This window comes from Actinorhabdospora filicis (genome assembly GCF_030269765.1).
GTDB classification, from domain to species: Bacteria; Actinomycetota; Actinomycetes; order Mycobacteriales; family Micromonosporaceae; genus Actinorhabdospora; species Actinorhabdospora filicis.
In genome coordinates this window covers 111,789-167,745 of sequence record NZ_BSTX01000002.1, presented here as the reverse complement: position 1 = coordinate 167,745, position 55,957 = coordinate 111,789, and the positions used below count along the sequence as shown (strand labels likewise).

Here is a 55,957-nt window from a genome sequence, read left to right as displayed (position 1 = left end):
CGCGCTGCTGTTCTGCGGCGGCGACCCGATGTTCCTCGCCGGGTGGATGCGCCGCTCCGGCCTGGCCGCCCTGCTGCCCGACCTGCGTCCCGAGGCCGTCTACGTCGGCGTGAGCGCCGGAAGCATCGCCGCCGCGGCCACCTTCGCCGAGACCTACCGCGAGCCGCCCCACGGCGCCGACGAGCCGCTGTCCTCGCAGGACATCGTCTTCTCCACACCCGACGGCGACGTCGACCGCATCCTGGTCACCGCACACGGCGCGGGCCTGACCGACTTCGCGGTGATCCCGCACTTCGAAAACCCCGGCCACCCCGACGCCTCCCGCGTCAACGCCGAGCGGTGGGCGGCCCACATCCCGGCGCCGACGTACGCCATCGACGATGACACCGCGATCACGGTCGTCGACGGCGTCGTCGAGATCGTCGGCAAGGGACGGTGGGAGCTGTTCCCACCCCGCGACTAGTCCTCGCCGAGCGTGCCCAGCACGCCCGTTAGCCAGCCGATCCAGAACTCCTCCATGCCGATCCCGGCGGCCAGGATCGCGTGCTGGAGCCGCACGCCCTCGGGCGCGCCCGCCGGGTCGGGGAAGTCGCGCGCCTCGATGTCGCGGTAGGCGGCCAGGCGCTCGGCGTGCAGCTGACGGTGCCGCCGCAGCTCCTCGGCGAGACCCTCGGAGCCGACGACGGCCGCCGCGCGCAGCCGCAGCATCAGCGGCTCCCGCACCGGCCGGGGGTCCTCACTGGCCGCGACCCAGTCGCGCAGGGCCGCGCGACCGGCGTCCAGGACCTCGTACTCCCGGCGGCGGCCGCGCGCGGGCGGCCCCGGCAGGGCGCGAATGAGCGCGGCCTCCTCCAGGCGGCCCAGCTCCCGGTAGATCTGCTGGTGGGTCGCCGGCCAGAAGAACCCGATCGACTTGTCGAAGCGGCGCGTCAGCTCCAGCCCCGAGGACGGCTTCTCCAGCAGGGCGGTGAGGATGGCGTGCGGCAGCGACATGGCCCCTATATTGCAGCAGCCAGGCGCGTGCCCTGGTCGATGGCGCGCTTCGCGTCGAGTTCGGCGGCCACGTCGGCGCCGCCGATCAGGTGCGGACGCAGTCCCGCCGCCACGAGCTCGTCGTGGAGGTCCCGGCGCGGCTCCTGCCCCGCGCACACCACCACCGTGTCCACGGGCAGAACCTGCGCCCGCCCGTCGACGGTGACGTGCAGGCCCTCGTCGTCGACGCGCTCGTAGGTGACGCCGGAGACCATCACCACGCCACGGTGGCGCAACTCGGCCCGGTGGATCCACCCGGTCGTCTTGCCCAGCCCGGCGCCGACCTTGCTGTCCTTGCGCTGCAGCAGGTGGACGGTGCGCGGCGAGGACGGGCGGACCGGCGCGGCCAGCCCGCCCGGTCCGCGATGCTCGCCGTCCACGCCCCACCCGGCGAAGAACAGCTCACGGTCGAGCGAGGCGTCCTTCTCGGGCGCGGTGAGGAACTCGGCGACGTCGAAGCCGATGCCACCGGCGCCCAGGACCGCCACCCGCTCCCCCGCGACGACCTCGCCGCGCAGCACGTCCAGGTACCCCACCACGCTCGGGTGATCGATGCCGGGCAGGTCCGGGACGCGCGGGCGCACACCGGTGGCCAGCACGACCTCGTCGAAGCCGCTCAGGTCGGCGGCGGTGACGGTGGTGTTGAGACGCACCTCCACACCGAGCGCGTCGAGGCGGTGCCGGTAGTAGCGCAGGGTCTCCTCGAACTCGCTCTTGCCCGGCACGCGCCGCGCCACATCGAGCTGCCCGCCGATCACCGGCGCGGCGTCATGGAGGGTGACGGCGTGCCCCCGCTCGGCCGCGGCGACCGCGAAGGCGAGCCCCGCCGGTCCAGCGCCGACGACCGCGACACGCTTGCGCGACCTCGTCGGCGACAGCACCAGCTCGGTCTCATGACAGGCGCGCGGATTGACCAGACACGAGGTGATCTTCCCGCTGAACGTGTGGTCCAGGCACGCCTGATTGCACGCGATGCACGTGTTGATCGCCTCGGGCGTCCCCGCGGCGGCCTTGGCCACGAAGTCCGGATCGGCCAGGAACGGCCGCGCCAGCGACACCAGGTCCCCATGCCCCTCGGCCAGCACCCGCTCGGCCAGCTCAGGCGTGTTGAGGCGATTGCCGGTGACCAGCGGAACCGAAACGGCACCCATCAGCCGCTTCGTGACATGCGTGAACGCCCCGCGCGGAACCTTCGCCGCGATAGTCGGAATGCGCGCCTCATGCCAGCCGATGCCGGTGGAGATGATGCCGGCCCCCGCCGCCTCGATCTCCTTGGCGAGCGCGACGACCTCGTCGAGAGTCGAGCCGCCGGGTACCAGGTCGAGCATCGACAGCCGGTACATGACGATGAAGTCGGAGCCGAGCCGCTCACGCACCCGCCGGACGATCTCGACGGGGAAGCGGACGCGGTCGGCGTACGCGCCGCCCCACTCGTCCTCGCGCTTGTTGGTGGCCGCCGAGATGAACTCGTTGATCAGGTAGCCCTCGGACCCCATGATCTCCACCCCGTCGTACCCGGCCTCACGCGCGAGCGCGGCACACCGCGTGAAGTCGGCGACGGTCTGCTCGACCTCGGCGGTGGTCAGCTCACGCGGCGTGAAAGGGCTGATCGGCGCCTGAATCGCACTCGGCGCCACGAGTGCCGGATGGTAGGCGTAGCGCCCGAAATGCAGGATCTGCATGACGATGCGGCCACCCTCGGCGTGCACGGCCTCGGTGACGACGCGGTGCCGCGCGGCCTCCGCCGCCGTGGTCAGCATCGCGCCACCCGGATAGGGCCGCCCGGCCTCGTTGGGGGCGATCCCGCCGGTGACGATCAGCCCCGCGCCACCCCGCGCCCGCTCGGCGTAGAAGGCCGCCATCCGCTCGAACCCACCCGGCGCCTCTTCGAGCCCCACGTGCATCGAGCCCATGATCACCCGGTTGGGCAGGGTGGTGAAGCCCAGGTCGAGCGGCTGGAGCAGGTGCGGGTAGGTGGGCATGCGGGCCTCCTCGGTCGGAGGTCCTTTTTAACGCACCCGGGGCACCTTTTGCAACTGAGTGCAAAACCGAGGTGGCGCAGATGGATATCGCGCCAGCTGCGAGCTTTACATCCCGACCCCACACTCAGGGAGATAGACGATCCTGCATGCCCATAGCGATGGTCGTCACGACTACGAAAGGTGTCCACCCCATTGACCAGCCCAACGATGCTCATACCTCCGCCAGCCACGGCCCGCCGACGCCACCCTGCCCAATGACCACCCGATGCCCTGCAAGACCTTCGAGCCCGGCCTGACTAGATCCGCCGCTATCAAGTCGCTACACGACGTCGACCTCATGGTCGTCACGCCTGGCCACAACACAGCCGTCATGGGCGGTCAAGGACCAGCCTGAAAGGCCCTGGCAATCTCGCCGGAACGCCAGGCCAATCTCAAAGGGCACTTCCGATGGCTGGCGGCTTCAAACTCCCTCCGACACCCTCGCAGACAGAAAGCATCGCTTCCGAGTGCAGAGGCGACCTCTGTTGTTCGGAAGCCACGCGAGAGCCAGTCAAGAGCAGGTTCCAGCTCGGCACAAGCCAGTCGCAGTGAGGAGAGCGGCCCCTCCTAGTTGAGTCACGGTCGACATCCAGCAATGAGGTGTCGGACCACACAGCTAGGGTTGCAGAAGGTAGCTCCGCCCGGACCAGGTAGGCCCGCAAGGCGCGGATGAGCGTGCACCAGCTCTCGTTTGGGGGACCTCGTGACCGAGCCAAACCTCGCACTCTGGTCGGACGATCCGGCGCGGGTCGACCTGTTGTCATTCGACGCTGTTGCAAAGACAGTCGCCGACGCCCTACTTGACGAGGCACTTGACCCTGTCGCTCTTGGCTTGTCCGGGAGCTGGGGAAGCGGCAAGACGACCGTGCTTGGCCTGGTTGCCGAGGAACTTGAGCAGCGTGGCACGCCGAGCAGCAAAGTTCTGATCATCCAGACTGACCCCTGGCGCTATGACCCCGCCACGGGCGCCAAGGAGAGCCTCATCGCGGAGGTCCTTGGGGCACTCGCTGATGAAGTTGACCGGTCGGAGACCAAGACCGACAAAGCGAAGAAGCTGCTGGGTCGCCTGGTAAAACGCATCGACTGGGCGAAAGCCATCAAACTGGCAGCCACTTCCTCGCTCACACTGCAGATCCCCTCCTTCGACAAGCTTGTCGAGCTCGTCAAGCCGAAGGCAGGCGATGAGGACTCAGTCCGTGGCCTTGATGCCTTCCGTGACGAGTTCGCCGAACTCATGCAATCCGATGATCTGAAGCATGTCCAGGCTGTGGTCGTCCTCGTTGATGACCTTGATCGGTGTTTGCCGGCGACTGTGGTCGAGAGCCTCGAAGCGATGCGGTTGTTCCTCGCTGTCCCGAAGATGTCGTTCGTCATCGCCGCCGACGAGGAACGGGTCGCCGACGCCATCCGAACTCGGTTCGCAACAACCAGGAGGTCCGACGAGAGCGACCTTGACCAGCACGACCCAGCAACGCTCTACCTGCATAAGATCGTCCAGACGACCATCCCGCTGCCTGCCCTCAGTCACTTCGACACACAGGCCTATCTCTTGCTGTTGCAGCTTCAGGCAACTGCCGCGGCGGAGCACCTCTCCGCGCTCATCGACCGGTGCGTCCAGATCCGCCGAGATGGTGGGACTGTTGACGACATCGGCGCGATCGACGGTCTCGCCATGGAGGACGAGCTAGCCTTCGCTTCCCGATTGACACCGCTGCTGTACGAGAAGCTGAGCGGCAACCCGCGTTACATCAAACGGTTCCTTAATGATCTACGCGTTCGTCAGTCCGTGGCATCACGCCGTGGCATCACGCTCGATCCGAGTGTCGTAGCGAAGCTAATGACCCTCGAGGCCCTGATGAAGCCGGAGTTCAAACTCCTGCTCGGCTGGTTCGCCAAGGGCGAGATGCGGAATCAGCTGGATCGCCTTGAAGATGAGGCAGGGCGACCTGCCCCCACGGACACAGCGCCCGACGCTGATCCACCCACGAATTCTGACGATACTGATAACGGTGACTCCACTGCCCGACCTCGACGAGGTGGACGACGCACACTTGAGCCCCCCACAGCGGCAACAACGTCAGGACAGTTCACGCAAGCCATGGTGCGCTGGGCCAAACTGGTACCACCGCTGCGAGGGCTAGACCTCTCCCCGTACTTGACGCTCGCTGCCGGCTTCGCTGGCGTGACACTGATCGATGAGAGTCTGCCCGAACGACTTCGCGACATCGCCGCCAACCTGCTGTCTGACTCCAAGCGCGAAAGTGCTTCGGTGACTGACGGGGAGCTAGAGAAACTAGGAGCAGGCGACACTGCCGACTTGTTGCGTCACATTGGACGAACACTGCGCGACCAGCCCTCCAAACAGAAGGCAGGCGTGAATGCGATCTTCCGCATCCTCCACTGCCAACCCGAAGCAGATTCCGACGCACGAGATGCCCTGCTAATGCTTCCCCCAAGCGAGATCACGATTGCCACACCAATGCAGTTCAAGTCCGACGAGCCCGCGAAGATCTGGAGCGTTCTTACGACCTGGAAGGAGAAGGTTCGGGAGGGGGCGGTCAAGCGTGCCATCGAGAGTAAGATCAAGCAACGAGGAGGCTCCTGATGGGAACCAGTGGAGCCTACTCGGGTAGCGGCGGCAAGGACGGCAAGGCGATCCGAGACGCCATCGGCGACTACCTGAGCGACCTGGCCGGAGATCACGACGACAGGAAGTCCAGTGGCGAGCGGTCACCGCTCGATCCCAACGATCTGCGACGAATCATTAACCTGATTCGCCCCCACCCGGCGTCAGGCGGCGGTAGCGATGGCCCTAGCGGCGGAAGTGGATCCGCCTCACGTGACAGAGGCACAGGGGAGAGGGGCGGCGGTGGGCCGCAGCGGTCGGCTGCTGCCTCGGCTCGCACCGCAGGGCGGGCGGCAGCAGCTGCCTATGCCTACCGCGCGGGTGACGCCGCAACCCTCCAACGTCTTGGGCTGGACTACAACGAACTCTGCGGGCTTGGTGATGAGTTCGAGGTACTTCGCCGTATCGTCGACATGGCATGTTCGGTACCGGACAGCACGATTGAGGATCACGAGCAGCGCCGGGTCGCCGCCGAGGTGGCGGAGTGGGTGATGGAGCAGGAGCGCGATGGCATCCCACCCTCCCCTGTGGAGATCGTGCGACAGACGATCGCGACCATCATCGCTGAAGCTCTACTCGTCGAGTCCGGTGACCAGGTGAACAGCTCTAGTCATGCCTACATCACCGAGAGTGATATTCGTGACGCGGCCGAAGCAATCGCCGCTCAGGCAACCTTGTCAGTCGATGGCACTTCCGAGGATGAGCTCGGCAACGCCATCGAGGCAGGTATCGAGACGCTTCGCCACATTGTCGGAGGTACTGGCTGATGCCACGGTTCACGCTTCGCCTGGCCGCTCCGGACGATGCCTCGCACGAGGAGGCAACCGAGTCCTTTTACTGGCTGACTGACCAGCGATCATCCTTTACACCGGGTATCGGACCGAGCCTTGGCGCCCTCGGCGATGTGGCACCACTCAACGTTGACTTCACCCGGATCGCGTTGACGGTGTTCGCAGCCGATCGGTCCGTCATGCGCGAAGGCGGTGGGTCGAACTGGAATCAGCGCGCGTTTGAGTTGATGATCCCCGTCTCAGAGCCCTCAACCTGGCAAGCGGTCGCTGGGCAGCTGGAGCTTGCTATCGGCTTCCTTAGCGGCGACCGCTGGACACTCACATTCACCAAGACCAAGGCCCCCACCGAAGCTGTACGACTGCCAGACCCGACCACCTCACCGAAGCGCGTTGTGCTGCTCAGCGGTGGTGCGGACTCCGCAGTGGGCGGTTTGCACTCTCGATCGCAACTCGCGAGGAACGAACAACACATCCTGCTCTCGCACTTCAGCAACACCCTGCTGGCACCGATCCAGCAGCACGTCGCCGCTGAGATTGAGCGGCTAGTCCCAGGCCCAGGCCAGCAGCATGTCGTCGTTCATCTCGGGCGCCGTGAGAAGCGCATCGATGAGAGTACATATCCAACAGAGCCCACCAGCCGCTCTCGGTCACTTGTGTTCATAGCACTCGGGCTGGCCGTGGCCTCGATCTACGGCGTGCCCCTCTGGATTCCAGAGAACGGCTTCGCATCGATCAACCCTCCGCTCGGCCCAGAGCGCCTCGGCAGCCTGTCGACCCGCACCACACACCCGGCCTTCCTCGATAGCCTCTCTGAAGTACTGACGGCGGTGGGCGCGCATTCAACAATCGAGAACCCATTCAAGACAACCACGAAGGGCGAGATGTACCAAAAGGTCGTCGACCTTGTGGGTGCAAAGCAAGCCTCGGCATTCCTCAGCGCGACTCATTCTTGCGGCTTGACCGGCCAGCGGACCCACCACATCTCTACAATGACTCCGTGCGGCGTCTGCTTCGGCTGCGTTCTCCGACGGGCGTCGTTCACTGCCTCGGGCGTTACAGATGCCACAAACTACATCGCACCGAGCACCGACGCGGCGGTCCAGAAGTGGCTCGAGAGTAAGTCGGTCGAGCAACAGGTACGCAACTTCATGCGTCGCGGAGTGAAGACGCGAGACCTCGCGGCTCTCAGCCTGCCGCAAAGCCTTCGGCTTCGGGACGCGCTCGACCTGTGCCAGCGCGGGATCAACGAACTTCGGAGCCTCTACCCATGAGTCGTCTTCCTCAGATCGATATGCATGCCCACATCGAGGCCGATATCCCGGCCAGTGACCTGACAAACCTAGGAGCGTTGGTCTTCGCCGCCACACGTTCACTTGACGAGGCGGAAGGTGCCCTACGGCGCCGCGATGCGTGGACAGTGTGGGGCGTCGGGTGTCATCCCGGCCTCGTTGGTGCCCAGAAGGCCTTCGAGACCGACCGCTTCGCCTCCCTCAGCACCAGCACGCCATATGTCAGCGAGGTAGGGCTGGACGGCAAGTCACGCGTCCCTATGGAGATGCAACGAGCAACGTTTGCCGCAGTTTTGAGTGTGTTGCAAGCGAGCCCACGGATAACAAGCATCCACAGTTACGCAGCAATCGATGACGTGCTCGATTGTCTCGACGAGTGGCCAATCCATGGCGCCGTGTTGCACTGGTGGCTGGGTAGCCCCGCGCAGACCCGACGGGCAGTTGATCGTGACTGCTTCTTCTCGGTCAATGCCGCCATGCTACGACAACATAATCTGGTTTCACGGATACCACTTGATCGGGTCTTGCCAGAGACGGACCATCCCTTCGGAGATCGATCTGGCGGCGATGGCCGACGGCCAGGAAGAGTAGGTGATGTCGAACTGGCTCTGGCGCAGATTCATCAGCTGACCCCAGAGAAGATTCGACAGACCACCTGGCGGAATCTCGGCGAACTCATCCGTAACACTCGGTGCGGCATGTTGCTGCCACGACAAGCACGGGTGACACTGGCGGCCTCATGAGCCGCAGCCATAGACCCTCCGGCCGGACAGCCTTCGCCAGTTCGCCGGTGCTGCGCTCGCAGCGCAGGGACTTGGTAGCCGACCTGCTGGAGCGGGGCGGGCACCCCCGGATCGAACGTCGGAGTCGAGCAGCTTGCCTACGCGGTCACGCAGCCGGCGATGTCGTGGTTTCCCGAGGAGTTCGAAGAGGCCCTGAGGGCGGGCGCGTTCACCCCGCGCACCTGGGGCATTTGCTACAACGGCGGCCTCGACGACGATCAGGCCGACATCGTCGACATGGATCTGCGCGACTTCTGGCTGGCGATCCATCCCGACAGGCCCTACCCGCTCGACGAGCAGTAGGCGCCCGTCTAGAGCTGGAGCGCGGCGAGACTCTCGACGCGGCGGTCCGCTTAGGCCGCGAGCGGCCCGAAGATCTGCGTCCCCGGCGCATCCGCGTCGTCACCCGCCCAGAACTCGAACCACAGGTCGGCGAACTCCGCGCGCGACAGGCTCCCGTCGCCGTCGGTGTCCAGCCGCGCGAAGACCTCCGGTCCGGGGGCCTTGCCGCTCCACGCCTCGATCATGCGGCCGTACTCGCCGGGTGAGACCAGGTCGTCGGCGTTCTCGTCGACGGCTTCGAACATCGCGTCGGCGGTGGCGGTGACGGCCTCGCGCATGCCGGGCAGGCGGTCGACCACGGTCAGGACCTCGTCGACGGTGACCTTGCCGTCGCGGTTGACGTCGGAGGCGGCCAGGAGGGTCGCCCACCAGCCGAGCATGATCGCGGCGAGGCGTTCGGGGTCACCGGCGACGCGGACGGCCGACCAGCGGGCGGCCAGGGCCCGGAAGTCGCTCTCCTCCAGGAAGCCGTCGCCGTCGGCGTCCATGCCGGTGAAGACCACGCCGATCTTGCGTCGCTGCAGCTCGCTCGCCATGGCCCGATGCTAGGGGCCGGGCCATGGCGTGCACGTCGTACATCGGGTCAGGCACTGGGGTTGACACCGGCCATTTTGGCCGTCATGCCCCGCGAGACGCGCGTGACGAACCGGCGGGGACGGCGCGGGGTGAGGTGGGCCATCGCGAAGTTCGAGGAGCCCTTGGCGACCACGTATCCGGAGTTGCGGTCATAGGCGCCGAGGGCGAGGGTGGCGATCTCCTCGGGCGTGCCGACCTTGCCGCCGATGCTGGACGCGCTGGCGCTCATGCCGTCGAAGAAGGCGGTCTCGGTGGGGCCGGGGCAGACGGCGAGGACGCGGACGCCGCGCTTCTCGTACTCCGCCCACAGCGCGAGGCTGAAGTTGAGCACGAAGGTCTTGGTGGCGGCGTAGGACGCGAAGTAGGGCGAGGGCTGGAATCCGGCGGTGGAGGCGATGTTGATGACGCCGCCGTGGCCGCGTTCGAGCATGCCGGGCAGCAGCGCGTGGGTGAGGTCGACGAGGGCGACGACGTTGACCATGAGCATGCGGTGCTCGGCGTCGGCGTCGATGTCCTCGAAGCGGCCGGAGGTGCCGAATCCGGCGTTGTTGACCAGGAGGTCGACGGGACGGGTGAGCCGCTCGGTGATCGCGGCGGCCGCGCCGGGGAGGGAGAGGTCCTGCGGAATGACGTCGACGGCGATGCCGTGGGCGGCGCGCAGGCGGGCGGCGATGGCGTCCAGGCGGTCCTTGGTGCGGGCGACGAGAACGAGGTCGTGGCCTTCGGCGGCGAGGCGCTCGGCGAAAGCGGTGCCGATGCCCGAGGACGCGCCGGTGATGAGTGCGGTGCTCATGTGATGACTCCTTCGAGAGGTAACTGCGACATCAATGTAGCAGTTTTCTCCGAACATGCAACATCGTTGTTTCAGTTGATGCGGTAACCAGGACAGCCATGTAGCCTTTCGCGCATGAGATCCGATGCGGCACGCAGCACCCGCGCCATCATTGAGGCCGCCGAACGCGTCCTGAGCGCCAATCCGGCCGCCAGCCTGGAGCAGATCGCCGAGGCCGCGGGCGTCGCGCGCACCACCGTCCACCGCCGCTTCGCCGGACGCGAGGCGCTCCTGCGCACCATGGGCGCCCAGGCCTGGGCGCAGATCCGCGACGCCGTCGCCGAGATCGTCCAGGACGCCGCGCCGCCCATGGTCGCCTGGCACCGCGCCACCACCGCCGTGCTCGCCGTCAAACACGGCTGGACCTTCGCGCTGACCCACATCGACGAGGCCGACGCCGAGACACTCGCCGTCATCGGCGAGGTCACCGCCATCACCGACACGTTCCTCCTGCGCGCCCGCGACGCCGGGCTCCTGCGCCCCGAGGCCGACCTGGAATGGGTCCGCCGCGTCTACATGGCGCTCATCAGCGAGAGCGTCCACGGGCAGGCCGAGCACGGCGACGCCGACGCGACCCGCGTCCTGGACACGCTGCTGCGCGGATTCGGGGCCTGAGCATTCGCACGGACCAAGTGGACGGTGGCGATGTCGGCGTGCTGATCTCGTGCTCATATCGCGTTCATCTTGACGACGTCTAGTTAAACCACTGTGGACGATCAAGCCGCTTAGAAAGATCACGGAAGCGTTCCCCACCCCGATAGGAATCTCCGTGAAGAGAAGCACGCGGATCGCCGTCGCCCTCGCGACGGCGGCCACGCTGGCCGGATTGCTGCCGGTGAGCCCGGCGCAGGCGGCCGGGACCACGTACACCGACGCCGAGATCGCCGCGATGACGCCGGCGGCCCAAGACCGGCTGCTCGGTCCACTGAGGAGGGTCGCCAACGCGGTGGACGCCTTCGGGCGCGAGGGAGGCGCGGCGTACTACTCCGGCCTCGCCCTCGACGGCAACCACGGCTCGGTCACCGTCTACCTCACCGACACCGGGCGCAAGGACGCCGTTCTGGCCGCCGCGCGGCGCAGCGACAAGGGCGCCGACGTGAGCCTGCTGCGGTTCGCCCGCGGCGCGTACAGCCGCAAGGAGCTGCAGGCCGCGCGCGAGCAGGTCCTGGACCGGCCGTCGCTGGTCGCCACGAGCATCGAGTCGGTCTCCGTGCCGCCCACCGGCGAGGGCCTGAAGGTCCGCGTCGCCCAGGGCACCGCGCTGACGGCCGCGAAGGCACCGGCGCAGCTGTTCGGTGTCCCGGTGACCGTGGAGACGGTGCAGGGCTCCGGCGAGGACAAGTCGCGGCGGCGCGACGAGCGTCCGTGGATCGGCGGGGCGGCGCTGACCGCCAGCTACCAGAACGACGCCTGGACGTGCACGTCGGGCATCCCCGCCCGCCGCAACTACGACAACCGCTGGTTCCTGATCACCGCCGCCCACTGCTACAACGAGGGCGACGAGATCTACACCGGCCCCGAGGGCGGCGGCCGCAACCACGTGGGCCGGCTCGCCTATGAGCACCAGCTCTACGACGCGGCCGCCATCGACACCAGCAACACCGGCCCGACCCTGTCCTGGGTCTGGGAGGGCGGCCAGGACAACGCCACCGACGCACCCATCGACGGCTACAAGTACTCCTACTACGGCGACTGGGTCTGCCAGTCCGGGTTCACCTCCGGGCAGGTGTGCGGCATCCACGTCCTCGGGCCCGACGTCAAGTGGACCGGCAGCAACGGCCAGAAGCACCGCGGCGTCGAGGGCGTCAAGGACGACGGCATCCCCTCGCGCGGCGGCGACTCCGGCGGCCTGGTGTGGACCTACACGAGCAACGGACGACAGGCGCGCGGCCTGGTCAGCTGGGGCGACCCGTGGGGCACCATGCGCTGGACCGAGGCGACCGACATCCTCGGCGCGTGGGGCATGAGCCTGGCGTAGCCGGACGGGTGCCGCCCCGGATGGGGCGGCACCCGCCGAAGTGGTCGTTCTAGAAATCGTCCGGGTCGTCCTGCCATTCGATCACGGTCGGGCGTTCGGCGGTCTCGGTGAACTCCTCCACGGCCTTCCAGACCTCGGCCAGCGGTAGCTCGCCGTCGCCGGGGTAGCTGTAGAGGACCCCGACCGCATCGACGTCGGCGGGTGGGGGCGTGCCGAGGCTGAACCACACGCCATCGGCCATGTACCGCAACGCACCCACGCCGCGGTCCCCGTCGACGACCACCTGCAGCTCGTGATCGGGGAAGCCACTGGGGAGCCTGGGGCGGCGCAGGTGGTAGACGCGCATCGGGGTTCCGTGAACCGCCTTGGGGAGATAGGCGGCGAGCCCTTCTCGAAGCGCGGCGACGTCGTGAACCGCGACGATGAGAGGCTCATCGGTGGCGGGAAGGTAGATCTCCACCGCGTCGGTCGCATCAGTCATGGTCGGGCCTTCCCACGTAGGTCTTACTGCGCATCGCGCCGTCGGCGTCGCGCCAGTGGACCGTCAGGCGCGAGTCTTCCCTGAGCCATATTGGTAGCAACTGGTCGCAGGACAGGGCGCCGCGACACGGCCCGTCCGGGTGGTTGATCGTGACCTGTGAGTCGGTGATGCCGTCGCGGCGCATCTGCAATGCCCACTTGAGTTCCACGTCGGACGCCACATTGGGCTTGCCCTTCGCCGGCACAAGGCCGAGGCGCCGGGCGAGCTTGACTCCGTCGACATAGCGCCAGTCGTGCGTCTGGCCGTCGGGGGTCTTCTCACCGCTGACGACCGGCACCGTCTCGCCGTCCTTGCCCGTCGCGCTTCCGTGCGTGTGGCGGGGCGGCTTGGGCGGAAACGCGGGCAGACCCCGCCATGTCCCCTCGGCGTCGTATGCACCTCCGGGCGCCTCCGACGCCGAGCCACCGGACGCCGCCGACGCCGAACTACCCCCGCCCGGCCCGTTGCCCTTGACGACCTCGACGTACTCGCCGAGGGTCATAAGAGCCGCTGCCGCATGGGCGTCGGCCTCGGCGAGGCTGTCCGCCGCCGCCGTCATCCCCGCCAGTGACGCCGTCGCGGCGGAGTTGCCGGACCCGTCGAAGGCCGTCGACAGGTGCTCGTACGACTCGCCGAACTTCTCCGCTCCGGCCCGCGCGTGTTCGCGCGCCGCACCGATTGCCGCGCGTACCGCCTCCAGGGCGGCGATTACGTCCGCTAACGCCCCCACCTCGCGCCCTCCTCCGTCGAGGGAGTGACGCTATCGCCGCCCTCGGACGAAACGCCGTCACGCGCGTTCGGGCGACCGCCCGTGACGGCCTCGACCTTCGCGGACGCGAGTGTCCACATTGTGGCGTCCGGGCACAACCCGGGGCAACCTCACCGCGACAGGCGCGCCTCCGCGGTGAACGTCGCCGCCAGGATCACCGGCAGCGCCGCCAGTTGTGCCAGGGACGACACGTACAGCCCGAGCGGGATCGCCGCCAGGGCGGCGGCCGCGGCCAGCAGGCGCCAGCGGGTGCGGCCGATGTGGAGGATGCGGCGGAACCACGACTCGCCGAGGAGGAAGACCGCCACGCCGCCGGAGAGGGCGAGTGCGGCGGGCAGGTGGGCGTGGGCGGTGGGGGCGTGCATGGCGTTCTTGACTCCGGCGGCCAGGGCGACGACGCCGAGGAGCATGGGGTAGTGGGCGTAGCCGTAGCCGTGGAGGGCGACGCGGGAGCGGTGGCGGGGGTCGGTCATGGCGGTCATGGCGTGCTCGGCGGCGGTGTCGTCGCCGCCGAAGTAGCACCACCAGAGGTGGTAGGCGAGGATCAGGCCGAGGACGGCGGCGGCGATGAGCGGGACGCCGAGGTCGAGCCCGGCGGCGCCGACGCCGATGGCGACGACGGACTCGCCGAGGGCGATGATCATGACGAGCCCGTGGCGTTCCACGAAGTGCTCGGGGCGGACGGCGAGGGCGATGCGTCCGGGGCGCAGGTACGGGGTCAGGACCTGGAGGACGAAGGCGGCGCTCCAGGCGATGTAGCGCCAGGGGCTCACGGGGAGGAGGCCGCCGGTGAGGACGAGGAGCGCCGAGGCGAGGTTGAGCGGGCCGAGGCGGGCGATCGCGGCGCGGGTGCCGGGTCCCTCGCCCTTGGCGAGCAGGAACGTGTGGACGAGGGTGACCACGAGGTAGCCCAGCCCGAAGACGAGCCCGTCGTCGCCGAAGGCGCCGGGGACGGCCAGGGCGATGATCTGGAACCCGCACATGGCGGTGATCAGCAGGCCCCGGCGCAGCTGGTTGTGCAGGGTGACGGTGTTGGTGACCCAGGCGTAGCCGCCGTACATCCACCAGATCACGCCCAGCATCAGCAGAACCTGGACGAGGGCGCGGGCGTCGAGGCCGACGGCCAGGAGGGTGGTGAGCTGGGTGATGGTGAAGACGAAGACGAGGTCGAAGAACAGTTCCAGGGTGGACACGCGCTGGTTCACCCACACAGTGTCGGCATGACAGGGGCGTTCCGGAGCCGGTTCGCGTCAAAGACACCGCACGGGCCATCGGAGCACGACCGGACCGCGGGTGGGCACCGCCGTGGCATGGGCAATGGGCAACCGCGGCGGGATCGGCGCGGCCCGGCCGGCTCCGTGCACCGATCTTGCGGTGGGCCGCTATACCGGCGCTATAGTGCGTGCGGTGACGGGCCGGGCACGGTGTTCGCGAGGGGGGTGGCGTGTTCTTCGAGGCTCTGGGCGCTTTACGGGTCACCCGGGCCGGCGCCGAGCTGTTCCACGTCTCGGCCCGCAAACCCCGCCTGACACTGGCGGTGCTGCTCGCCGAGCACGACCGCGTCGTGGGTTTCGACCGGCTCACCGACGCGCTGTGGGACGCCCGCCCGCCGCGCTCGGCGCGGGTCAACCTCCAGCAGTACGTGCACGTCATCCGCGCCGCCATCGGCGCCGAGCGGGTGCTGACCAGGCCGCACGGGTACCTGCTGGTGACCGATGGCGCCGTCGACACCGCGGAGTTCACGCGCCTGGCCGAGGCCGGGCGCGCCGCGCTGGACGCCGGTGAGGCCCGCGAGGCCGTCCGGCTGCTCGACGAGGCGCTGGGACTGTGGCGCGGACCGGCCTTCGAGGGCTTCACCGACGCCGCCTCCATCGCCGGGCACGCCGCGCGCCTGGAGGACCGGTGCCACGACGCCCGGCGCGCACGCGCCGAGGCCGCGATGCTGCTCGGCGAGGACGCCGGGGCGATCCCCGCGCTGACCGCGCTCATCGAGACGCGCCCGTGGGACGAGGAGGCCTGCGGTCTGCTCATGACCGCCCTGCACCGGCGGGGGCACCAGGCCGAGGCCCTGCGGGTCTTCCGGGACCTGCGCGCGACGCTCGCCGAGGAGCTGGGCGCCGACCCGCGCCTGGAGCTGCGGGAGCTGCACGGGCGGATCCTGCGCGACCACACCGGACCACCGCCTCCCGCACCGCCGACGCCCGGCGGCGGGTTCATGGGCCGCGCCGGATGCGTGGCGGCCGTGGAGGGCATCGCCAGGGGCATCGGCGCACGGCACGAGACGATCGTGCTGATCATGGGCATGGGCGGCATCGGCAAGACCGCGCTGGCCGTCCACGCCATGCGCCGGATGCCCGGGCTGTTCCCGGGCGGGCGGATCATGGTCAACCTGCGCGGATTCGACCCCCGCACCCCACCGCTGACGGCCACCGAGGCGCTCGGGGAACTGCTGACCGCCCTGCGCGTCCCCGCCGAGGAGATGCCCGCCGACCTCACCGGCCGCCGGGACGTCTACCGCGAGCTCACCGGACGGCGGCGGCTGCTGATCGTGCTGGACAACGCCGCCGACGCCGAGCAGGTCCGCGCGCTGGTGCCCTCCGGCGCCGGGTGCCTCACCCTGGTCACCAGCCGCCGCAGGCTCACCGGCCTGGTCGCCGTGGAGGGCGCGCACCCGCTGACCCTGCCGGCGCTGGACGCCGGTGAGGCCCGCGCGCTGCTGGCCTCCCGCGTCGGCGAGGAGCGGCTGGCCGCCGAACCGGCCGCAGCGCGGGAGATCACCGCGATCTGCGGCGGGCTGCCCCTGGCCCTCGTCATCATCGGCGCCCGCGCCGCCCTGGAGCCCGGGCTGCCGCTGGCCGCGATCGCCGCCGAACTGCGGTCCGGGCTGGCGCCGTTCACCGACGAGGACCCGATGGCCGACCTGCGCGCGGTCTTCGGCTGGTCACGGCGGGCCCTGAGCGAGACCGCCGCGGACACGCTCGCGCTGCTCGGCGCCGCCTTCGGGCCCGACATCTCCCCCGCGGCCGCCGCGAGCCTGACCGGCCTCGGCGAGCCCGAGGCGCGCGCCGCGCTGACCGAGCTCACCGACGCCCACCTGCTCAGCGAGGAGAGCGGACGCTACGCCATGCACGACCTGGTCCGCGCCTACGCCGCCGAACTCGCCGGAGCGCTCGGCGGCGACGTGCGCGAGCGGGCCGTCCGGCGGCTCCTCGACCACTGCCTGCACGGCTCACACGCGGCGGCCCTGGCCTTCGTCCCACACCGGATGCCGATCCCACTGCCACCGGCCGCCGAAGGCGCCGCCCCCGTCGCGCACACCGGCCGGGACGCGGCGGTGGCCTGGTGGCACGCCGAGCGCGCCGTCCTCCTCGCCGCCGTCGAGCACGCCGCCGGAGCCGGGCTGCACGACCACGCCGCCGGACTGTCCTGGAGCCTGTGGGACCACCTGCGCTCGCAGAACCTCATCCGGGAGTGGGCCGGCGTCCTGCGCGCCGCCCTGCCCTCGGCGGCCCGCTGCGCCGATCCGGGCGCCGAGGCCGACCATCACCGCGCCCTCGGCATGGCCCACCGTCGCCTGGGCCGCTTCACCGACGCCGCCGCGCACTTCGAGACCGCGCTGCGGGGATTCGCCGAGGCCGGCGAGACGATCCGGCTCGGCCACACCCACCTCGGGCTGGCCAGCCTGATGGAACACCTCGGCCGCTGGGACGACGCCGTCCACCACGGCGAGCGGGCGCTGGCCGAATACGACGAGGCCGGGCACGCCACCGGGCGGGGCAGCGCGATGAACTCCCTGGCCTTCTTCCACACCCACCGCGGCGAGCACACCCGCGCCCTGGAATACGCCGGTCACGCGCTGGCGCTGCAACGCGAGCTCGGCGAGAAACGCGCCGAGGCGCTCACCCTCGACACCATCGCCACCATCCACATGCGTCTCGGCGACCCCGCCGCGGCCCTGGCGCCCTTCGCCGCGGCCGCCGAGCTGTTCGCCGAGCTCGCCGAGACGCACGACCTCGCCGAGACGCTGGAGCAGGCCGGGGACGCCTGCGAGGCCCTGGGCGACGCCGAGGGCGCCGCGGCACAGTGGACGAAGGCCATGGCCGTCCACGGGGACGGGAGCGCCGACGCCGCGCGGCTCAAGGCCAAGCTCGGCGACCTCCACCGGCGGTGGCGCCCGGAATGTCGGTGCCCGGGGCTAACCTGCGGCCATGACCGACTTCCATGACGCCGACCTGCGCGGCGCCACATTCGACACCGTCGACCTCACCGACGCCAGGTTCACCGCCGCGTGGTTCCACCGGGTGGTGATGAGGGGCGTCGAGCTCGATGACGTCGACATCCGCGGTGAGCTGCGCGACGTCCGCGTCAACGGCGTCGACATCGGGCCCCTCGTGGAGGCCGAACTCGACCGGCGGTACCCCGAGCGCGCCAAGATGCGCCCGGTGGACCCGGCCGGTTTCGCCGAGGCCTGGGACGTCCTCGAACGGCTGTGGGGCGAGACCGAGGCCAGGGCGCGTGCGCTGCCACCGGAACTGCTGCACGCCTCGGTGGACGGCGAGTGGTCCTTCATCGAGACGCTGCGGCACCTCGCGTTCGCCACCGACTGCTGGGTGCGGCGGGCGATCCTGGGCGATCCGGCGCCCTGGCATCCCCTGTCGCTGCCCTGGGACCAGATGCCCGACACCCCGGGCGTACCCCGCGACCGGGAGGCGCGGCCCGGCCTCGACGAGGCGCTCGCGCTGCGCCGGGACCGCGCGGCGACCGTCCGCGCCTACATCGACGCTCTCACACCGGAGATCCTGGACTCGGAGACGACGCCCGTGGAGGGGCCCGGCTGGCCCGAGCCACGCGCCCGCCCGGTGCGCAAGTGCCTGCTGGTGGTGCTGAACGAGGAGTGGGAGCACCGGATGTTCGCCGAGCGGGACCTGGCGGTGCTCATCGCGCGCTGAAACCGATCACATGTGGAGGCGGTGGGACGGGCTGTTTATTCTCGACGCTCGCCCTCCGACACGATGGGATCCACATGCTTCGTCGCGCCGTCCTCCTCGCGGCCGCCGCCCTCGCCCTGACCGCCTGCGACGTCAACCCGCCCGACCCCTACGGCGAGGGCACCCTGGCCGAGGGCGTTCTGGTGTCGCGGACCGGGTCGCCCGGCGACATGGCCTACGACGCCCCGATCACCAGCTACGACAACACCGATCTGCGCACCCCGCACGCCGACGTCCAGCTGATCTGGTCGATGACCGCACCCGGGCTCACCGACCGCGACGCGGGCCTCGCCGACGGCCCGCCCGGACGCGCCCCGGCCGGGCACGAGGTCATCGCGGTGTACCTGCGGCCGGTCATGGAGCGCACCGACGTCGAGCAGTTCTTCGGCGGCGAGCGGCCCGTCGCGCACCTGGTGATCGGCGACAAGGCCACCCCCGTCGACAAGCTCCCCTACGTCCACGAGCCGACCTACACGCCCTACCTCCAGGACCCCTACCTCATCGTGGCGACCGCCCCCAAGGACGCGCGGGTGACGCTGCGCATCACCGACGGCGACCTCGTCGTGAGCCTCGACCTGAGGACAGGCAAGCCGGTCCCGGCGTCGTAGTCCTCAGAAGTCCACGGGGTCGCGGACCAGCGGGCACGTCATGCAGTGCCCGCCGCCGCGGCCCCGCCCCAGTTCGGCGCCGACGATGGTGATGACCTCGATCCCGGCCTCGCGCAGCAGCGAGTTGGTGAGCGTGTTGCGGTCGTAGGTGAAGACCACGCCCGGCTCGACCGCCACGGCGTTGTTGCCGCTGTCCCACTGCTGGCGCTCGCTGGCGTACTCGTCGCCGCCGGTCTCGATGACGCGCAGCCCCGGCAGCCCCAGCGCCGAGGCGACGACCTCGGGGAACGGCCGGTCCTTCTCGTCGACCACCTCGAAGCCCGGTGGGGCATCGGATGGCCGCAGCGAGAAGGAGTGGATGCGGTCCACGATGGCCGGATACAGGGTCACCACGTCGCGGTCGGCGAAGGTGAAGACGGTGTCGAGGTGCATCGCCGAGCGCAGCCGCGGCATCCCGGCGACCACCACGTGCTCGGCGGCGCCCTCGGCGAACAGCGTCGCGGCGACCTGGGTGATGGCCTGCCGCGAGGTCCGCTCGCTCATGCCCATCAGGACCACGCCGTTGCCGACGGGCATGATGTCGCCGCCCTCGAAGGTCGCCTGCCGCAGGTCCCGCTCGGGATCACCCCACCACACCTTCGCGCCGGTGTAGCCGGGGTGGAAGGAGTAGATCGCCTTCATCAGCAGCGTCTCGCCGTGCCGCGCCGGCCAGTAGAGCGGATTGAGGGTGACCCCGCCGTAGAGCCAGCAGGTGGTGTCGCGGGTGTAGAGCGTGTTCGGCAGCGGCGGCATCAGGTACTCGCGGATGCCGCGGCTCTCCCGGGCCAGCGCGATCGCCGGTGGCCGGTGCTCCTCGGGCAGGTCCACCGTGGACAGCCCGCCGATGAGGTACGCGGCCAGCGAGCGCGAGTCGAGGCCCTGCAGGAACTCGCGGGTGGAGTCGACGAGCCCGGCGCCGACCTCACCGGGGGTGATCTTGCGGTCCAGCAGCCAGTCGCGGGCACCGGGGACGTCCATGGTCTCGGCGAGCAAGTCGTGCAGCTCGACGACCTCGACGCCGCGTGCGCGCAGCTCGGCCACGAAGTCGGCGTGGTCGCGCTGGGCGTGATCGACCCACATGACGTCGTCGAAGAGCAGGTCCCCGGCGTTGGTGGGCGTCAGGCGGCGGTGCGCGAGCCCGGGCGCGCAGACCAGGACCTTGCGCAGGCGGCCCACCTCGGAGTGGACGCCGTGCCCGGCGGCGGTCATGTACCGGCCCCTCTCGTCGCGTCCGGGGGCTCGGGGCCCGAACACGTGAAGCCTATTACGGGCTTTTCGGGCGCACGGTGGTTTCGCGGGACCGGTGCTCAGCCGGTGAGCGGCGCGATGGCCTCCCGCAGGCGCGTCCGCAGCCAGCGTGATGCGGGGTCGTCGTCGACGCGGCGGTGCCAGCGCAGCTCGACGTCGGCGGTGGGCAGGCCGAAGGGCACCTCGTGGCGGCGCAGGGGGACGCCGCGCTCGATGAGGTGCGCGGCCATCACGTGCGGCACGAGGCAGATCACCTCGCGCTCCAGCGCCATCAGCGCGCCCACCGCGTAGGACGGGACGACCGCGGCGACGTGGCGGGAGCGCCCGGCGCGCTCCAGGGCGTCGTCGAGCGGTCCCCGCGCCAGGCCGCGCCGCGAGGCCGAGACGTGCGGATGACGGCACAGGTCGTCCACGGTGAGCGCGGGCGCGCGGCCCAGCGCCGAATCGGCGGCGACGACGGCGACGAAGCGGTCGGTGAACAGCGTCGAGGCGTGCACGTCGGGCGGCGGCGGGCCGCCGACGGCGATGTCGAGGTCGAGGGAGCCGTCGCGCAGCGGCTCCGGCGACTCCGACTCCTGGCCGGTGAAGCGCAGCAGGACGCCGGGCGCCTCCGCGGCGATCAGGCGCGTGAGGCGCGGGGCGATGACCGGCACGAGGGCGTCGTTGAGGCGGATGGAGAACGCGCGCCGCCAGGACGCCGGGTCGCTGCCGGCGGGATCGGTGCGCAGCCGGTCGGCGGTGTCCAGCAGCGCCTTGACCGTCCCGGCCGTGCGCAGCGCGAAGGGCGTGGGCACCAGGCCGCGACCGGCGCGCACCAGGATAGGGTCGCGCATCGCCCGGCGCAGGCGGCTGAGCGCGCGGCTGGTCGCCGGTGCCGACAGGTGCAGGCGCACCGCGGCCCGGGCGACGCTCCCGGTGTCCATCAGCGCGTCGAAGACCCGCAGCAGGTTGAGATCGAGCTCCTCGGCCACCCCGGCCCCTATTCGTGCGTCTGACGCAATGACTCCCTGCCAACAGTGCACTGGAGATTATGCCCGGGTGGCTCGATACTGGGATCCGTGCCCACCGAGAGGCACGCCAATCAGCGTCATTACAGGAGTTCCTCCATGTCCCGAATCGTGCGCCCCACCGCCTACGGCAGCCCCGGCGTGCTCGCCGTGACCGAGGTGCCGATCCCCCGCGCCGCCCCCGGCGGCGTCGTCGTCGAGGTCCGCGCCGCCGGGGTCAACCCCATCGACTGGAAGCTCTACAGCGGGGCCTTCCACGACGTCGGCGACGACCACACCGACGCCGCCGGACTCGCCGCCGCGATGCCCTCCCTCGGCCTGGAATGCGCCGGGATCGTCACCGAGACCGGCGCCGGGGTCACCGGCGTGCGCGCAGGCGACGAGGTCATCGTCTACCCCGTGACCGGCGCCTACGCCGAGCACGTCACCGCCCCGGCCACCTCGATCCTGGCCAAGCCCGCCGGACTCGGCTGGGCCGAGGCCGGATCGCTCGTCCTCGCCAGCGCCACCGCCGTCCACGCACTCCACGCCGCCGGAGTGGGCAAGGGCGACACCCTCCTCGTCCACGGTGGATCCGGCGGCGTCGGCCTCATCGCCGTCCAGCTCGCCGTCGCAGCCGAGGCCACCGTCATCGCCACCGCCTCCACGCGCAACCACGCACTACTGCGCGAGCTCGGCGCCGTCCCCGTCGCCTACGGACCCGGGCTCGCCGAGCGGGTGCGCGACGCCGCGCCACAGGGCGTCACCGCCGCCGTCGACCTCGCCGGAACCGGCGAGGCCCTCGACGTCTCACTCGAACTGGTCGCCGACCGCGCCCGGATCGCCTCGGTCACCGGCGGACCGCGCCGCGCCGGAACCGGCATCAAGCTCCTCGGCTACGGCCCCGGCGAGGACGCCGGAGCCGAGCTGCGCGACGCCGCCCGCGCCGGGCTCATCGCCCGCGCCGCATCAGGTGACCTGCGCGTCATCGTCGCCGCCACCTTCCCCCTGGCCGATGCCGCCAAGGCCCACGAGGCCGGAATCGCCGGGCACGCCCCCGGCAAGCTCGTGCTCATCCCCTGACCTACCCGCGCGGGACCACCAGCCCCGCCTCATAGGCCGCCGCCACCGCCTGCGCCCGGTCGCGCAGGCCCAGCTTCTGCAGCACCCGGCTCACATGCGTCTTCACCGTCTCCTCACCCACGACGAGACTCGCGGCGATCTCGGGGTTCGACAGGCCACCGGCGATCAGCGTCAGCACCTCCCGCTCACGCGGGGTGAGCCCGTCCAGGCGCGGCGAGGACGGGCGCGGACGCTGCCGCGCGAACTCCCCGATCAGCCGCCGGGTCACGCTGGGCGCCAGCAGCGCGTCCCCGGCGGCCACCACCCGCACGGCGTCGAAGAGCCGCTCGGCGGTGACGTCCTTGAGCAGGAAACCACTCGCCCCGGCCACCAGCGCGTCATAGACGTGCTCGTCCAGATCGAAAGTGGTCAGGATCAGCACCTTCGCCGCCAGCCCGGCCGCGGTGATCGCCCGGGTGGCCTCGATCCCGTCCATCACCGGCATCCGCACGTCCATCAGCACCACGTCGGGCCGCTGCTCACGGCACGACCGGACCGCCTCACGCCCGTCGGCGGCGGTGGCCACCACGCTCAAATCGGGCTGCGTATCGATCAGCGCGGCGAAACCGGCCCGGACGATCTCCTGGTCATCGGCGACCACCACCCGCACCGTCACGCCCGCTCCCCCGGGATCGACGCCTCCACCACGAAACCACCCATCGGGGACGGCCCGGTGCGCAGGCTCCCGCCGACGGCCGCGACGCGCTCGCGCATCCCCAGCAACCCCAGACCCGGCGCGCCACCACCGGGACCGGGCCCGTTGTCGCGGACGCGCAGGCGCAGCCCCTCACCGGTGCGCACGATCTCGACGTCGACCGCCGCGCCCGGCGCGTACTTGCGGGCATTGGTCAGCGACTCCTGCACCACCCGGTAGGCGGCCAGCTCGGCACCCGCGCTCAACACCGTCGGCGGCCCCGACACGATCAGCCGCGTCCGCCCGCCACCCGCCGCCCGGTCGTCGTCGACGAGATCGAGGAGCTGATCGAGACCCGGCTGCGGCGCGCGATCGGGCACCACCTCACCCTCCTCCCGCAGCACCCCCAGCAGCCGCCGCATCTCCGTCAGCGCCGTCCGCGCCGTCTCCCCGATCGCCAGAAGCCGCCGCGCCCCCTCATCCGGCATCCCCGGCGTGGTCAGCCGCGCCGTCTCGGCCTGCACCGAGATCATCGAAATGTGATGGGCGACCACGTCGTGCAGCTCCCGCGCGATGCGGGCACGCTCGCCCAGGGCGGTGTACTGCACCAGCGAGCGCTCCATCTCCCGGCGGGCCGCCTCACGCGCCACGGTCGCCTTCCGCGCCGACCGCCACCGTCCGAACGCGACGAGCGCCCAGGCCACCAGCGACGCCACCACTCCCCCGAGCACCGGCCGCTCCAGCAGCCACACGCTCAGCCCGGTCCCGGCGGTGGCCACGATCGCGGCGATCACCGGCCGCCGCGACACCGCCAGCGGCACCGTCGCGCACACCGCGACCAGCAGCCCCAGCGCCAGCAGCGATCCCCGCAACGGCAGGACCTCCACGACGGCGAGCACGGCCAGGACCACCGCCGCCACCGGCCGTCCCGCACGCCTCAACGCCTTCTGCACACGATCATTCTTCACGTCGGCCGCGCCGGTGTCGTCCTCCCACCGCCGTCCCCCACGCGAGGGACCCCACCCCCGCGCCTCACCCCTGGGGCCCGCCCGAAGACGGCTCCGCGGCGGGACGACGGATCCCCCGGCCGCCCATAGCGTTGTCGCACATGGAAGCCACCATCGAAGCCCGCGGACTGCGCAAGCGCTACGGCCCGAAAGTCGCCGTGGACGGCCTGTCCTTCACCGTCCCGCCCGGCCGCGTCACCGGATTCGTCGGCCCCAACGGGGCCGGCAAGTCCACCACCATGCGCATGATCCTCGGCCTCGACCGCGCCGACGGAGGCGAGGCCCTCATCGGCGGCCACCGCTACCGCGACCTGCGCACACCGCTGCGGGAGATCGGCGCGATGCTGGACGCCTCGGCCGTCCACCCCGCCCGCAAGGCCCGCGCGCACCTGCTGTGGATGGCCCACGCCAACGGCATCCCCGCCGCCCGCGTCGACACCGTCCTGGACCTCGTCGGCCTCACCGAGGTCGCCGGGCGCCCCGCCGGCGGCTACTCCCTCGGCATGCTCCAGCGCCTCGGCATCGCCGCCGCGCTCCTGGGCGACCCGCCGGTGCTCATGCTCGACGAACCGGTCAACGGCCTCGACCCCGAGGGCGTGCGCTGGATCCGGGTGTTCCTGCGCTCCCTGGCCGCCGAGGGACGCGCGGTCCTGGTCTCCAGCCACCTCATGAGCGAGCTGGAGGACACCGCCGACCACCTCCTGGTCATCGGGCGCGGCCGGCTGGTCGCCGACACCGGCGTCCGCGAACTGCTCGCCGAGGCCAGCGGCGGGCGCGTGGAACTGCGCACCCCGCAACGCAAGGAGGCCATGGCCGCCCTCACCGGCTCCGGCGCGACCGTGGCCGTCACCGGCGAGGAGACCCTCGTCATCACCGGCATCGACGCCGCCGGGGTCATCGCGCTGCTCACCGCCGAGGGCGTGACCTTCACCGGCGTCGCCGAGCACCGGGCGTCGCTGGAGGAGGCCTACATGGACCTCACCCGCGACGCCGTGGAGTACCACGCCCTCGCCGGGGAGGCGTCATGACCATCACCCCCTACCGCAGCGCGACCACCGGCAAGGCCCGCGCGACCGGGCTGCTGCGCGCGGAGTGGACCAAGCTGTTCTCCGTGCCGCGCTGGACGGCCGCGCTGGCCGCCGCCGTCCTGCTCACCGGGCTCGTGTCGCTGCTGTCGGCGCTGGGCAGCGGCGACGAGCAGGGCGCCACGCCGTCCCTCAACCCCTTCCAGGACGGCGGCCACTACGCCTACACCACCCTGGGCGGCAACGCCGAACTGATCACCCAGGTCACCTCCTCCTCCGGCAATGGCGTCAAGGCCGGGCTGATGATCCGCGAGTCGGACAAGCCCGGCGCGGCCTTCGCCGCCGTCCTCACCGACGCCGCCTCGGGCGTCCACCTCCTGTCGAGTGTGGACGGAGACCTGCCCGGCACCGCCGCCAAGGCGCCGGTGTGGCTGAAGCTGAGCCTGTCCGGCGGCACCGTCACCGCCTACTCATCGGCCGACGGGACCGCCTGGCAGCGGGTCGGCACCACCTCCTACAAGCCCACGACCGCCCTCGGCGGGCCCTTCGTCGCCGCGCCCGACACCACCGTCGTCACCCGCCAGTTCGGCTCCGAGAGCATCACCGGCGAAGTCGGCCGCGGCAGCGCGCAATTCGAGCACCTCAGCATCGGCGGCACCGACCCCGGCTCCTGGACCGAACGCGAGCCCATGGAGGGACCCGCCGCCGACCCCAACGGACCCTCCTTCACCCAGACCGGACCCGGCGCCTACTCCATGACCGGCCTGGGCAACCTCGGCCTCGACCCCTTCGCCTCCGACCCCGTCAAGGAGGCCCTCGGCGGAGTCCTCATCGCCGCCGTCACCATCGCCGCCATCGCCGTCGTCGCCGTCACCGCCGAGTACCGGCGCGGCATGATCCGCACCAGCTTCGCCGTCACCCCCCGCCGCGCCCGCACCCTCCTGGCCAAGGCCGCCGTCCTCGGCGGCGTCGCCTTCGCCATCGGGCTCCTGGCCGCACTCGCCTCCTACGGCGGCAGCGGACTGCGCGCCCGCGGCGTCCCCGACATCACCGAGTGGCCCGTCCCCCGCGCCATCATCGGCTCCGGGCTGCTCACCGCGCTCGTCGCCGTCTACGCCCTCGGGCTCGGCGTCCTCCTCAAACGCGCCGCCACGGCCATCGCCATCGCCCTGGTCACCCTCACCGTCCCCATGATCGTCACCGGCGGGCTCCCCCTGTCGGCCGCCACATGGCTGGAACGCCTCACCCCCACCGCCGGATTCGCCATCCAGCAGGCCGTCCACCGCTACGACACCGCCATCGCCCCCTGGGCCGGACTCGCCGTCCTCGCCGGATACGCCGCCATCGTGTTCGGGCTGGCCCTGTGGCGGCAGAGCCGGAGGGACGCGTGATGCGCGCGGCCCACGCCGAATGGACCAAACTGCGGACCCTGTCCAGCACCGCCTGGATCCTCGCCACGACCGTCCTGGGCACCATCGCCGTCAGCGCCGCCACCGTCCTGGCCACCGACACCGGCCACTGCGCCGCGGCCTGCTACGAGGACACCGTCAAGCTCAGCCTCGGCGGCGTCCGCGCCGGACAGGCCGTCATCGTCGTCCTCGCCGTCCTGACCATCAGCGGCGAGTACGCCACCGGCACCATCGGCCCCACCCTCGCCGCGACACCCCGCCGCCTGCCCGTCCTGGCCGCCAAAGCGGCCGTCATCGCCGCCACCGTCGCCGTCGCCGGGCTCCTCGCCGTGGCCGGATCACTGCTCGCCGGACGCCTGATCCTGCCCGGCAACGGCTTCGTCCCGCCCTCCCTCACCGACCCGCTCACCCTCCGCGCGGGCCTCGGGAGCGTGGCCTACCTCGTCCTCATCGCGCTCCTCGCCCTCGGCGTCGCCCTCGTCCTGCGCGACACCGCCGCCTCCGTCACCACCGTCTACACCCTGCTGTTCCTGGCACCCGCGCTCACCGCCGTCGTCAGCGACCCCAGGTGGCACGCGCGCCTGGAGAAGTACGCGCCGATGACCGCCGGACTCGCCGTCCAGAACACCCTCGTCGTACCGAAACCGCTGATCGGGCCCTGGCACGGGCTGGGCGTGCTGGCGGCGTACAGCGCGGTGGCGCTGGTGGCGGGCGGGGTGGTGTTCGCGCGGCGGAGCAGGGGGTAGCGGCACGAAGTCCATAGTGGACATACGGCCCGGTGACCTATGGCCACCGGGCCCGTGCCCGTTTCGAAAGGCACACCCGTGAAGCCCCGTGTCACGCCGGCACCCGGCGCGTAGTACGAGATCGCCATGGTGGTGCAGACGGAGGGGATGTCGGCCAAGGCGGCGAACGCCGAGATCGACCAGGTCAAGGAGCGGGCGACCACGCTGCTCGCGCGCGCACTGCTGGTCGGTAGCAGCCGGGCGGGGGAGGTTTTTAATGCCTATGTGGACGCGCTCGTCGCGTGGGAGGACGCCAAGGCGCAGGACCGGCCGGTCAGGGTGGAGAGGCTGCGCCGCGCGTACGAGCTGTTCGGTTAGGTGGTGCGCGCGGAGGTGGAGAGGCTCGGTGGGCGCGGCTGGTAGCGCCCGGCGGAGTCCATCGTGGACTCCGCCGGGCCGCTAGCCCTCGCCTTCGCGCCGCTCGAAGCGCGGCGGCGCGAAGTACTGGTTCTCCCGGGTCGTGGTCACCACCGACACCTCGCCGCCGCGCTCCACCAGCCACGCGACCACCTCCTCCACCAGATCCTCCGGGGCGGACGCTCCGGCGGTGACGCCGACGGTGTCGACGCCGTCCAGCCAGCCTTCGCGCAGGTGCGCGACGCCGTCGATGAGGTAGGCGGCGCCGGCTCCGGAGGCGCGGGCGACCTCGACGAGGCGCAGGGAGTTGGAGGAGTTGGGTGAGCCGACGACGAGGACGAGGCCGGACTCGGGCGCGATGCGCTTGACGGCGTCCTGCCGGTTCTGGGTGGCGTAGCAGATGTCCTCGCCGGGCGGGCCGGTCAGGGCGGGGAACCGCTCGCCGAGGGCGTCGACGGTGCGGGCGGCCTCGTCCACCGAGAGCGTCGTCTGGGACAGCCAGACCACGCGGTTCTCGTCGCGGACCTTCACGTTCGGCACGTCTTCGGGGCCGCCGACGAGCTGGATGCGGTCGGGGGCCTCACCGATGGTGCCGGTGACCTCTTCGTGTCCTTTGTGGCCGATGAGGACGATGTCGTAGTCCTCGTCGGCGAAGCGGCGGGCCTCGCGGTGGACCTTGGCGACCAGGGGGCAGGTCGCGTCGACCACGGTCAGGGAGCGGGCGGCGGCCTCGTCGTGGACGGTGGGCGCGACGCCGTGGGCGGAGAAGACGACCACCGCGCCGAGGGGGACCTCCTCGGTGGTCTCCACGAAGATCGCGCCCTTGCGTTCCAGGGCGGCCACGACGTGGCGGTTGTGCACGATCTGGTGGCGGACGTAGACGGGCGGGCCGTAGAGCTCCAGGGCGCGCTCGACGGCGAGGACCGCGCGCTCGACTCCGGCGCAGAAGCCGCGCGGGTCGGCCAGGAGAACCTTCATGACGCCTCCTTCGCGTCCGCCGCCCGGGAAGGGACCGGGCGGCGGCGACATCGACGGTCAGACCCGGTCGGCGACGATCATCAGGTACTGGAAGCTGCCGCCCTTGTAGGCCTCCAGGAAGACCTCCTCGATCCCGGTGGCCACCGCCGAGGTGGCGCGCAGTTCCCAGTAGGGGATGGTCGCCGCGGTCAGGTCGACCACGGTGGTGGGGACGAGGCGGTTGGCGGCCAGCTGGGCGAAGTAGGTGCTGCGGGGATGGATGTCGCAGATGTAGTGGGCGTTGATCTGGCTGACCGCGCGGGAGGGGAGCCCGTAGACGTCGTTGTAGCAGCCGGTGATGCACACGTAGCGGCCGCCGATCTGGAGCATGCGCGCGTACTCGGCGAACAGGACCGACAGGTCGACGTACATCGTGGACTCGTTGTTCCAGATCGCCTTGAAGGTGCCGTCGGGGAAACCGCTGCGCAGCATGTTCTTCAGGTGGAAGCGGACCTTGGAGTCCACGCCGCGGTCGGCGGCCTGCCCGTTGGCGAAGTCGACCTGCTTCTGGGAGATGGAGATCCCGTCGACCTGGCAGCCGAAGCGCGCGTTGGCGAGGATGCTGCTGCCACCCCGGCCGGAACCGGAGTCGAGCAGCCGGTCGGCGGGGCCGATGTCGCCGAGGTGGTCCAGCAGGAACTGCGCCTGATCGCCCTCCAGACGGTGGAGCTCGCGGATGAGGCGCTCCTCGCGGGTCTCCTCCGGCCCGGCGAGGGCGGCGTGATCGACGGGGCCGATGCCGTAGTGGTGGTGGAAGATGTTGTCCACCTCGCCCAGGCGCAGGTTGACCGGGTTCGCCTCGGCGTTCCAGTAGTCGGCGACCGAGGTCTGGTACGGGCTCAGGGTCACGGATGCGGTCATGGATGGTTCCTTTCGCAATGGGTTCAGCCGGCCTCGGACGCGTGGTAGCGGCGGGACGTGGCGTGCCACTCCTTGCCGCCGCCCATCCAGTTCCACACCCCGAGCAGGAAGCGGGCGAGCATCGGGGTGCCGCGCGCGCTCAGCGCGGCCGATTCGGACTCGAAGAAGCGAACGAGTTCGTCGTGCAGGGCGGCGGTCCGGTCGACCGCCTCTTGCAGGTCGCAGCCGTGCTCGGCCATCAGGACGCCGGGCAGGCTGTAGTCGAAGCCGTTGGTGGCGGCCTCCTTCTCAATGGAGAACAGGTCGTTGACCAGGACGCTGGCCACGCCGGCGGCGGTGAACGCGCGGCGCACGCGCGGCTGCGCGTACTCCTGGAAGGGCACCTGGTAGCGGCCGACCACGTCGGTGGCGACCATGCACGGGCAGAACGCGTTCTCCCACCGGTGCAGCAGGAACTCCCAGGTCGGCGGCACCCGCTGGGAGATGTGCCACTGGGCCTCCTGGTTGTAGGCGACGAACATGACGCACAGCTCGTGCCGCAGCCGGAACATCTGCACGTCGTCGGCGTAGCGGGCCATGTTGGTCCAGCTGGAGCGGATCAGCCGCAGGCAGGTGTCCTCGCGCACGCGCTCCTCGAAGGGCTCGTCATAGGGCGGCAGCGGGACGCGCGCGGGCGCCATCGCCGCGTACGCCAGCGCCAGGCGCGGCCCGAGCCGCTCCGGCTCGGATTCGGCGGAGTCCCCGTCGAGGTACAGGTCGTCGACGGCCCACTCGGCCACCGCGCACTTCCCGGCCGCCAGCAGCAGCTCGGGGTCCTCGCAGTCGGGATGGGCCAGCATCATCAGCCGCCCGAAGGCGCAGGCCCGCAGGTAGTCGACGTGCTCGGGCGGCACCCCGATCTCGTCGCGGACCCAGGACGCCAGGCCCTCGTCGACGAGGTCGCCGAGGGCGCGGTCGTCGCGCAGCGCCGGCGGGCAATACAGCTCGGGGACGATCACCCCGGCCGACTCGCGCGGGCCCGAGGACGCCGTGGCGGTGGCCGCGCGGGTCTGGAAGGCGTGCGGTAGGCGCGCGGTCTGCGTCCCGATGCCGTTGGGCCCGGTCAGGGACCTGATGACCTCGCGCAGCCCGGCGGCCTCGGGTGGGAACAGCTCGGCGAGCCCGCCGGGCGATGGTGGATCCGGTCGCATGTGGATGCTCCTCGGTGGTGGGCGGTGCTAGGACCTCGCGGCGGCGATGTCGACGTTCTCCAGGACGCCCACGGCGTCGGGGACGAGGATCGCCTGGGAGTAGTAGGCGCTGACCAGGTAGGAGATGACGGCCTTGTCGTTGATGCCCATGAAGCGGACGTTGAGGCCGGGCTCGTACTCATCCGGGATACCGGTCTGGTGCAGGCCGATGACGCCCTGGTCGTCCTCGCCGGTGCGCAGCGCGATGATGGAGCTGGTCTGGCCGCCGGTGACCGGGATCTTCCCGCACGGGTAGATCGGGACGCCGCGCCAGCCCGGGACCGAGTGGCCGCCGTCGTCCACATTGGACGGGTAGAGCCCGCGCTTGTTGCACTCCCGGAAGAACGCCGCGATCGCCTTGGGGTGGGCCAGGAACAGCCGCGTCTTGCGGCGCATCGACAGCAGCTCGTCGAGGTCGTCGGGCGTCGGCGGCCCGGAGTGGGTGCTGATGCGCTGCTCGTAGTCGGCGTTGTGGAGGAGCCCGAAGTCGCGGTTGTTGACCATCTCCCATTCCTGCCGCTCGCGCAGCTCCTCGACGGTGAGGCGGAGCTGTTCGCCGAACTGGCTCATGGGCTTGTTGTAGAGGTCGGCGACGCGGGTGTGGACGCGCAGAACGGTCTGGGCGACGCTCAGCTCGTACTCGCGCGGCGCGAGCTCGTAGTCCACGAAGGTCCCGGCCAGGGCCTGCTCGCCCTCGTGCCCGGCGGCGACCTCGACGGTGGCCTCACCCTCGCGGCTGGCCGATCGCTGCATCCGGGTGAGGTAGCCGTCCAGGTGGCTCGCCAGGTGCGGGGCGCGGGCGAGGATCTCCTGGAAGCCCGCCCAGGGCAGGACCATGGCGGTGCCGTGCGTGGTGGCCCGCACCGTCTGCGTCCACAGTGGATCGCTCTGGCCGAGGGCCTCGTCGCCGAGCTGGTCGCCGTCGGCGATGACCCCCAGCAGGTTCTCCCCGCCGTACTTTCCGGTGGTGTACCTGTTGAGGCGGCCGTGGGCGATGATGTAGGCCTCGCCGATGGGCGTGCCCTCCTCGATGAGGACGTCGCCGGGGGCGAAGGACCGGGGCCGGAACCGCGAGGCGAGCTCGGTCAGCAGCTCCTCGTCGTCGAAGCCGCGCAGCGAGGGCAGTTCGGTGAGGGTGACGGGCACGATGCGGACGTCGTCGGCGCCGTTCTGGATGAAGCGGACGCGGCCGCGCCCGACGGTGATCTGCAGCCGCCGGTTGACCCGGTACGTGCCGCCCTGGGCCTCCACCCAGGGCAGTTTGCGCAGCAGCCAGCGCGAGGTGATGCCCTGCATCTGCGGGGCGGACTTGGTGGTGGTGGCCAGGTTGCGGGCCGCGCGGGTACTGAGGCTGGTCTGCGCGTTCTCGGTGTCGGTGATCGGCTCGCTGATGGTCATGTGGTGCCCTCCAGGTGGGTGTCGGGTCTTCTAGAGCTCTTCGGGATCGACGCCGGTGAGCCGCATCGCCTCCTCCAGCAGCGTTTCCACGATCAGCTCCTCGGGGACGGTCTTGACGACCTCGCCGCGGACGAAGATCTGGCCCTTGCCGTTGCCCGAGGACACCCCCAGGTCGGCCTCCCTGGCCTCGCCGGGCCCGTTGACCACGCAGCCCATGACCGCCACGCGCAGCGGTTCCGGGAATCCGTCGAAGGCGGCCTCGACCTGCGCGGCCAGCCGGTGGATGTCGACCTGAAGGCGCCCGCAACCGGGGCACGAGACGATCTCCAGCCTCCTGGGCCGCAGCCCCAGCGACGCCAGGATCTGGATCCCGGCCTTGACCTGCTCGACGGGATCGGCCGACAGCGAGACCCGGATGGTGTCGCCGATGCCCTCCCCCAGCAGGATCCCCATCGCCACCGCCGACTTGATGGAGCCCTGGAAGGCGGGCCCGGCCTCGGTGACGCCGAGGTGCAGCGGGTAGTCGCACAGCTCGGCCAGCAGCCGGTTGGCCGCGATGACCACGAGCGGGTCGTGATGCTTGACGGCGATCTTGAGATCGCCGTAACCGTGCTCCTCGAACAGCGAGCACTCCCACAGCGCCGACTCCACCAGGGCCTCCGGCGTCACCCCGCCGTGCTTGGCCAGCAGCCGCGGATCGAGGGACCCGGCGTTGACGCCGATGCGAATCGGGACGCGCGCGTCGGCCGCGGCCCGGGCGATCTCACCGATCTTGTCGTCGAAGCGCTTAATGTTGCCCGGATTGACCCGCACCGCCGCGCATCCGGCGTCGATGGCGGCGAAGACGTAGCGGGGCTGGAAGTGGATGTCGGCGACCACCGGCAGGTTCGAGCGCGCGGTGATGCGCGGCAGCGCGTCGGCGTCGTCCTGCGACGGCACCGCCACCCGGACGATGTCGCAGCCGGCGGCGGTCAGCTCGGCGATCTGCCGCAGCGTGGCGTCGACGTCGGCTGTCGGCGTCGTCGTCATCGACTGCACCGAGACCGGCGCGTCACCTCCCACGGCGACGTCACCGACCATCAGACGGCGGCTGCGGCGACGCGGGCGCAGCGCACCCCGCGCCGGTACCGGAATCGGGTTCACGCCGACACCCCGTCCCCGGCCCGCACCGGCTCGATCCCGGTGTCGAGGTCGGCGAGCACCCGCGAGGCGATCGCCTCCGCCGACAGCCCGGCCCCGGCCAGCAGCTCCGGACGCGGCCCGTGCTCGATGAAGGCGCCCGGCAGCCCGAGCTCACGGACGGGCGTGCGCACCGCCGCGTCCGCACAAGCCCGCGCCAGCGCGCCACCCGGTCCCCCGGCGCGGCTGGCGTCGGTGACGGTCACGGCGTAGCGGTGGCGGGCGGCGAGACCGGCGAGACCCGGGTCGACGGGCAGCGACCAGCGGGGATCGACGACGGTGACGCCGATGCCGCGCGCCTCCAGGATCGCCGCGGCGGCCAGGCAGACCGGCGCGAGCGCACCGTAGGAGACGATGAGCACGTCCAGGGGCATCCGCCGTCCCCTGTGAAGCACGTCGAGCTCGCCAATGCGCGCCACGGCGGGCACGTCGGCCCCGGCGGCGGCCTTGGGGAAGCGCAGGGCGGTGGGCCCGTCGCCGATCGCGGCGGCCTCGCGCAGCAGCTCACGCAGGCGGGTGGCGTCACGGGGCGCGGCCAGGCGCAGGCCCGGGACGCAGGCCAGCAGCGCCGGGTCCCACATGCCGTGGTGGCTGGGCCCGTCGGGCCCGGTGATCCCGGCCCGGTCGAGGACGAAGGTGACCGGCAGGCGGTGCAGGGCGACGTCCATGAGCACCTGGTCGAAGGCGCGGCTGAGGAAGGTCGAGTAGATCGCCACCACCGGGTGCAGCCCGGCCATGGCCAGCCCGGCCGCCGACGTCACCGCGTGCTGCTCGGCGATGCCGACGTCGAAGAAGCGCCCGGGGAAGCGCGCGCCGAAGAGCGCGGTCCCGGTCGGGCCGGGCATCGCCGCGGTGATCGCCACGATGTCCTCCCGCGCCTCACCGAGCGCGACCAGCTCCTCGGCGAACACGTCGGTCCAGGTGGGCGCGGCGGGCAGACCCGTGCCGGTGGCGGGATCGAGGACGCCGACGGCGTGCATCAGCTCGGCGTCGTCACCGCGGGCGGGGGCGTAGCCGCGTCCCTTCTCGGTGCGGCAGTGGACGACGACGGGCCGGGCCAGGTCGCGCGCGGCGCGCAGGGCGTCCTCGCAGGCGGCGATGTCGTGGCCGTCGACGGGTCCGAGATAGGCCAGGCCGAGGTCGGCGAAGACGTTCCCGGACGCGCCCTCGCCCAGGGCCGCCAGATGCTCGGCGAGACCACCCACGGTGGGGGCGTAGGAGCGCCCATTGTCATTGAGGACCACGATCACCGGCCGCGAAGGCGCGGCGGCGATGTTGTTCAGCGCCTCCCAGGCCATGCCGCCGGTGAGGGCGCCATCGCCGATGACGGCGACGACCGCGCGCCCGGACTCACCCCGCAGGTGGCGGCCCTTGGCGATACCGTCGGCATAGGACAGGGCGGTCGAGGCGTGCGAGTTCTCGATGTGGTCGTGCGGCGACTCCCGCCGCGACGGATAGCCCGACAGGCCACCGGTCTGCCGCAGCCGGGCGAAACCGGCGGCCCGGCCGGTGAGGATCTTGTGGACGTAGGCCTGATGCCCGGTGTCGAAGAGCAGCGTGTCGGCCGGTGAGTCGAAGACCCGGTGGAGCGCGATGGTCAGCTCGACCACCCCGAGGTTGGGACCGAGGTGCCCGCCGGTGGCGCACACCCCGTCGATGAGGAACTCGCGCAGGCGCCCGGCGAACCGGTGGGCCTCCTCTGTGCTCATGTCGCGCAACCGGGTCGCATCACCGGGCACATCCATCGATTCATCACTCCACATCGGCTCGGGCGATCCGGAAGTCGTTCCGGAATCAGGAAAGCCGGGTGAATTCCGGCCCGGCACCCGCATCCGGGGCCGTGTTGTTGCGTTGAGCAAGTGTGTTGCGCGCTTCAGAACGGATGGGAGTCGCCCGATGACGAGTCGTATGCCGAACCCCCGCCTGCGCGCGCTGCTCCATGAGGCGCGCTGGACCGGCTCCGCCTTCGCCCGCGCCCTCAGCGACTGCGCCGCCGAGAACGGCCTGCCCACCCGCTTCGACCGCACCTCGGTCTCCCACTGGCTGGCCGGACGCCGCCCCAGCCCACCCGCCCCACGGCTGATGGCCGAGATCCTCGCCCGCCGCCTCCACCGCGCGATCACCGCCGCCGACCTCGGCCTGGCCGAACCCGAGGACGCCACGCCACCGTGGTGGGAGGCGGGCGTGCTCGGCCAGCTCGACCACGTCCACGACCTGGGCGGCCGCGGACCCGGCTCCGACGTGTACAGCGTGGCCGTGGCCGCCGCCGTGGCCACCACCCGCCGCGCGCCCCTACCGTCCCCAGTGGACGACGGTCCGCGCCTGGACGCCTGCCGCATCCGCGCCGCCGAGCACATGCTCACCGTGCTCTCCGAGGCCGACGTCGCCCGCGGCGGCGGCCACATCCGCCAGGCCGCCACCGGCTACCTCGCCACCCACGTCAAACCGATGCTCACCGCGCCTGGCAGCGCCAAGAGACGCGCAAGCGCCCAGCTGATCGCCGGGCGCATCGCCTACCTGTGCGGCTTCGCCTCCTTCGACGTCCGCCGCCACGCCGAGGCCCAGCGCTACTACCTCATCGCCCGCGGCCTGGCCGCCGACGCCGGCGACGTCCGCCTGCACGCCTTCAGCCTCCGGCAGATGTCGGTCCAGGCCCACGACCTGGGACACCACGCGCTCGCCCACGACCTGGCCGAGTCGGCCGTGGCGCTGGCAGGGCCGGGCGTGGACGGCACCGACCGGGCGTTCTTGATGGCGCAACTGGCCGTCACCGCCGCCGGGGTCGCCGGGCCGCGCGCCGCGATGGCGGCGCTACGGGCCTGCGAGCGGGCCCTCGACGGCCGCCCCGACGCCCGCCGCGCCATCGGCAACTACCACCGGGCCGCCCTGGCCCACACCGAGGCGCTCGTGCGCGGCCACCTCGGCGAGCCCCGCGCGGCCACCACCGCGCTGCGCGCCTCCATCCTGCGGCGCCCGCCCATCGAGCGACGCGCACGCGTGCTCAGCCTGGCCCGCCTCGGCGGCCTGCACCTGTCGCAGGGGCACCTGGGCAGCGCCGTGGAGGCCTGGAACACGTTCATGGAGGAGGCCCCCCACATCGACTCCCGCCGCGTGGACGCCGCCCTCGCCCAGGTCCGCGCGAGCCTGCGCAGCCATCCCAACGACCCGGGCGCGCGGGCGCTGCTGCGCCGGATGGCCGGCGAGCGACGGCGCTAGATCTGTGTGGTGTCAGTAGGCGCCGTTGGCGATGGCCTTCTGCACGTTCTCCTGGTGCTCGGCCTCGGTCACCGCGAAGGCGGAGTTGCCCTCCTTGTCGATCTTCACGAAGTACAGCCACTTGCCGTCCACGGGCGCGAAGGCGGCGTCGAGGGCGGCCTTGCCGGGGTTCCCGATCGGGCCTGGCGGCAGGCCCCTGTTGCCGTAGGTCTGGTACGGGTTGTCGGGGTCGTGGTTCTCGGCGTCGGTGAGGGCGTCCTTGCGCTCCTCGCCGTTGAGTTCGCGCCAGTAGTTGGTGGTGGAGTCCATGTTCAGCAGCGGCGGGTCCCACTGGTCGGGGTCGAGGCGGTTCCACACGACCCTGGAGATCTTCCCGAAGTCCTTCTCGATGCCCTCGCCCTGGATGATCGAGGCGATGATCAGGGCCTCGTAGGGGGTCACGTGGTGCTCGTCGGCGAGCGCGCGCAGCTTGTCGGTCTCGGCGACGGCCATGAACTTGGCGACCATGGTCTTGAGGATCTCGGTGGCGTTCATGCTGGCGTCGATCTCGTAGGTCGCCGGGAACAGGAAGCCCTCCAGGCCCTTGGCGGGTTCCTCGCCGTCGTCGCGCTTGTACCAGGACGCGTCGATCCCGAGGGCCTTGGTGTCCTTCGCCGCTTCCTCGAAGTCCTTGACGGGGATCTTGAAGGCCTTGTTGAGTTCGGCGTAAATGCGGAAGGTCTGCCAGCCCTCCTTGACGGTGAAGCCGTCGACCACGCGGGTGGCGGGGTCGAGCATGAGGGTGAGGGCGGCCTTGGCCGACATGCCCTTGCGCATCTTGTAGACGCCGGGGCCGATGGAGGCCGCGCGCGGCTCGTTCATGGTGGCCGCCACGAAGGCCTCGGTGCTGGCGACGACCCCGGCGGTGTGCAGGGCCTTGCCGATGGCGCTGAGCAGGGATCCCTCTTCGACGGTGACCAGGACGTCGCCGGAGCCCTCGCCCTCGAAGTCCTCCGGGCCGCTGAAGCGCGTGTAGCCGGCCCAGGCCGCGACCAGCGCCAGCACGCTCACCACGCCCAGGACGGCGATGAGGCGGCCCTTGCGGGTCTTGCGGCGGTGGCTGCGCGGGCGGCGCTGGCCCGGCTGGCGTGCGGATCTGTCGGACACGAGGGGATCCTGATTCGAGCTCGGCGGCGGCGGACACCCTTATGGACGAGGTGACCGCCGCCGCGCGTTGCCCCTTGCCGGGCGCGGATTCGGCTAGCGGTGCCCGAACAAGCGTCCGGCGGCCTCGGCCAGGCCCTCGCCGCCCGCCCAGGCCACGTAGCCGTCGGGGCGAATCAGCAGGGCGTCGGCGGGCGGGTTCTCGCAGTCGGCGCGCACCACCGCGACGGTGTCGCTGGAGAACCCGGCGGCGCCGCCGAAGTCGAGCACCAGCGGGCGCGCCTCGGACAGCAGCCCGGCGGTGCCCTTGCGCCCGTCGGCCGTGGTGATCGGCAGGTCCGGAAGGGGCAGCCCGGCCAGCGGATGCGGTGACCACGTGTCGTAGCGGACGTCGCCGCCGTGCAGGGTCGCCGCCATGTGGCGGGCGGTGTCGGCGTGGGCGAAGAGCTCGGCCAGCATCCCGCGCAGGGCCTCCCCTTCGGCCCCCTCGGCGCGTTCGAGGGCGGCCTGGGCGCGGGTCTGGGCCAGGGCCCGCGCGGCGACGGCGCGCCGCTCGGTGCCGTAGGTGTCCAGCAGGTCGGGTCCGCCGCGCAGGGCGGCGGCGAGCTTCCAGCCGAGGTTGACCGCGTCGCCCATGCCGACATTGAGCGCCGAGCCGCCGGCCGGGAAGAGGTGCGCGGCGTCCCCGGCGAGGAAGACGCGCCCGGCGCGGTAGCGCTCGGCCAGCCGCGCCTGGGAGACCGTCGCCGAGAGCCAGATCGGCTCGCCCAGCGGCAGGTCGCGTCCCAGCACCCGGTCCAGGGCCGCCCGGAAGTCGGTTTCGGTCACCGGGCCGGTGGGCCGCTCGCCCTTCTCCCGGACGCCGACGACGAGCACGCCGGGCTTGAGGGAGGTGGCCAGGACGCGCCCGGCCGGGGTCCGGTTCCAGCCCGGCGCCAGGTCCGGGCCGTCGGCGAAGATCCCGGTGTCGGGGGCCGCGAAGTGGCCGAGCCACACGACCTCGTCGTCGGTGGTGCCGGGGAAGCCGATCCCGGCCATGGCGCGCACGCGGCCGCTCCCGCCGTCGCAGCCGACGGCGTGGCGAGCGCGCAGGCCGAAGCCGTCCCCGGTGACGGTGACGCCCTCGGCATCCTGGCCGACGCCGGTCACGTGCTGGCCCCAGCGGACCTCGACGCCCAGCTCGGCGGCCCGCTCCCGCAGCCGCTCCTCCAACAGCGGCTGCTGGATCAGCAGCATCCGCAGCGGGATCCCGTCCAGCCCGGCGAAGCGCAGGGGGACCGAGCCGAACGGGAAGCCCACCGGGACGCCGAGGAAGGCGCTGCCCTCGCCGAGCCGGTCGAGCAGGCCGCGCAGTTCCAGCAGATCGATGATGTGCCCGCCGATGCCGTTGGCCTTCGGCGTATCGCCCGGCTCGGTCCGCCGGTCGAGCACGATCGGGACGACTCCGGCCGCCCCCAGTTCACAGGCGAGCATGAGCCCGACGGGCCCCGCTCCGATGATCACCACGTCTTCCATGTTTGTCAGGCTAGATTGACAGCCGCGAGTTTGTCAATCTAGACTGACACGGCGGGGCTAGACTGGCCCCGTGGAGATGAACGACCTCGCCGAACGGATCCGCTCGGCCGACCCCGCCCTCGGGCTCCGCGCCGTCGGCGCCCTGCACCGCCTCGCCGAGCAGGTCGAGGCCGCCTCGGTGGCCGCCGCCCGCGAGAGGGGGTGGACCTGGGAGCAGATCGGCGACGCGCTGGGCATGTCCCGCCAGTCGGTGCACGCCAAGTACGGCAAATAGCACAGCCGGAAAGTGACGCAGTTGGAAAGTGAGGACGTCCATGTTCGGTACGGAGAAGAACCCGTTCGCGGTGATCGTGAAGGCCTCGGCCGAGGAGTCCCGGCGCCGCGGCGACCGGCGCATCGGCACCGAGCACCTGCTGCTCGGCATCCTCGCCGCCGCCGACCGTCCCACCCGCCCGGCCGTCACCGGCCTGCTGCCCGGGATCGACCTGGCCGCGGCCCGCGCGGCACTGTCCGACATGGACGCCGCCGCCCTGCGCGCCATCGGCCTCGACATCGACCCCGCGCCGGTCGCCGCCCGCCCGCGCCGCCACCCGGCCGTCCCCGGCACCGCCCTGACCACCAGCGCACGCGCGGCCGTCAAGACCGCCGTGCGCTCCACCACGCTCAAGGACCGCAAGGAGCGCATCGCCGCCAGCCTCCTGGTGGCGCTCCTGGAGCAGCCGCACCCCGACCCCGTCGCCGACCTCTTCGAGCGCCTCGGCGTCGACCGCGAGGAGACCCTCGCCCGCCTGACCCGCTGAGGCCAAGATCACCTGACCGTCCCTTTTGGTGCACCGTGAGGTAGAACTGAGCGTCTGTACCGTTCACCGACGGAAAGGACGAGCATGACTCTCTCCCGGCGCGCGATCCTTGGAGCGGCCCTCCTGCCACTGGCGGCCTGCGGCACGACCGAGGAACCCGCCGCGGCCGGGCCCTCACCGTCCGCCTCGGCACCCGCGCCCGACGAGGGCCTCACCGCGCTGGAACAGCGCTTCGGCGCCCGCCTCGGCGTCTACGCCGTCAACACCGGCACCGGCGCCACCATCGCCCACCGCGCCGACGAGCGCTTCGCCTTCTGCTCCACCTTCAAGGCCCTCGCCGCCGCGGCCGTCCTCACCCGCAATCCCATGTCCCATCTGGACACCCTGGTCACCTACACCCGGGCCGACCTGATGAAGAACTCGCCGATCACCTCCAAGAACGTGGCGACCGGCATGACCATCCGCGACCTGTGCGACGCCGCCATCCGCTACAGCGACGGGACGGCCGGCAACCTCCTCATCCGCGACCTCGGCGGCCCCGGCGAGCTCACCGCCTACGCCCGGAGCCTCGGCGACGACGTCACCCGCATGGACCGCGTCGAGCCCGACATCACCGAGGCCACCCCCGGCGACCCGCGCGACACCACGTCCCCCAGGGCCTATGGCGGCGACTTCCAGAGGATCGTGCTCGGCGAGGCCCTCCCGGCCGAGAAGCGCGACTTCCTCGTCGACCTGCTCAAACGCAACCTGACCGGAGACGCCCGCATCCGCGCGGGCCTGCCGAAGGACTGGGTCGTCGCCGACAAGACCGGCACCGGCGACTACGGCACCCTCAACGACTTCGCCGTCGCCTGGCCGCCCTCCGGCGCGCCACTGCTCATCGGGATCATGTCCAGCAAGGACACCCAGGACGCCCCCTACGACCAGGCCCTGCTGGCCGAGGCCGCCCGGTACGCAGCCGAGCGCCTCACCGGCGGCTGAGACGCCGGAACCGGTGCGGTCCCGGGTGGGGCCGCACCGGCCTCGTGGACGCCGGCCGGGGGACTCAGTCCGCTCCCCCGAGCGCGCGCAGCAGCTCGGCCTTGGACATCGTCGAGCGGCCCTTGATCCCACGCTGCCTCGCCTCGTTGTACAACTGCTCCTTCGTGCGCCCGCCCGGCCCGGAGTGCGAGCGCAGTCCACCGCGCCGTGATGAGGAGATGTCACCGGTCGAGGAACGACTCGCGGTCCTCGTCCGGCCCGCCCGGGCCCGGTCCTTGTTGACCGTGCGGGCGGCGATCTCCTCCGCGCGGCCCTCGGAACGGCCCGCCTCCAGCTCGCTGTCGCGGATGTGCCCGTATTTGCGTTCGTCCTTCTTCGTCCACTCCTTCGGCATGACGACTTCCTTCCTCGCAGTGGGCGCCATAGACGGGGCGCACGGGTGGCATACCCGAACCGAGGTCGATGAAACGCCCCGAAAGTCTGGTTTTTTCGCACATGCCCGGGGTATCCGGTAACCGCACACGTTGCGAGACCCTTGGAGGCACGAACATGCAGAAGACCTATCAGAAGTCCGTCGACGTCGAGGTCCCCGTTCCCACCGCCTACGCGCAGTGGACGCAGTTCGAGTCCTTCCCGGAGTTCATGGAGGGCGTCGACGAGGTCCGCCGCACCGGCGACCGGCTCACCCACTGGCGCACCAGTATCGGCGGCGTGACCCGCGAGTTCGACGCCGAGATCGCCGAGCAGCGCCCCGACGAGCGCATCGCCTGGCACGCCATAGACGGCGTCCGGCAGGCCGGCGTGGTCACCTTCCAGCGCCTCGACGAGACCCGCACTCGCGTCCACCTCCAGCTGGAACTGGAGACCGAGGGCCCGGCCGAGACACTCGCGGCCGCCTCGGGCATCATCGGCGCCCGCATCCACGGCGACCTCAAGCGCTTCAAGGAGTTCATCGAGACGCACGGGCCCGCCACCGGCGAGCGGCGCAGCAGGATCGATCCGCCCACCCAGTCCGCTCCGCCCGTCCTCTAGACACTTCCGACGACCCCCGGAGCGGCCGCGACACGCCCTCCGGGGCCCCTTGCCGTCCCACCCGGAAAAGAGAAACCCATGAACGCCGTCACCGCCATCACCGCCGACCACCGCGTCCTGGAGGCCCTCTTCGGCCGCCTCCAGAAGGGCGAGGGCGAGCCCGCCGAGGTCCTCGCCGAGATCAAGGCCCGCCTCCTCGCCCACAGCGTCGCCGAGGAAGAACACGTCTACCCGCTACTGGTGCGCGAGGAGCCCGGTGAGAAACCCGCCGTCCACCACGGCGTCGCCGAGCACCGCGAGGCCGAGGAGAAACTGGCCGCCGCCGAAAAGGCCCTCGGCACCAACGGCTTCGACCGCGCCTGCCAGGACCTCGTCGACGCGGTGAGCCACCACGTCCGCGAGGAGGAGGACGGCATCCTGCGCGCCCTCGCCGAGGCCACCCCCGCCGCGCTCCTCGACGCCGCCGGGGACGCCTTCGAGCAGCGCCGGGCCACAGAACTGGCCGGGCACGGCTACACCGCCTGAGCCGAAACGGGCTCACCCGCCCGCGAGCCGACGCCCGCCGGTCCGGCCGCGACGGCACGGTGACGGAACTCGATGCGCCCCGGTCCGCCACCGGAATCGCTAGAGTGACCGTCATGACCCGCTTTCGCTTGCGCCTCAACGAATACGAGGTCCGTCCCGTGCCCGGCGGGATCGAGCTCTACCGGATCGGCTCACTGGGCTACCCGCTGAAGCTGGCCGTGGTCACCGGCTGCGAGTCCTCGTCCCCGGAGTGGACGTGGACGCCCGGCAACCGCGCGGCGATGCCCGAGGAGCCCGGCGATGTCCTCGCCGCAGCGCTGGCCGCGATCAAGGAGTAGACCTCCTCGTCACCGCCGTGGCGGCGCGTGGCATCGTGTCGCCCGTGACAGAACGCGGACGTGATGTGTCGGTCGTGGTCGAGGACGGTGTCGGGCTGCTGGAGATGCAGCGCCCACCGGCCAACCACTTCGACGAGCAGCTCATCGGGGAGATCGTCGACGCCGCCTTCGAGCTGGACGCCGACCCCCGCTGCCGGGCGCTGGTGCTGGCCTCGCAGGGCAAGCACTTCTGCGCCGGGGCCGACTTCGGCGACGGCGGCGCCTTCGCCGGGGACCGCGTCGCGGTCGCCGACCGCCTCTACCGGCGCGCGGTGCAGCTCTTCGAGGTCAAGACGCCGATCATCGCCGCCGTGCAGGGCTCGGCCGTCGGCGGCGGACTCGGGCTGGCCTGCGCGGCCGACTTCCGCGTCGCCGACGCCGCCACCCGGTTCGTGGCCAACTTCGCGCGCCTGGGCTTCCACCAGGGCTTCGCGCTGAGCGTGACACTGCCCGACATCGTCGGACGGCAGGTCGCCGCCGACATGCTGCTGACCGGACGCCGCGTCACCGGCGAGGAGGCCCACCGCATCGGGCTCGCCGACCGGCTCACCGAGCCCGGCGGGCAGCGCGAGGCCGCGCTGGCCTGGGCGCGCTCGATCGCGGCGGCGGCGCCGCTGGCGGTGCGCTCGATCCGGGCGACGCTGCGCGCCGACCTCGCCGAGCGGGTCCGGGCCGCCCTCGACCACGAGCTGGCCGAGCAGAAGTGGCTGTGGGCGACCCGGGACGCTCAGGAGGGCATCACGGCGAGCCTGGAGCGGCGGAACCCGGTGTTCTCCGGCGAGTGAGCCACCGCGGCGCGACGAGCAGGGCGAGCGCGAGGGCCGCGCTCGTCCAGCCGAACCAGTCGCCGAGCCGGGTGTAGGGGGTGGCGCCGGGCCCGTCGGGGAGCACGGCCGAGACGATGGTGAAGCCGGTGCCGTCGGTGGGGCCCTCGGCGAGGATCCGCCCGTGGGCGTCGGCGAGCAGGACCACGCCCTGATCGGCCGACCAGGCCACCGACATGCCGTGCTCGACGCCGCGGATGACGGCGGCGATGGCGTGCTGGCGTCCGTTGGAGTCGCCGTCGCGGCCGGGCAGGACGATGCTCTTGGCCCCGGCGTCGGCGTACGCGCCGGCGGGGTCGGGGAAGTTCACGTCGCGGCACATGCCGAGCGCGACGTCGCCGGTGCCGGGGAGCATGACCAGGTCGGTGCCGGCGGTGAGTCCGCCGCTGGGGTTGGCGTGCCACATGCGGTACATCGCGGGTGGGCCGCCGTCGGCGGGGACGGCCAGGGTCGTGTTGTATTTGCGGTCGTTCTCGTAGTAGATGACGCCGATGGCGACGTCGACGCCGGTGGCGCGCAGGGGTTCGGTGAGCGCGGGCAGGTCCGGGGCGTGGACGGTGAAGGCGCCCTCGGGAACCACGGCGAGGTCGACGTCGTCGGGTAGCGCGGCGATGCGCTCGGTGTAGGCGGCGAGTATCTCGCGTCCCTCGGGTGTGGTGACGTCGGGCGCCCACGGCGAGTGGTCGCGGGCGACGAGCGCGACGGTGCGTCCGGGGCCCGCACCGGCGAGGGGCCGGGCGAGGCCGTAGCCGAGGGCGGCGGCGAGCACGGCGGCGGTGACGATGGCGGTGAGCGCGCGTCCCTTGCGGACGGTGAGCGCGGCGGCCAGTCCGCAGGGGATGAACAGCACGAGGAACTCGATGCCGGTGCCGCCGGTCAGGGACGCCAGGCGCAGCACGACGGGGATGTCGGCCTGCGAGGTGGCCAGCGGGCCGATGACGCCGACGGGGCTGGCCATGCCGATGAGGAAGATCGCGCCCGCCCACAGCGCGGGCGGGGCCAGCGCGGCGGGCAGCGGCCGTCCGGCGGTCAGCAGCGCCCGGTAGAGCGCGACGCCTCCGGCGAACAGGACCGCCTGGCCGACGACGATGGGGATCGCGATCGGGAGGGGCACGTCGAAGGAGTCGAGGTAGTAGCCCCAGGAGTTGGCCGAGCCGAGGAACCAGGCGGCGAAGGCGATCGCGGTGGCGGTGAGCCCGCGCACCCTGGGGGCGACCAGCAGCACCGGCAGTGGCGCCAGCCAGGCCAGGAGGCCGATCGGGGTGAAGCCGGTGCCGAGGTAGAACAGGGCGGCCGAGACGGCGAGCGCGGTTAACGGCGGGACGATCCGGCGCGGTTCAGGCTTCCAGGCCATGAAGGATCCTCCAGGTGGTTCGGCGGCACAGGCCGCGGAAGTCGGGCTCGGACAGGCCGATGCGGCCGCCGAGGTAGAGCTGGACGAGGCCCTGCGAGGCCGAGGTGAAGGCCAGTGAGACCTCCAGGGGGTCGTCGCGGCGCAGGAATCCGGCGTCCATCGCCTCCTCGGCCAGGTCGAGGACGTGCCGGTAGAGCGGTGAGCGCCGTTCGGCGAAGTCCTCGGGGAAGCGGCGGACCGGTTCGCGGCGGTCGGTGATGAGGAAGGTGTAGAGGTGCGGGCTGCCGAGGGCGAAGTCGAGGAAGTCGTCCAGGAGCCCCTCGAAGCGGCCGGGGAAGTCCTCGCCGCGCCGCCCCCAGGTCGCGCCGATCTCGGCGAAGGCGCTGTCGGCGACGGTGCGCAGCAGCGCCAGGCGGTCCGGGAAGTGCTTGTAGATCGCCATGGGGGTGATCCCGGCGGCGGTGGCGACCCGGCGCATGGAGACCGCGTCGGAGCCCTCGTCGGTGAGGATCGCGAGCGCCGCCGCGGTGATGCGGGCGGCGGTGGGGGTGGTCATGGTCTACACCGTACACCAGAGCGGTATACGGTGTAGACCGGCACGGCATTCAGGCCTTGCGCGCCACGATCACCCCGTTGGCACCAGGGGCGTCCAGCGGCACGACGTGGGCGCCGGTGAAGCCGGTCGCGATCAGCCACGCGATGTACTCGGCGGCGGTGTAGTTGCGGCCGCCGGTCTCCACCAGCATGTTCAGGCTCATCAGCGCCGCCGGGGCCGGGCCGGTCTTGTCGTCGTCGACGAGCAGCTCGCAGATCAGCAGCCGCCCGCCGGAGGCGAGCGCGTCGTGGCAGGCGCGCAGGATCCGGCGGCAGGTCGGCTCGTCCCAGTCGTGCAGGATCATCGACAGCAGGACGGTGTCGTGCCCGCCGGGCAGCGGCGGCCGCGGCGCGAGGAAGTCGCCGGGCACGGTGGTGATCCGGTCGATCCCGGCGGCGTTCTCCGCGGCGATGGCGCACACCTCGGGCAGGTCGTAGACCGTGGCCCGCAGCTCCGGGAAGCGGCGGCACAGCTCGATCGCGTAGGCGCCCGAGCCGCCGCCGACGTCGAGCAGCCGGACGGGCGGGTCGGCCGCGAGCACGTCGGCCAGGGTCCGGGCGGTGACGGACGACAGCGAGTGCATGCCCGCCCAGAACGTCTCCAGCATCAGCGGATCGAGGCCGTCGAAGAGATGCCGCTGCCGGGACGGCTCCCAGCTCGTCGGCGCGTTGGTGCGGATGGCGCGCGTCAGCTCACCCCAGGCCGGATAGAGGCGGCGGTCGAACATCTCCACGACGCCGCCGAAGTAGTACGGGCGACCCCGCACCAGGTACTCGGCGGCCAGCGGGGAGTTCACATAGCGGCCGTCGTGGAGTTCCAGCAGCCCGAGCGAGGCGCAGCCGGTGAGCAGCATCTCGGCGGGCCGCTCGGCGATGCCCAGCCCGGCGGCGAGCTCACCGGCGGTGCAGCCGCCGTCGGTGAAGCGGGTGAAGAGATCGAGCTCATGGGCGGCGGCGAGGGTCTTGAAGGACCAGAAGCCGGTGGCGAGGGCCATGAGCGGGAGCGCGGACGCGGTGGCGCTGGACATGCGGGGGCCCCTTCGGGTGAGCGGCGGGTTCGGATGGACATACCCGGGGGGCGGCGATGTCCACTGTGTCGTCACTCTAAGCGATCGCATGATTACCCTGAGTACATGACACTCGCGGATGACCCGCCGCGCCGCCTCAACGCGGCCGAACGCGCGGTTCTGGCGCACGTCATCGCCGGGCCGCGGCCCGGGGCCGGTGACCGCCGGGCCTTCACTCCTTTACACAGTTTTGCCACACCCCCGCGCTCCCCCGCTTGAAAGCACCTTCCTCGCCGCGCGGGAGCGCTCCTATCGTGGCCGCACCCCTCAAGACCCCCCTTTTTTCAGGAGGACCAGGTGCGTTCATCCTTACTCAGACGCGGGCTGCTCACCGGGCTGCTCGCCGCGGTCACCGCGATCACGGCCTCGGGAACCGCGGGCGCGGCGGCTCCCGAGGGCGACGTGATCCACGCGGCCTCACGGCCCATCGCGGGCCACTACGTCGTCTTCTTCGACGAGTCGCGCGCGTCCCTCTCGTCAACCGCGATCGCCGCGGCCTCGGCGTCCCTTGTGGACCGCTACGGCGGGAGCCTGCGGTCGGTGTGGGACACCGCCGTCCACGGCTTCTCCGTCACCGGCATGGACGAGACACAGGCACGGCGGCTGGCCGCCGACCCGTCGGTGCGGCAGGTGCGGCAGTCGGGCACGGCCGTCGCCTTCGACGAGCAGGCCAATCCCCCCAGCTACGGCCTGGACCGCGTGGACCAGCGCAAGCTGCCCCTCGACAGCAAGTACATCTACAACAACACCTCCGCCGGGGTGAACGTCTACGTCACCGACACCGGCATCAAGTACACCCACCAGGAGTTCGAGGGACGCGCCAAGCTCGGCGCCGACTTCATCAACGACGGCCGCAACGGCGAGGACTGCTTCGGGCACGGCACACACGTCTCGGGCACCATCGCCGGCAAGACCGTCGGGCTGGCCAAGAAGGCCAACCTGTTCTCGGTGCGGATGCTCGGCCAGAACTGCGGCAACACCGGACCCGACTCCGCCGGCATCGACGCGCTCAACTGGATCGCCAAGAACGCCGTCAAGCCCGCCGTGGTGAACATGAGCTGGGGCTTCGACGACGCCCACATCGGCGACGCGGCCCTCAAGGCCGTCAACGACGCCGGGATCCCGATGGTCGCCGCGGCCGGGAACAACGGCGGCGACGGCTGCTCCTTCGGACCCGGCGGCGTCTACGCGCCCATCATCAACGTCGGCAACTCCAACAAGACCGATAACAAGAGCGGCACCTCCAACTACGGCAGCTGCCTGGACCTGTGGGCACCCGGCGAGAACATCTACTCCGCCTACTACAGCTCCAACACCGCCTACTCCAACATGACCGGCACGTCCATGGCGTCCCCCCATGTGGCCGGCGCGGTCGCGCTCTACCTCCAGGGCCACCCCTCGGCCACCCCGGCACAGGTACAGGACTTCATCGTCACCGGCTCCACCCCCGACGTCCTCCAGGGCAACATCGGCTCCGGCTCACCCAACAAACTGCTCTACTCGCGCGGCGACTCCGGCCCGCCGCCCGGCAACGACTTCTCCATCGGCGTCTCCCCGTCCCAGGTCAGCGTCGCGCCCGGATCGGCCGTCTCGGCCTCGGTGGCCACCACCCTGGTCAGCGGCACGGCCGAATCGGTCGCGCTCTCGGCGAGCGGACTGCCCTCAGGCGTCACCGCCACGTTCCAGCCGGAGTCGGTGACCGCCGGTGAGTCGGCGAAACTGAGCCTGGCGGCGTCGGCGGGCGCGCAGCCGGGCACCTATCCGCTCACGGTGACCGGACGGGCGGCCTCGGCCACCCACGACGCGCCCTTGAGCCTGGTCGTCACCGGCGGACCCGGCGGCGGCAACGACTTCTCACTCTCGCTGTCGCCCACCTCCGGCACCGTCCAGGCGGGACAGTCGACGACCTCCACCGTGTCGACCACGGTCGTGACCGGCACCGCCGAGACCGTGCGGCTGACCGCCAGTGGCCTGCCCACAGGGGTCACCGCGACCTTCGACCCGTCCTCGGTCACCGCCGGCGGCACGTCCCGGCTGACGGTGGCCACCGCGTCCAGCACTGCCGCGGGCACCTACTCGGTGAAGGTCACCGGATCGGCCGACTCCGCCACCCACGACGCGACCTTCACCCTGACCGTCACCCGAGTCCAGCCCGGCAACGGCATCCAGAACGGCGGCTTCGAGACCGGCACGCTCACCGGCTGGACGCCCACCGGCACCACCGGCGTCACCGGCCCCGGCCGCACCGGCTCCTACGCGGCCAAACTCGGCGGCGCGAGCGGGACCTCGTCGATCTCGCAGACCTTCACCGTCCCCACCGGCAAGAGCACCCTGTCGCTCTACTACCGCCAGAGCAACTGCGCCACGTTCAACGACCAGACCGTCGTGGAACTGACCGACACCGCCACCGGCCAGAAGCAGACCCTGGCCACCGGCTACTGCTTCAACGGCACCTTCTGGTGGCCGGCGCAGGGCACGGTCACCACCGGGCACAGCTACACCATCACCGTCCGCCACACCACCACCGGGCAGTCCTCGGCCGCCATCGACGACGTCGTCCTGTCCTGACCACCCCCACCGGGGGCGGGCTCCCCTCCCGCCCCCGGACCCAGCACAAAGGACCGTCCACATGAGACGCGCACTCGTCGCCGCCGGTGCACTGCTGGCCGCGCTCGTCCCCGCCGGGACCGCGCTGGCCGACGGCACCGCGGTCACCCCCGAATCGCAGTACACCAGCCCGGCCCAGTCCCCCGGCATCATCGGCGGCAAACCCGCCACCGTCGCCGCCCACCCCTACGTCATCGTCGGCACCCGCGAGGGCGGACCCCGCCCCCAGGGCGCCTCCTGCACCGGCAGCGTCGCCGCCCCCCGCAAGATCGTCATCGCCGCGCACTGCGCCGACGCCGAGGGCAAGAAGCGCTTCCTGTACGGCCTCGACAACTTCGGCGACGCCACCGGCGGCACCTGGCTGGAGGTCGTGGAGTACAAGAAGCACCCCAACTACACCAGCTTCCAGAACGGCTGGGACGTCGCCGTGGTCACCGTCGACCGCGACATCCCCGTCCCCGCCGGATACCGGTACCCGCGCATCGCCGGATCGGCCGACACCGGCCTGGTCACCGTCGGCACCACGACCCACTTCGCCGGATACGGACGCGTCGCCCTCGACGAGAACTACTCCAGCGAACTCAAACAGGCCGACTTCCCCATCGTCGACCCCTCCGGCTGCCGCGGCTTCCTGCCGTCCTTCGACGAGCGGTACCACCTGTGCACCGGCTACTCCGACGGCCACGACGGCATCTGCCAGGGCGACAGCGGCGGCGGACTGCTGGTCAACGGCGTCATCGTCGGCGTCGCCTCCTTCGTGCGCACCGGCTGCAACTCCTACGGCGGCTTCGGCAAACTCGCCGGGCCCATGGGCGACTGGGCGATCAACGAGGTCGGCCAGACGCCCACACCCACCTGCTCACCGGTCACCTCCGGCACCGACGTGGCCATCCCCGACAAGGGCGAGGCCGTCAACGGCGAGCTGACCGTCTCCGGCTGCGCCGGATCGGCCACCGCCACCGCCAAGGTCGAGGTCCACATCGTCCACACCTGGCGCGGAGACCTCGTCATCGACCTCCTCGCCCCCGACGGCACCGCCTACCCGCTCAAGGGCTCCTCGCCCGGCGACGGCGCGGCCAACGTGGACACCACCTACACCGTCAACCTGTCCGCCGAGACCGCCAACGGCACCTGGCGGCTGCGGATCCGCGACGTCTACTCCTTCGACACCGGGCGGCTGGACGCCTGGACGCTCACCCCGTAAATCACCAGTCCCAGCGGATGCCCACCAGACTCGGCGCGGTGTCCAGGAAGACCAGTTGCGCGGCGCCGGACCGGCTCGGCCACAGCTCCTCGGCCCACCGGTCCGGCCCGTCGACCGACAGGCGCTGATAGCCCACGCACCGCGAGGGCAGCCGCGCCTGATCGAAGACCACGGTCAGCGCGTACTCGCGCACCGGACGCACGAACCGCCGGGAGAAGTCGTCGACCGGGTCCTTCTGCGCGGGCAGTCGCAGGGAGTAGCCGATCACGGCCGTCTCGCCACGCGCCAGTACCCGGTCGAGGACGAGCTCGACCACCGTGAAGCCCTCGGCGTCGCGGACCCGCCCCGGGCGGCAGTGACGCGTCCCGGTCACCTCCGGCGCCATCCCCTCCCGGTCCTCGGCCCAGTAGGCGATGAGGCAGCGCGCGACCCGGTCGTCCTCGGCCCGAACGCACAACCGGCACGACAGGGTCTCGGCGCGGCCGTCGGCGTCCACCGTGTACTCGTCTTCGATGCTGACCCGCTCCAGCCGGTCATCGGGCAGCCCGCAGTAGATCTCGGCCAGCGTCTGCGGATCCCGCCACAGCTTGGCCAGCGGCACCGCCCCCGCCGGACGGTCCAGCCACCGCCCCCGCGCCCGGCGCGGCCCCAGCAGCCCCGCCAGCGAATCGCGCGGCAGGCCCAGGATCTCCTCCAGCGCCGTCACCGCCTTCAGCGACGTGTCACGCTCGGGACGGCTGCGGCCCCGCCGCCAGTAGCTCAGGGTGCTCAGGCTGACCGCGACGCCGCGCTCGAACAGGCGCGCCTGTAAGGCCTCCAGGCTCATGTCGCGCGCCTCGATGGCCAGGTGCAGCGCCGCCGGGAACGGGCCGTGCCGCAGGGCCCGCTGGAGATCGGTCTCGGGGATCGCGGACACGGTCGCCTCCACGATTCTGCTCGGGGATCTTCGAGTATCGCCCTCCCGTGATCTCTCCGAAAGGCGCCCAATCACCGAATTGGGGCCGATGTCAGAGCCATGTCAGGCTCGTGACAGTTCATCCGGCGAGCCTTGGGCCGTCAACCGCGCCATGAAAGGAACTCGCGATGAGCGACATGGTCCTGCACGGTCTCCCACTGAAGCGCGACGCCGGTCCCTTCGACCCGCCCACCGAGATCACCCGGGCCCGCCAGAACCGGCCGGTGTGTCCCATGGTCTTCCACGACGGGCACGCGGGCTGGCTGGTCACCGGATACGAAGAGGTCCGGCAGCTCATGGCCGACAACCGCTTCAGCAGCCGCCAGGACCTCGGCGTCCTGCACGTGCCCAACGAAATCCCCGGCATGCCCACCCCGACCGAGCCCTCACCGCAGGTGCCGGGCCTGTTCATCGCCATGGACCCGCCCGACCACACCCGGCTGCGCCGCAAGCTCACCGGCGCCTTCACCGTCCGGCGCATGAAGGAGCTGGAGGAGCACATCGCCGAGATCACCGAGCGGCAGCTGGACGCCATGGCGCGGCTGACCCCACCGGTCGACCTGGTCGCCGAGTTCGCGCTGCCGGTCCCGTCCCTGGTGATCTGCGAACTCCTCGGCGTCCCCTACGACGACCGCGAGACCTTCCAGGCCAACTCCGCGAAGTTCATGCTGCGCGAGATCGGCCTGGAGGACAAGATGGCCGCCTACACCGCCATCACCGGCTACCTCGCCGAACTCGTCGTCGGCAAGCGCGCGAAGCCCGGCGAGGACATCCTCTCCGACCTGGCCCGCGACGAGGACCTGAGCATCGAGGAACTGGTCGGCATCGCCTTCCTGCTCCTGCTCGCCGGGCACGAGACCACCGCCAACATGATCGGCCTGGGTACCTTCGCGCTCCTGGAGCACCCCGCGCAGCTCGCCGAGCTGCGGGAGAACCCCGACCTGACCGCAGGTGCCGTGGAGGAGCTGATGCGCTACCTCTCGGTCGCCGACATCTTCTACCGCTACGCCGCCGAGGACCTCGAACTGGGCGGCGAGCAGATCCCCGCGGGCTCCACCGTGATCGTGTCGCTGCTGGCCGCCAACCGCGACCCGCGCCGCTTCGACGACCCCGACGCCCTCGACATCCGCCGCAACGCGCGCGGGCACACCGGCTTCGGGCACGGCGTCCACCAGTGCCTGGGGCAGCAGCTGGCCCGCATCGAGAGGCGCGCCGGGTTCGAGGGACTGCTGCGGCGGTTCCCGACGCTGGCCCTGGCCGTCCCCGCCGAAGAGATCCGGGTCCGCAGCGACATGAACATCTACGGCGTGCACGAGCTGCCGGTCACCTGGACCACCTAGGACTCCGGGTCGCGCCCTCGCGCACGCCCGAGGGCGCGACCGGCCCGCATCCGGCTTGACATCGTCTAGTTGACTGTGACCATGATCGATTTCAGTAACGCCGTGAATCCCACCCGCGAATGGCTGGACGCACAGGTGACCCAGGTCTGGCGTCCCAAGGCCCTGCCGGAGGGCCTCAAGCACGCCGAGAGCCGCCGTTTCCTCACCGAGGTCGGTTTCCCGCTCGTCGACGAGACCTGGTTCGACTCGGTGCGGCTGGCCGAGAAGGGCCTGTGGGAGGAGGACCCGGACGAGATCTTCGGGCGCCGCGAGCCCGATGACGAGACCCCGCCGGCGAAGTTCGCCTACGGGCTGGGCGAGTACGCCGGCGACTACAACCTGATGGTCGACGGCGAGACCGGCCTGGTGGAGATCTACATGATGAGCGGCTGGGACCACGGCGAGGGCCACCAGGGCGTCGCCTTCGACTCTCTCGCCGAGGCCGCCGGAAGCGTGGCGCTCATGGCCACGCTGTCCGAGCGTCTGGAGGGCGAGGACGCCGCCGCGGTGGCCGGGGAGATCCTGGCGGCCCTGGAGGGGCACCCGTGGGCGGAGTCGGGCTACTGGGCATGGGTGCGGGAGAACCTGGAGGCCGACTACCTCGACTGAGCCGGTCGTCCCCCGCCCTCGCCGCCGCGCCCGTCGCGGCGGCGGGGGCATTTCCATGCCTTGCGCCCGGAGTACTCGTCACCGTATACTCGTCCACGAGTATCCGTAGACGAGCATCGAGGCGAGGTGGATCGGCGTGCCACAGCGACGCAAGGTCGGCAACCTGATCGCGCTCGGCGTCCTCGCGCTCCTGGTGCCCGGTGAGCCGCTGCACCCCTACCGGATCGCCACGCTACTCAAGCGCACGGGCAAAGAGCACGACATGCGCATCAAATGGGGATCCTTCTACACGGTCGTGGCCAACCTGGAGAAGCACGGCTTCATCGAGGCCGTCGAGGCCGGGCGCGAGGGACGCCGTCCCGAGCGCACCGCCTACACCATCACCGCCGCCGGGCGCGCCGAACTGCGCGACTGGCTCGCCGAGCTGGTCCGCACACCGCGCCCGGACGCCGGGCCCTTCGAGTCGGCGCTCTCGGTGCTCGGCGTCCTGCCGCCCGACGAGGTGGTCGCGCTGCTGGAGGAACGCCTGGCGAACCTGGACGCCGAGATCACCGCGACGCGGCTGACGCTCGGGGCCGGTGAGGACGTGCCGAGGGTCTTCCTGATCGAGGTCGAGTACGCCCTGGCCATGCGCGAGGCCGAGGCCGCGTGGGTGCGGCACCTGCTCGGCGAGCTCGGCGAGGGCACCATGTCGGGCCTGGCCGAGTGGCGGGAGTGGCACGAGCACGGCGGGCGCCCGGCCTCATGGGACGCGCTGCTCGACGCGGAGAAGGAGGAGGCCGCGGACGAAGGCTGACGCCCCCAGGCGGGGCGGCCCCGGCACGGTGCGGGAACACCGGCCGGGACCAGATATCCCGAAACCGATCCCATGACGCGGGACCTGGCTCAGAGATGGCACTCGCAAGACTATCCAGGCTCTCCGGCGTCGTGGGCGTGACCTCGCATACCCATGATCGAGGAGCCACCATGTCCAGCACGACCACCCACATCGAGGCCCACGGGCTCGTCAAGACCTATCCACCCGACACCCGCGCGCTCGACGGGCTGTCCATCGCCATCGCCCCCGGCGAGGTGTTCGGGCTGCTCGGCCCCAACGGCGCCGGGAAGTCCACCGCGATCAACATCCTCACCACCCTCGCCCGGCCCGACTCCGGGACGGCCACCATCGCCGGGCACGACGTCCTGCGCAGGCCGCAGCGCGTGCGGCGCGCCATCGGCGTCGTGGCGCAGAACTCCGGCGCCGACCCGCTGGCCACCGGACGCGACAACCTCATGCTCCAGGGACGCCTCTACGGCCTGGGCGGGACACCGCTCAAGCAGCGCGTCGCCGAGCTGTTCGAACGCTTCGGGCTGACCGGTGCCGCCGACCGGGCGGTGCGCACCTACTCCGGCGGGATGCGCCGCCGCCTGGACGTGGCCCTCGGCCTCGTCCACCGGCCCTCGGCGCTGTTCCTCGACGAGCCGACCACCGGCCTCGACCCCGAGGCGCGGGCCGCGCTGTGGGCCGAGATCGCCCGGCTGTCGGCCGAGGACGGGCTGACCATCCTGCTGACCACCCACTACCTGGAGGAGGCCGACCGGCTCACCGACCGGCTGGCCATCGTGGACAAGGGCCGGGTCGTGGTCACCGGCACCGCCGACGCGCTCAAGGGCGAGCTCAAGGGCGACGCCGTCCGCATCGAACTGCGCGACGAGCCCGCCGCCGGCCTCGGCGACCTGGCCGCCGAGGGCCTGCGGGAGGTGTCGCTGGCCGGGCGGCTGCTGTCGGCCCGCGCCGATGACGGGGCGGCGGCCGTGCCGGGCGTCCTGGCCGCCCTCGACCGCGCCGGCGCGCCCGCCGCGTCGGTGACGGTGGCGCGTCCCTCGCTCGACGACGTGTACCTGCGCCACGTCGGGCACCGCTTCGACGAGACGAACGGGAGCCTCTCGTGATCGCCCACACCTGGTGGATGACCCACCGCCAGCTCAAGGCCCTGCTGCGCCAGCCGGGCGTCCTCGTCATCACCCTCATACAGCCGATGGTGTGGCTGTTCCTGTTCGGCAACCTCTTCCAGCGCGTGGTGGAACTGCCCGGCTTCGGGGCCGGGTCCTATCTGGACTACCTGGTGCCCGGCGTGGTCGTGATGAACGCCGTCTCGTCCAACATGTGGTCGGGCATGTCCGCCATCGACGAGATCGAGCGCGGCACCCTCAACCGGTTCCTGACCACGCCGGTCAGCCGCGCGGCCCTGATGAACGCCAATGTCATCGTCGCCGCGCTGACCACCGCGTTGCAGTCGGCGGTCATCGTGCTGCTCGGCTGGGCGGCCGGGGCCCGCTACCCGG

The 55,957-nt window shown here is 71.5% G+C and carries 55 protein-coding genes (2 of these 55 only partly in view); 31 read left to right on the top strand and 24 right to left on the bottom strand.

All coding sequences use genetic code 11. From position 1 onward, the window contains the following. Window positions 1-463: the 3' portion of a Type 1 glutamine amidotransferase-like domain-containing protein gene (locus QSK10_RS13580; RefSeq protein ID WP_285663131.1), read on the top strand. Its footprint begins 278 nt before the window's first position; only the last 463 of its 741 coding nucleotides appear in the window; its start codon lies off the left edge, out of view; it ends in the stop codon at window positions 461-463. Here QSK10_RS13580 and QSK10_RS13575 read toward each other — a convergent pair. Beyond that, window positions 460-993, bottom strand: coding sequence for a PadR family transcriptional regulator (locus QSK10_RS13575; RefSeq protein WP_285663130.1), 534 nt, complete (start codon window positions 991-993; stop codon window positions 460-462). The genes QSK10_RS13580 and QSK10_RS13575 overlap by 4 nt on opposite strands. 5 nt (window positions 994-998) lie before the next feature. Beyond that, window positions 999-3,014 carry an NADPH-dependent 2,4-dienoyl-CoA reductase gene (locus QSK10_RS13570; protein WP_285663129.1) on the bottom strand — a complete coding sequence of 672 codons (2,016 nt, stop codon included), beginning with the start codon at window positions 3,012-3,014 and terminating at the stop codon, window positions 999-1,001. 742 nt (window positions 3,015-3,756) lie between these two features. Between QSK10_RS13570 and QSK10_RS13565 the strand changes: the two genes are divergently transcribed. The 5 genes from QSK10_RS13565 (at window position 3,757) to QSK10_RS13545 (ending at window position 8,844) form a co-directional block, all read left to right on the top strand. Next, window positions 3,757-5,658, top strand: coding sequence for a KAP family P-loop NTPase fold protein (locus tag QSK10_RS13565; RefSeq protein ID WP_285663128.1), 1,902 nt, complete (start codon window positions 3,757-3,759; stop codon window positions 5,656-5,658). Next, entirely contained in the window at window positions 5,658-6,446 is a 789-nt protein-coding gene (locus QSK10_RS13560; RefSeq protein WP_285663127.1) for a hypothetical protein, read from the top strand. The genes QSK10_RS13565 and QSK10_RS13560 overlap by 1 nt, the downstream gene beginning before the upstream one ends. Further along, entirely contained in the window at window positions 6,446-7,741 is a 1,296-nt protein-coding gene (locus QSK10_RS13555; protein WP_285663126.1) for an adenine nucleotide alpha hydrolase family protein, read from the top strand. Before QSK10_RS13560 ends, QSK10_RS13555 begins: the two co-directional genes overlap by 1 nt. Continuing rightward, window positions 7,738-8,502 (top strand): TatD family hydrolase, encoded by a 765-nt coding sequence (locus QSK10_RS13550; protein WP_285663125.1) that lies wholly within the window; start codon window positions 7,738-7,740, stop codon window positions 8,500-8,502. The genes QSK10_RS13555 and QSK10_RS13550 overlap by 4 nt, the downstream gene beginning before the upstream one ends. Before the next feature lie 159 nt (window positions 8,503-8,661). Beyond that, a complete protein-coding gene (locus tag QSK10_RS13545) occupies window positions 8,662-8,844 on the top strand; it encodes a hypothetical protein (protein WP_285663124.1) in 183 nt (60 codons plus the stop codon). Between the two features lie 50 nt (window positions 8,845-8,894). Here the strand turns inward: QSK10_RS13545 and QSK10_RS13540 are convergent, their stop codons facing one another. Beyond that, entirely contained in the window at window positions 8,895-9,419 is a 525-nt protein-coding gene (locus tag QSK10_RS13540; RefSeq protein WP_285663123.1) for an EF-hand domain-containing protein, read from the bottom strand. A gap of 47 nt (window positions 9,420-9,466) precedes the next feature. Continuing rightward, the gene (locus tag QSK10_RS13535; protein WP_285663122.1) at window positions 9,467-10,252 is read right to left on the bottom strand and encodes an SDR family NAD(P)-dependent oxidoreductase; all 786 of its coding nucleotides are present in this window, start codon (window positions 10,250-10,252) and stop codon (window positions 9,467-9,469) included. A 114-nt stretch (window positions 10,253-10,366) separates the two neighbouring features. Here QSK10_RS13535 and QSK10_RS13530 point away from each other — a divergent pair, with 114 nt between their 5' ends. Beyond that, a complete protein-coding gene (locus QSK10_RS13530) occupies window positions 10,367-10,906 on the top strand; it encodes a TetR/AcrR family transcriptional regulator (protein WP_285663121.1) in 540 nt (179 codons plus the stop codon). A 154-nt stretch (window positions 10,907-11,060) separates the two neighbouring features. Next, complete coding sequence (locus QSK10_RS13525) at window positions 11,061-12,269, top strand: chymotrypsin family serine protease (protein WP_285663120.1); 1,209 nt, start codon at window positions 11,061-11,063, stop codon at window positions 12,267-12,269. 49 nt (window positions 12,270-12,318) lie between these two features. On the opposite strand, the gene QSK10_RS13520 is transcribed toward QSK10_RS13525, so the two are convergent. The 3 genes from QSK10_RS13520 to QSK10_RS13510 form a co-directional block, all read right to left on the bottom strand. Next, window positions 12,319-12,750, bottom strand: a complete 432-nt coding sequence (locus tag QSK10_RS13520) for an Imm1 family immunity protein (RefSeq protein WP_285663119.1) — start codon at window positions 12,748-12,750, stop codon at window positions 12,319-12,321. Next, the gene (locus QSK10_RS13515) at window positions 12,743-13,519 is read right to left on the bottom strand and encodes a DddA-like double-stranded DNA deaminase toxin (RefSeq protein ID WP_285663118.1); all 777 of its coding nucleotides are present in this window, start codon (window positions 13,517-13,519) and stop codon (window positions 12,743-12,745) included. The genes QSK10_RS13520 and QSK10_RS13515 overlap by 8 nt, the downstream gene beginning before the upstream one ends. 149 nt (window positions 13,520-13,668) lie before the next feature. Then, window positions 13,669-14,763 carry a low temperature requirement protein A gene (locus tag QSK10_RS13510; protein ID WP_285663117.1) on the bottom strand — a complete coding sequence of 365 codons (1,095 nt, stop codon included), beginning with the start codon at window positions 14,761-14,763 and terminating at the stop codon, window positions 13,669-13,671. Window positions 14,764-15,002: 239 nt separating this feature from the next. Between QSK10_RS13510 and QSK10_RS13505 the strand changes: the two genes are divergently transcribed. From QSK10_RS13505 to QSK10_RS13495, 3 genes are all read left to right on the top strand, one after another. Beyond that, on the top strand, window positions 15,003-17,783 hold the full coding sequence (locus tag QSK10_RS13505; RefSeq protein ID WP_285663116.1) for an AfsR/SARP family transcriptional regulator: 2,781 nt from the start codon (window positions 15,003-15,005) through the stop codon (window positions 17,781-17,783). Then, window positions 17,767-18,507 (top strand): DinB family protein, encoded by a 741-nt coding sequence (locus QSK10_RS13500; RefSeq protein WP_285663115.1) that lies wholly within the window; start codon window positions 17,767-17,769, stop codon window positions 18,505-18,507. The genes QSK10_RS13505 and QSK10_RS13500 overlap by 17 nt, the downstream gene beginning before the upstream one ends. A gap of 74 nt (window positions 18,508-18,581) precedes the next feature. Continuing rightward, a complete protein-coding gene (locus QSK10_RS13495) occupies window positions 18,582-19,154 on the top strand; it encodes a hypothetical protein (RefSeq protein WP_285663114.1) in 573 nt (190 codons plus the stop codon). A 3-nt stretch (window positions 19,155-19,157) separates the two neighbouring features. Here the strand turns inward: QSK10_RS13495 and QSK10_RS13490 are convergent, their stop codons facing one another. Continuing rightward, window positions 19,158-20,402 (bottom strand): arginine deiminase, encoded by a 1,245-nt coding sequence (locus QSK10_RS13490; protein ID WP_285663113.1) that lies wholly within the window; start codon window positions 20,400-20,402, stop codon window positions 19,158-19,160. A 98-nt stretch (window positions 20,403-20,500) separates the two neighbouring features. After that, window positions 20,501-21,412 carry a LysR family transcriptional regulator gene (locus QSK10_RS13485; RefSeq protein ID WP_285663112.1) on the bottom strand — a complete coding sequence of 304 codons (912 nt, stop codon included), beginning with the start codon at window positions 21,410-21,412 and terminating at the stop codon, window positions 20,501-20,503. 135 nt (window positions 21,413-21,547) lie between these two features. On the opposite strand from QSK10_RS13485, the gene QSK10_RS13480 reads away from it, so the two are divergent. Further along, window positions 21,548-22,510, top strand: coding sequence for an NADP-dependent oxidoreductase (locus QSK10_RS13480; protein ID WP_285663111.1), 963 nt, complete (start codon window positions 21,548-21,550; stop codon window positions 22,508-22,510). A gap of 1 nt (window position 22,511) precedes the next feature. On the opposite strand, the gene QSK10_RS13475 is transcribed toward QSK10_RS13480, so the two are convergent. Further along, window positions 22,512-23,165 (bottom strand): response regulator, encoded by a 654-nt coding sequence (locus QSK10_RS13475; protein WP_285663110.1) that lies wholly within the window; start codon window positions 23,163-23,165, stop codon window positions 22,512-22,514. After that, on the bottom strand, window positions 23,162-24,136 hold the full coding sequence (locus QSK10_RS13470; protein WP_285663109.1) for a sensor histidine kinase: 975 nt from the start codon (window positions 24,134-24,136) through the stop codon (window positions 23,162-23,164). The genes QSK10_RS13475 and QSK10_RS13470 overlap by 4 nt, the downstream gene beginning before the upstream one ends. A 155-nt stretch (window positions 24,137-24,291) precedes the next feature. Between QSK10_RS13470 and QSK10_RS13465 the strand changes: the two genes are divergently transcribed. The 4 genes from QSK10_RS13465 to QSK10_RS13450 all read left to right on the top strand — a co-directional run bounded on the left by QSK10_RS13465 (window position 24,292) and on the right by QSK10_RS13450 (window position 27,727). Further along, window positions 24,292-25,218 (top strand): ABC transporter ATP-binding protein, encoded by a 927-nt coding sequence (locus tag QSK10_RS13465; protein ID WP_285663108.1) that lies wholly within the window; start codon window positions 24,292-24,294, stop codon window positions 25,216-25,218. Further along, window positions 25,215-26,606, top strand: a complete 1,392-nt coding sequence (locus tag QSK10_RS13460) for a DUF1349 domain-containing protein (RefSeq protein ID WP_285663107.1) — start codon at window positions 25,215-25,217, stop codon at window positions 26,604-26,606. Before QSK10_RS13465 ends, QSK10_RS13460 begins: the two co-directional genes overlap by 4 nt. Next, complete coding sequence (locus tag QSK10_RS13455) at window positions 26,606-27,370, top strand: ABC transporter permease (RefSeq protein ID WP_285663106.1); 765 nt, start codon at window positions 26,606-26,608, stop codon at window positions 27,368-27,370. Before QSK10_RS13460 ends, QSK10_RS13455 begins: the two co-directional genes overlap by 1 nt. A gap of 126 nt (window positions 27,371-27,496) precedes the next feature. Further along, window positions 27,497-27,727 (top strand): hypothetical protein, encoded by a 231-nt coding sequence (locus QSK10_RS13450; RefSeq protein ID WP_285663105.1) that lies wholly within the window; start codon window positions 27,497-27,499, stop codon window positions 27,725-27,727. A gap of 81 nt (window positions 27,728-27,808) precedes the next feature. Here QSK10_RS13450 and QSK10_RS13445 read toward each other — a convergent pair whose 3' ends face one another. Genes QSK10_RS13445 through QSK10_RS13420 form a run of 6 tightly spaced genes read right to left on the bottom strand, consistent with a single transcriptional unit; the run spans window position 27,809 to window position 35,213 of the window. After that, window positions 27,809-28,744 (bottom strand): 4-hydroxy-3-methylbut-2-enyl diphosphate reductase, encoded by a 936-nt coding sequence (locus QSK10_RS13445; RefSeq protein ID WP_285663104.1) that lies wholly within the window; start codon window positions 28,742-28,744, stop codon window positions 27,809-27,811. A gap of 57 nt (window positions 28,745-28,801) precedes the next feature. Then, entirely contained in the window at window positions 28,802-29,644 is an 843-nt protein-coding gene (locus QSK10_RS13440) for a geranyl diphosphate 2-C-methyltransferase (protein WP_285663103.1), read from the bottom strand. 23 nt (window positions 29,645-29,667) lie between these two features. Then, window positions 29,668-30,834, bottom strand: coding sequence for a family 2 encapsulin nanocompartment cargo protein terpene cyclase (locus tag QSK10_RS13435; RefSeq protein WP_285663102.1), 1,167 nt, complete (start codon window positions 30,832-30,834; stop codon window positions 29,668-29,670). A 27-nt stretch (window positions 30,835-30,861) separates the two neighbouring features. Then, the gene (locus tag QSK10_RS13430) at window positions 30,862-32,271 is read right to left on the bottom strand and encodes a family 2B encapsulin nanocompartment shell protein (RefSeq protein WP_285663101.1); all 1,410 of its coding nucleotides are present in this window, start codon (window positions 32,269-32,271) and stop codon (window positions 30,862-30,864) included. A 30-nt stretch (window positions 32,272-32,301) separates the two neighbouring features. Further along, window positions 32,302-33,414 carry a flavodoxin-dependent (E)-4-hydroxy-3-methylbut-2-enyl-diphosphate synthase gene (gene ispG, locus QSK10_RS13425; RefSeq protein WP_285663100.1) on the bottom strand — a complete coding sequence of 371 codons (1,113 nt, stop codon included), beginning with the start codon at window positions 33,412-33,414 and terminating at the stop codon, window positions 32,302-32,304. Further along, entirely contained in the window at window positions 33,411-35,213 is a 1,803-nt protein-coding gene (locus QSK10_RS13420) for a 1-deoxy-D-xylulose-5-phosphate synthase (protein ID WP_285663099.1), read from the bottom strand. The genes ispG and QSK10_RS13420 overlap by 4 nt, the downstream gene beginning before the upstream one ends. 133 nt (window positions 35,214-35,346) lie before the next feature. Between QSK10_RS13420 and QSK10_RS13415 the strand changes: the two genes are divergently transcribed. After that, window positions 35,347-36,666, top strand: coding sequence for an NsdA family TPR-like regulatory protein (locus QSK10_RS13415; protein WP_285663098.1), 1,320 nt, complete (start codon window positions 35,347-35,349; stop codon window positions 36,664-36,666). A gap of 12 nt (window positions 36,667-36,678) precedes the next feature. Here the strand turns inward: QSK10_RS13415 and mltG are convergent, their stop codons facing one another. Both mltG and QSK10_RS13405 read right to left on the bottom strand, forming a co-directional pair. Next, window positions 36,679-37,812 (bottom strand): endolytic transglycosylase MltG, encoded by a 1,134-nt coding sequence (gene mltG / locus QSK10_RS13410; RefSeq protein WP_285663097.1) that lies wholly within the window; start codon window positions 37,810-37,812, stop codon window positions 36,679-36,681. A gap of 93 nt (window positions 37,813-37,905) precedes the next feature. Then, on the bottom strand, window positions 37,906-39,324 hold the full coding sequence (locus tag QSK10_RS13405) for an FAD-dependent monooxygenase (RefSeq protein WP_285663096.1): 1,419 nt from the start codon (window positions 39,322-39,324) through the stop codon (window positions 37,906-37,908). A 70-nt stretch (window positions 39,325-39,394) separates the two neighbouring features. On the opposite strand from QSK10_RS13405, the gene QSK10_RS13400 reads away from it, so the two are divergent. The 3 genes from QSK10_RS13400 (at window position 39,395) to bla (ending at window position 41,105) form a co-directional block, all read left to right on the top strand. Next, window positions 39,395-39,598, top strand: a complete 204-nt coding sequence (locus tag QSK10_RS13400) for an RNA polymerase subunit sigma-70 (protein WP_432705326.1) — start codon at window positions 39,395-39,397, stop codon at window positions 39,596-39,598. Window positions 39,599-39,638: 40 nt separating this feature from the next. Then, the gene (locus tag QSK10_RS13395; RefSeq protein WP_285663095.1) at window positions 39,639-40,124 is read left to right on the top strand and encodes a Clp protease N-terminal domain-containing protein; all 486 of its coding nucleotides are present in this window, start codon (window positions 39,639-39,641) and stop codon (window positions 40,122-40,124) included. Between the two features lie 84 nt (window positions 40,125-40,208). Further along, a complete protein-coding gene (bla, locus tag QSK10_RS13390; protein WP_285663094.1) occupies window positions 40,209-41,105 on the top strand; it encodes a class A beta-lactamase in 897 nt (298 codons plus the stop codon). A gap of 64 nt (window positions 41,106-41,169) precedes the next feature. Here bla and QSK10_RS13385 read toward each other — a convergent pair whose 3' ends face one another. Continuing rightward, the gene (locus QSK10_RS13385) at window positions 41,170-41,499 is read right to left on the bottom strand and encodes a plasmid stabilization protein (RefSeq protein WP_285663093.1); all 330 of its coding nucleotides are present in this window, start codon (window positions 41,497-41,499) and stop codon (window positions 41,170-41,172) included. Between the two features lie 155 nt (window positions 41,500-41,654). Between QSK10_RS13385 and QSK10_RS13380 the strand changes: the two genes are divergently transcribed. The 4 genes from QSK10_RS13380 (at window position 41,655) to QSK10_RS13365 (ending at window position 43,824) form a co-directional block, all read left to right on the top strand. Next, on the top strand, window positions 41,655-42,137 hold the full coding sequence (locus QSK10_RS13380; protein ID WP_285663092.1) for an SRPBCC family protein: 483 nt from the start codon (window positions 41,655-41,657) through the stop codon (window positions 42,135-42,137). Between the two features lie 78 nt (window positions 42,138-42,215). Then, on the top strand, window positions 42,216-42,662 hold the full coding sequence (locus tag QSK10_RS13375; protein ID WP_285663091.1) for a hemerythrin domain-containing protein: 447 nt from the start codon (window positions 42,216-42,218) through the stop codon (window positions 42,660-42,662). A gap of 113 nt (window positions 42,663-42,775) precedes the next feature. Further along, complete coding sequence (locus QSK10_RS13370) at window positions 42,776-43,000, top strand: hypothetical protein (RefSeq protein ID WP_285663090.1); 225 nt, start codon at window positions 42,776-42,778, stop codon at window positions 42,998-43,000. Between the two features lie 44 nt (window positions 43,001-43,044). Beyond that, the gene (locus QSK10_RS13365) at window positions 43,045-43,824 is read left to right on the top strand and encodes an enoyl-CoA hydratase/isomerase family protein (protein ID WP_285663089.1); all 780 of its coding nucleotides are present in this window, start codon (window positions 43,045-43,047) and stop codon (window positions 43,822-43,824) included. Here the strand turns inward: QSK10_RS13365 and QSK10_RS13360 are convergent. Genes QSK10_RS13360 through QSK10_RS13350 form a run of 3 tightly spaced genes read right to left on the bottom strand, consistent with a single transcriptional unit; the run spans window position 43,778 to window position 46,839 of the window. After that, window positions 43,778-45,217 carry a hypothetical protein gene (locus tag QSK10_RS13360; protein ID WP_285663088.1) on the bottom strand — a complete coding sequence of 480 codons (1,440 nt, stop codon included), beginning with the start codon at window positions 45,215-45,217 and terminating at the stop codon, window positions 43,778-43,780. The genes QSK10_RS13365 and QSK10_RS13360 overlap by 47 nt on opposite strands. After that, window positions 45,201-45,773 carry a TetR/AcrR family transcriptional regulator gene (locus QSK10_RS13355; RefSeq protein ID WP_285663087.1) on the bottom strand — a complete coding sequence of 191 codons (573 nt, stop codon included), beginning with the start codon at window positions 45,771-45,773 and terminating at the stop codon, window positions 45,201-45,203. The genes QSK10_RS13360 and QSK10_RS13355 overlap by 17 nt, the downstream gene beginning before the upstream one ends. Before the next feature lie 49 nt (window positions 45,774-45,822). Then, on the bottom strand, window positions 45,823-46,839 hold the full coding sequence (locus QSK10_RS13350; protein ID WP_285663086.1) for a methyltransferase: 1,017 nt from the start codon (window positions 46,837-46,839) through the stop codon (window positions 45,823-45,825). Window positions 46,840-47,175: 336 nt separating this feature from the next. Between QSK10_RS13350 and QSK10_RS13345 the strand changes: the two genes are divergently transcribed. Together QSK10_RS13345 and QSK10_RS34195 are read left to right on the top strand one after the other, a co-directional pair. Continuing rightward, window positions 47,176-49,446 (top strand): S8 family serine peptidase, encoded by a 2,271-nt coding sequence (locus QSK10_RS13345; protein WP_285663085.1) that lies wholly within the window; start codon window positions 47,176-47,178, stop codon window positions 49,444-49,446. Between the two features lie 61 nt (window positions 49,447-49,507). Next, window positions 49,508-50,689 (top strand): trypsin-like serine protease, encoded by a 1,182-nt coding sequence (locus QSK10_RS34195; protein WP_349497689.1) that lies wholly within the window; start codon window positions 49,508-49,510, stop codon window positions 50,687-50,689. A gap of 1 nt (window position 50,690) precedes the next feature. Here the strand turns inward: QSK10_RS34195 and QSK10_RS13330 are convergent, their stop codons facing one another. Beyond that, window positions 50,691-51,605, bottom strand: coding sequence for a helix-turn-helix transcriptional regulator (locus QSK10_RS13330; protein ID WP_285663084.1), 915 nt, complete (start codon window positions 51,603-51,605; stop codon window positions 50,691-50,693). A gap of 167 nt (window positions 51,606-51,772) precedes the next feature. Here QSK10_RS13330 and QSK10_RS13325 point away from each other — a divergent pair, with 167 nt between their 5' ends. The 5 genes from QSK10_RS13325 to QSK10_RS13305 form a co-directional block, all read left to right on the top strand. Beyond that, on the top strand, window positions 51,773-52,984 hold the full coding sequence (locus tag QSK10_RS13325; protein ID WP_285663083.1) for a cytochrome P450: 1,212 nt from the start codon (window positions 51,773-51,775) through the stop codon (window positions 52,982-52,984). Window positions 52,985-53,065: 81 nt separating this feature from the next. After that, window positions 53,066-53,632, top strand: coding sequence for a hypothetical protein (locus QSK10_RS13320; RefSeq protein WP_285663082.1), 567 nt, complete (start codon window positions 53,066-53,068; stop codon window positions 53,630-53,632). Window positions 53,633-53,768: 136 nt separating this feature from the next. After that, on the top strand, window positions 53,769-54,428 hold the full coding sequence (locus tag QSK10_RS13315) for a PadR family transcriptional regulator (RefSeq protein WP_285663081.1): 660 nt from the start codon (window positions 53,769-53,771) through the stop codon (window positions 54,426-54,428). 170 nt (window positions 54,429-54,598) lie between these two features. After that, window positions 54,599-55,564: an ATP-binding cassette domain-containing protein gene (locus tag QSK10_RS13310; RefSeq protein WP_285663080.1), complete on the top strand. Its 966-nt coding sequence runs from the start codon at window positions 54,599-54,601 to the stop codon at window positions 55,562-55,564. Next, a protein-coding gene (locus tag QSK10_RS13305) for an ABC transporter permease (RefSeq protein ID WP_285663079.1) crosses the window boundary here: on the top strand, window positions 55,561-55,957 show its 5' portion. 371 nt of this gene lie beyond the right edge of the window; the window shows 397 of its 768 coding nt (coding positions 1-397); its start codon is at window positions 55,561-55,563; the stop codon falls past the right edge of the window. Before QSK10_RS13310 ends, QSK10_RS13305 begins: the two co-directional genes overlap by 4 nt.

Bases quoted from the DNA above. Each gene is read 5' to 3' on its own strand.
- QSK10_RS13355 (WP_285663087.1), bottom strand. From the start codon at position 45,773: ATGACCACCCCCACCGCCGCCCGCATCACCGCGGCGGCGCTCGCGATC.
- QSK10_RS13395 (WP_285663095.1), top strand. From the start codon at position 39,639: ATGTTCGGTACGGAGAAGAACCCGTTCGCGGTGATCGTGAAGGCCTCG.
- QSK10_RS13310 (WP_285663080.1), top strand. From the start codon at position 54,599: ATGTCCAGCACGACCACCCACATCGAGGCCCACGGGCTCGTCAAGACC.
- QSK10_RS13555 (WP_285663126.1), top strand. From the start codon at position 6,446: ATGCCACGGTTCACGCTTCGCCTGGCCGCTCCGGACGATGCCTCGCAC.
- QSK10_RS13535 (WP_285663122.1), bottom strand. From the start codon at position 10,252: ATGAGCACCGCACTCATCACCGGCGCGTCCTCGGGCATCGGCACCGCT.
- QSK10_RS13415 (WP_285663098.1), top strand. From the start codon at position 35,347: ATGACGAGTCGTATGCCGAACCCCCGCCTGCGCGCGCTGCTCCATGAG.
- QSK10_RS13325 (WP_285663083.1), top strand. From the start codon at position 51,773: ATGAGCGACATGGTCCTGCACGGTCTCCCACTGAAGCGCGACGCCGGT.
- QSK10_RS13545 (WP_285663124.1), top strand. From the start codon at position 8,662: ATGTCGTGGTTTCCCGAGGAGTTCGAAGAGGCCCTGAGGGCGGGCGCG.
- QSK10_RS13570 (WP_285663129.1), bottom strand. From the start codon at position 3,014: ATGCCCACCTACCCGCACCTGCTCCAGCCGCTCGACCTGGGCTTCACC.
- QSK10_RS13385 (WP_285663093.1), bottom strand. From the start codon at position 41,499: ATGCCGAAGGAGTGGACGAAGAAGGACGAACGCAAATACGGGCACATC.
- bla (WP_285663094.1), top strand. From the start codon at position 40,209: ATGACTCTCTCCCGGCGCGCGATCCTTGGAGCGGCCCTCCTGCCACTG.
- QSK10_RS13450 (WP_285663105.1), top strand. From the start codon at position 27,497: ATGGTGGTGCAGACGGAGGGGATGTCGGCCAAGGCGGCGAACGCCGAG.
- QSK10_RS13480 (WP_285663111.1), top strand. From the start codon at position 21,548: ATGTCCCGAATCGTGCGCCCCACCGCCTACGGCAGCCCCGGCGTGCTC.
- QSK10_RS13440 (WP_285663103.1), bottom strand. From the start codon at position 29,644: ATGACCGCATCCGTGACCCTGAGCCCGTACCAGACCTCGGTCGCCGAC.
- QSK10_RS13445 (WP_285663104.1), bottom strand. From the start codon at position 28,744: ATGAAGGTTCTCCTGGCCGACCCGCGCGGCTTCTGCGCCGGAGTCGAG.
- QSK10_RS13560 (WP_285663127.1), top strand. From the start codon at position 5,658: ATGGGAACCAGTGGAGCCTACTCGGGTAGCGGCGGCAAGGACGGCAAG.
- QSK10_RS13460 (WP_285663107.1), top strand. From the start codon at position 25,215: ATGACCATCACCCCCTACCGCAGCGCGACCACCGGCAAGGCCCGCGCG.
- QSK10_RS13465 (WP_285663108.1), top strand. From the start codon at position 24,292: ATGGAAGCCACCATCGAAGCCCGCGGACTGCGCAAGCGCTACGGCCCG.
- QSK10_RS13350 (WP_285663086.1), bottom strand. From the start codon at position 46,839: ATGTCCAGCGCCACCGCGTCCGCGCTCCCGCTCATGGCCCTCGCCACC.
- QSK10_RS13370 (WP_285663090.1), top strand. From the start codon at position 42,776: ATGACCCGCTTTCGCTTGCGCCTCAACGAATACGAGGTCCGTCCCGTG.
- QSK10_RS13380 (WP_285663092.1), top strand. From the start codon at position 41,655: ATGCAGAAGACCTATCAGAAGTCCGTCGACGTCGAGGTCCCCGTTCCC.
- QSK10_RS13320 (WP_285663082.1), top strand. From the start codon at position 53,066: ATGATCGATTTCAGTAACGCCGTGAATCCCACCCGCGAATGGCTGGAC.
- QSK10_RS13375 (WP_285663091.1), top strand. From the start codon at position 42,216: ATGAACGCCGTCACCGCCATCACCGCCGACCACCGCGTCCTGGAGGCC.
- QSK10_RS13520 (WP_285663119.1), bottom strand. From the start codon at position 12,750: ATGACTGATGCGACCGACGCGGTGGAGATCTACCTTCCCGCCACCGAT.
- QSK10_RS13575 (WP_285663130.1), bottom strand. From the start codon at position 993: ATGTCGCTGCCGCACGCCATCCTCACCGCCCTGCTGGAGAAGCCGTCC.
- QSK10_RS13500 (WP_285663115.1), top strand. From the start codon at position 17,767: ATGACCGACTTCCATGACGCCGACCTGCGCGGCGCCACATTCGACACC.
- QSK10_RS34195 (WP_349497689.1), top strand. From the start codon at position 49,508: ATGAGACGCGCACTCGTCGCCGCCGGTGCACTGCTGGCCGCGCTCGTC.
- QSK10_RS13435 (WP_285663102.1), bottom strand. From the start codon at position 30,834: ATGCGACCGGATCCACCATCGCCCGGCGGGCTCGCCGAGCTGTTCCCA.
- QSK10_RS13420 (WP_285663099.1), bottom strand. From the start codon at position 35,213: ATGTGGAGTGATGAATCGATGGATGTGCCCGGTGATGCGACCCGGTTG.
- QSK10_RS13495 (WP_285663114.1), top strand. From the start codon at position 18,582: ATGCTTCGTCGCGCCGTCCTCCTCGCGGCCGCCGCCCTCGCCCTGACC.
- QSK10_RS13540 (WP_285663123.1), bottom strand. From the start codon at position 9,419: ATGGCGAGCGAGCTGCAGCGACGCAAGATCGGCGTGGTCTTCACCGGC.
- QSK10_RS13455 (WP_285663106.1), top strand. From the start codon at position 26,606: ATGCGCGCGGCCCACGCCGAATGGACCAAACTGCGGACCCTGTCCAGC.
- QSK10_RS13405 (WP_285663096.1), bottom strand. From the start codon at position 39,324: ATGGAAGACGTGGTGATCATCGGAGCGGGGCCCGTCGGGCTCATGCTC.
- QSK10_RS13360 (WP_285663088.1), bottom strand. From the start codon at position 45,217: ATGGCCTGGAAGCCTGAACCGCGCCGGATCGTCCCGCCGTTAACCGCG.
- QSK10_RS13550 (WP_285663125.1), top strand. From the start codon at position 7,738: ATGAGTCGTCTTCCTCAGATCGATATGCATGCCCACATCGAGGCCGAT.
- QSK10_RS13430 (WP_285663101.1), bottom strand. From the start codon at position 32,271: ATGACCATCAGCGAGCCGATCACCGACACCGAGAACGCGCAGACCAGC.
- QSK10_RS13530 (WP_285663121.1), top strand. From the start codon at position 10,367: ATGAGATCCGATGCGGCACGCAGCACCCGCGCCATCATTGAGGCCGCC.
- QSK10_RS13490 (WP_285663113.1), bottom strand. From the start codon at position 20,402: ATGACCGCCGCCGGGCACGGCGTCCACTCCGAGGTGGGCCGCCTGCGC.